The organism is Flavobacterium sp. NG2 (genome assembly GCF_034119845.1).
Classification (GTDB): Bacteria; Bacteroidota; Bacteroidia; order Flavobacteriales; family Flavobacteriaceae; genus Flavobacterium.
In genome coordinates this window covers 3,652,742-3,710,412 of record NZ_CP139420.1, presented here as the reverse complement: position 1 = coordinate 3,710,412, position 57,671 = coordinate 3,652,742, and the positions used below count along the sequence as shown (strand labels likewise).

Sequence of the window (57,671 nt, the reverse complement as noted above, 5' to 3'; positions counted from 1 at the left end):
TAAATCATTTTCTAACGAAAGTAAAACGGTAGCAGTACACGCCAAAATCAATTCTAGAGACACCAAAGATTTGATTTCGGGCATGTATGTGGCGGCAAATATTAATATTACCAATCATTCTGTTCCCGCCTTACCGAAAGAATCGATTGTTAGAAACGGTGATAAATATTTCATTTTCTTAATCGATTCAAACCCTAAAGAAGCACCACATAAAGAGGACGGAACGGCCTCTCATCACGAGGAAGGTGAAGTTCATTTCAAAGCCATCGAGGTTATTCCCGGCACAACCGATTTAGGTTACACCGAAGTAAAACTACTTGAAAACATCCCCACCGATGCCAAAATCGTAATCAAAGGAGCTTTCTATCTTTTGAGTACTGCCAAAGGGGGAGGAGAACACGAGCATTGATTTTTTTAGGAGCGTAATAGTAGGCTTTTTCAGGAAAGATAGTTCCTGCTGTCCGCTGTATCTTGTGGGGCATAAATGCCAGCCCCACAAGGATGCCGCTCCCATCAGGGCTGAGGATAATATTATTTCTTTTTATAGAAGTTTTTCTGAAAAAAAAACTCGATGGCGCTCACTTCAATGTCATATAGTGAAGGATTACTCTTGTCTGTTCGAGTGTTTTATTAAAAAATGCGTTAGCTTTTTTTAATAAAATGTATCGAGAACTTCTAGGACATAAGGCTTCTCGATACAATTTTGAATAGTAAAGCTGTTCGCATTACTATTCAAAATCACTCGAAGTGACGGTAAAATGCTTAATTATTGATGTTGCGCTCGATATAACAAAATGTTTTGTTATATAGAGCAGTTTATACAGAGCATAATCGATGTACAGTTGAGAAACTTTTGAACCATATTACATATGGTAGCACTTCTTATTCCCCTCTTGAGAGGAGGGGGTAGGGGTGTTTTTCTATTAATAAATAATTAGCTTATTGCCCTTCGTTAACAATCAGTTTCAATGAATTGATGTAATCGGTATCAAATTCGATGACTCTTATTTTGTTGTGTTTAAAACCCATTTCACCTTCAAATTCGCCTTCTGGTCCTAAGAAATCCATGACCAATTCGTCCTCATTGAAGTCAATAAGTTTCCCAAGATAAACGGCTTTATCGGATTTTTTAGCAATCTGAAAAATTTCATATTTACTTGCCAAAAAATGAATAATAGTCTCTAAATCCGTAAGCGGAATGATTTCTTCAGCACTTGTTTTAAGCCCTTTTAGTTTGATGACTTTCTCTGTGAACTCATGGTCTTTATCTTGTGTAATGGACTTTACATTTTTGTTTCTCAAAATGGTGTACCCATCAATGATGAAATCAACAGGATTGTTTTTTAGCAAAATCCAATCTTCAGTCCAATCAATTAGAAAACCAGTAAAAATGTCTTTTTTATCCTCAAATTCTATTGAAATCAATTGTCTTAAATATTTGTCCATCATGTTTGTGTAGGTTTCGTAAGCAGTTGTGCTCTTTGTCAATTTTGAAGTTTCAATTTAGGGATAATATTGTAGTTAAAAAAGTTTTTTTAGAAGCAAAGTTATTGTGAGGAATGGGCTAGTTTTATTGGTCACAACTATGATTAAATGCTGAAATTTTAAAACGTATCAAACGAAAGAAATAGATATTTAAGGATTGTCGATAGGGAAATATTGATTTTCATAATTTTCTATCAGTAGTGATAGCATTTCAGCTTCCTCTCCTTCTTTTGAATTTGGAGTTGCGTCAAAAATAACCTCTAATCTTTTTAATGCTTTTTGATAATCGTTTTCAGTTTTGATTTCCATATTTTTAGCTTTTAATTATTCTAACCCTCAAACTGTTTCTTCAAACTACTTACGTCCCCTACTTCCTTAAACTACTTCCCGCAATCTTGTCATCCTGACGTAGGAAGACTCGAGCGAAAGCGAACAGGCGAAGCAATCTCCGTAAGTAACTCCACAAAGATTTGTTTTACTGTTGTTGGGAAATTAATATAATAAATATAAGGTAATTTCATCCGCGTTGCAAACGCTACAATTTTTGCTTTAAATTAAATAAAGGCACTCAATTTTAGGAGTGCCAGATGTGAAATATTTCTTGTTAGATTTTGATAAGTTATTTTTATCTTTTTGGAACGTACGTTTTATTACCGTTGCTATTGATGTAATATTGCCCACCCTTTGATCCCGTTTGGATCGTTTGTCCTGAGCCATAATTATATGCTTGTGTTGAGTAATCTTTAGCCCTAGTTCCAGTTTCACCAGTGTAGCTATTGGTATTTCCTTGTGTTGAGTAATTATTTGTGTTTGTGTTGTCAGTAGTAGTTTTGTAGTGCCCTTGAACATATGTGCCATCGCTTTTTGTATAGCCATTTACATAAGTAGAAGATTGAGCAGAAGCTAAAGCTGAAATAGTTAAAAAGCTGATTGATAGAATTATTTTTTTCATTTGGAATTGATTTAATTTTGCTTACTCTATTCGGTTTTCAGCTTACCCGTTTGTTCCTTTTTATTCTTGTCAAAAATAATTCCTCTTAATCAGTTTTCCTTACGGTAAACCGTATTTACACAATATTTCACTTTTAATACTAACTACCTTTTAATCCTTATTTTCATAAACCACAGTACGACCGCTATTCCAATCCATACAAGAATTATGGATAGTATGTCTGGTCCGTTATGATGGATGACTTCATTTCCTGCTTCGGTAACATATTTTGATGCAGAACCAATTTTTGATGCAATCCAATTTATCATTAAAACATTAAGAGCAATTGATGTCCATTTTAATAGTTTTTTCTTTTTTAATTTTTTGTGTCTCGATTTTGAAATTTGTAGTTCCATTATTAATGTAATTAGTTCGCTAGTTTTCTTCTAAATAACTAGCAAAATTTCGGCAAAAATAATTTCTCGAAATATGTATTCCTTACGGTAAACCACAATTGGTCATTATTTTTGTAAATCCCCTAGCCCCAGTAGTAGTGGAAAGCCTTTGCGATTGAAAACCACTTTTTTCTTGCGGTGGCAGAGCGACCAGAGGAAGCTCCTGCCAGCGCGTAGAAAAAGGGTTTGAAATCGTGAAGCTTGAAACGGATGATGGGATTAAGCTCCTTAAAAAAATCACTGCTGATTGCTTTGCCTGTTTGCTACTGCTCGGGTCGCAGTTTTTTTTGAAATACAAGAGAAATAAATTAGTGCTAATTTGGATGTTAAACGGTTGAAAATAAAAAATTGTGAATTAGCGGCTAATTCATTCGTTCTAAATTGGGATAGTTTTCAAAATAAACTATATTTAAAAAATGGAAATACCATTTAACAAAGAATCGTAAAATGAAAAAAGGAAAAGAGCCTACAGCAGAGACTAAAAAGGTGGTGTATCATGTTTTTACACGACTTTTTGGGAATACAAATACAACAAATAAGCCTTGGGGAACCATTGAAGAAAATGGGGTGGGGAAGTTCAAAGACTTTACACCTAAGGCACTCAAAGAGATAAAAAAACTAGGGGTTACACATATTTGGTTCACAGGTGTGCCGCACCATGCGCTGGTAAATGATTATACGGCTATAGGGATTTCTAACGATCATCCTACGGTGGTTAAGGGACGCGCGGGTTCTCCCTATGCGGTTAAGGATTACTATAATGTGAATCCAGATTTAGCTGTTAAACCTGAGAACCGTTTACAGGAATTTGAGGATTTGATTGTCAGAACACACGCAGCAGGCATGAAGGTGATTATTGATATTGTTCCCAACCATATTGCCCGTAAATATGAAGGAAAAACGAATCCGAGGGGCGTAAAGGACTTTGGGGCAAATGACGACACCTCTGTGGAATATCGTAAGGACAATAATTTTTATTACATTCCGAATTCACAATTTGAAGTTCCTGATATTGTGCCACCTTTGGGTGGTGAATATGACGCTTCACAACATGAACCTTTTATAGAAATTCCAGCCAAATGGACAGGAAATGGCTCCCGAATGGCGAAACCAGATCGCAATGACTGGTACGAAACGGTAAAAATAAATTACGGGGTACGTCCTGATGGCGGTTATGATTTTCCGTTTTTGCCTTGGGGTTACGATACAGAATCCTACAAAGTGCATTTTGATTTTTGGAAAGACAAAGAAATCCCTGATTCGTGGAAAAAGTTCCGTGATATTGCACTGTACTGGACCAAAAAAGGGGTAGATGGCTTTAGATACGATATGGCGGAGATGGTTCCGTTTGAGTTTTGGAGTTATTTGAACTCATCGATTAAGATGAAAAATCCAGAGGCTTTCTTGATGGCAGAGGTTTATAATCCTGACCAATACTACAATTACATCAAGATGGGAAAAATGGATTATTTGTATGATAAAGTAGGTACGTATGACAAGTTGAAAGATGTGATTCAAGGGCGTTCCTGGCCGGATGAATTGTCACATATTCAGCAGAGTTTAGGCGGTATTGAACATCATATGTTGAAGTTTTTGGACAATCATGACGAACAACGTTTGGCAAGTCCTGAGTTTGCGGGTACTCCAGAAAGAGGAAAACCTTTGATGGTCGTTTCGGCAACGATTAGTACGGCACCTGTGATGATTTATTTTGGTCAAGAAGTGGGGGAAGCTGCTAATGAAGATGGCGGTTTTGGCACACGTTCTAGAACTTCGATTTTTGATTATGTGGGCGTGCCTGCACATCAAAGATGGATGAATAACGGCAAATTTGACGGTGGTCAGTTATCTGAAAGTGAAGCTTCGTTACGGGATTTTTATAAGCGATTGTTGAATTTTACGCTAGAAAGTACTGCTTTGATGGGAGAATTTCAAGAAATTCAATATGCAAATCGCTACCATGTGGAAGGATATGATACTGGGATTTACAGTTATGTGCGTTGGTCAGATAATCAAAAACTGATTATCGTTACTAATTTTTCATCAGACAACAGCAGTTCGTTTGATTTAAAAGTGCCAAATCTTGTGATTGAAAAATGGGATCTAGCCGATGGTACATACAAACTAGTAGATCAATTGTATAAGAAAACGAAATTGACGCTTACAGTTAGTAATAGAGAAGGAGTAGTTCCGATGACGATTTCTCCATCGGAATCATTTATTTTACAACTATAAAAATAAAGAAACCATTAAGAAATTAAGGTTTATTAAGCTTAACTTAATTTTCTTAATTTTTTAATGGTTAAAAATAATTCTATAAAAATGTAACGAATTGGTGTTTAGTAGTATTTACGACGGGTTGCATTTTCGTATCCTTCATTTATTTTTTTCCAATTGAGGACATTGAAGAAAGATTCGATATAGCTTCTTCGGCGGTATTGGTAACCTAAATAATACGCATGTTCCCACAGGTCTAATCCAATAATTGGTGTTCCTTTAATAACAGCATTTCGCATTAATGGGTTATCTTGGTTTTGAGTGCTAGTAACTTGAAGTTTTCCGGCTTTGTCTACAACAAGCCATACCCAAGCCGAACCAAATTGTTTGGTCGCTTCAACAGTAAAAGCTCTTTTGAAGTTTTCGTATGATCCGAAATCTCTATTAATTACTGATGCAATAGTATCTTGAGGTGCTCCTCCGCCATCCGGTGACATGGATTTCCAATAGATATTGTGATTGTAAAAACCACCAGCATTGTTTCGTAATTCGGTGTTGTTAACATCTAATTGCGAAATGACTTCTTCAATCGATAAATTTTCTAAGCCAGTTCCAACAACTGCTTTGTTAAAATTGTTGGTATAGGTCAAATAATGTTTTGAGTAATGCGTTTCTAATGTTAGTGGAGAAACCGTTGGAGCCAAGGCGTCATAAGGGTATGCTAGTTTGTCCATTAAGAAAGAGCCAGGGTCGGCTCTAACATCTTCGGGCATTCCGATAGTGATTTTTTCCTGTGCAGTAGGTAAAGGTACTTCGACTACCTCAGTATATTTTTTTTTGTTACATGAAATTAATAAAAGAACTGAAAGTGTACTTACTATAAAAAAATTATTCGTTTTCATTGGAATTCGTATTTTCTAAAAGTGAGTTGATGATTTCGATATATCTTTCTTTGGCTTCGACAGCAGAAATATGGCTAATTTGCATCCAAGCATTTGTTTTAAATGCATCCCTTAGATGAAAAGTAGCATTGATTTGTTTGGTTTCTAAAGTGCCAAAAGTCGCTTGTTTATAATAGGCGTAAAGACGTAATTGTACATCTTGTGGTAAAGACGCTTGAGTCATTTCGGAAGCTTTTTTTAAAGCTTCTTGAAATTGAGTTTCTAGATCTTTTTTACTCATTATTCTTTAGTGGCGATAATTGTTTTTCCGCCAATAGCTTTTTGGTTTAATACCACATTGATTGGAGTGCCTAAAGGTAAAAATAAATCTACTCTTGAGCCAAATTTAATAAAACCAGCATCTGTTCCTTGAACCACTTGCATCCCTTCTTGTGCGTAGTTTACAATTCGGCGTGCCAATGCTCCAGCAATTTGACGGTATAAGATAGCACCAAAAGTTTTATTTTCGATAACGACAGTTGTTCTCTCATTTTCTTCACTCGCTTTAGGATGCCAAGCTACTAAAAATTTACCTGGATGGTATTTGCTAAATTTGATTAACCCACTCATAGCGTAACGCGTAACGTGTACATTTACAGGAGACATAAAGATAGAAACTTGTAAACGCTTGTCTTTGAAATATTCTCCTTCAAATACTTCTTCGATAACAACTACTTTTCCGTCAACAGGAGCTAAAATATGATTTTCATTAAGAACAGCTATCCTTTTTGGATTTCTAAAAAATTGTAATATGATAATCAAAATCAAAAAAGCACTGATTTGGATAAGCTTTTTCACCCATTCAATATCTACAAATTGATCAGATACTAATAGAACTACAGCGGTAAAAATAATACCTAATAAAATGGTCTTGGTTCCTTCTTTATGAAACATAATTTAAAATTTGATAAAACAAAAATACAATTGGTGCTACAAATATAACACTATCTAGTCGATCTAGTACGCCACCATGTCCTGGCATTATTTTTCCACTGTCTTTTACAGCAGCAATTCTTTTGAATTTAGATTCTATTAAATCGCCAATAGTACCAAAAACACCTACGATTAAAGCGATAACAATCCAAATGTATAGATTGGATTCGGCTATTTGAATATAATATTTTGCAATGATATAGCTAGCAATTACAGAGAAAACAACTCCGCCAAGAAAACCTTCTACCGTTTTTTTAGGGGATATTCTTTCAAATAACTTTGTTTTGCCTATGGATTTACCCACGATATAAGCGAAGGAATCATTAGTCCAAATCAAAATGAATATGCTAATTAATATTTTAGGGTTGTATCCTGCTTTTCCAAAAGGAATTTTAGTGATAATAATAAACGGTAGAATGATGTATCCTAGTAAATAGACATACTTAGAGAACGAATCTATTTTTATGGTTTTATTATCAAAAAGAAAATGAATGCATTTGATTGAAACAACCAAAGTAGCAGCAAGCACTGCAAGATCAAAATTCTTGTTAAACTTCAATAATAGTAAAAAGCCCTCTGTAGCAAAAGTGATTAAGTAAAAAAAGATATAGCCTAAAGCAGCTATTATAAAAGGAACTATTTTGTTTATGCTGACTAAGGAACAAAATTCAACTGTTGCCACTAGTAAGAATGCACCAAAAAGAATGAAAAAACTTTCGGTTGAATATAAGATACAAGCTATTAATAAAATTACATAGACTGCTCCTGATAAAGATCTCTTAAGGGTTTCATTCATTTTAAAGATCTTCTAAAAGCAACAAATAAAGGTTCTTTGCGGAACTTCCGTATTGAGTAAAATCTTCTTCTTTTGCTTTTTCGAAATATTTTATTGCCGTGATATTAGTAGGGTAATCTCTTTCGTACTTTCTTTTTATAGCACTTAAACCATCTGTTTTGAAAGCAAGAATTTGACTTGTCTTCGCAAAAACAATGATATTAACGGGTAGTTCATTTGGTTTATGTTGCTTGATTTGCTTTGATGAAAATAAAACAGAACCTTCATCAGCAATTAAATTTTCACAACCAGCGAATAGAAATTTAGGTTGGGTTACTTTGGTGTAAGTAAGTTTGTTTTCGTCTAATAAGTCAAATAAAGTTGGTTCGTAGCAAATAACTTCGCTTTCATACCAATCGTTTTCTTCAAGGATATTTTCAAATTGTTCCTTGACTTCTTCAAGGTTTTCACAATACAGGAATTTACCTCCATTTCTTTTAAAATTAAAGATAAATTGTTCATCGATAGACATGTTTTCAGGTAAAGAGTTGTTGTTGTCTTTATCATTGTCTTCCTCTGAAGCGGCACTACTAGAACCAAAAAGTTTGCTGAAAATGCTCATATTATGAAAAGGGACTTTATTTGTTAGATGAAATAACGCTCAAAGATAAAAAAATCTTAATTCAAAAGCGTTTTTTTGAATTAAGATTTTAAATTTTTATTAAAATTACATTATTGCAATTTAGGATTATATAAAGAAATAAAAGGAATAAGCGATTGTATTTCTAGCTAAAAGATACTATTCGGAAATCGTATAGTTATCAATGGTTATATAATATTTTTAATTAATTGAATTAAGAAAAATGGTTAAGTTGATTATAAAAAAAAAAAACAGTAGTAAGCCAGAGACTACTACTGTTAGGTATTTATTCAATTATTTTTGATAATCGAAATGCATTTTATGGTGATTAGGATACTACTTCACCAAGATTTTTATCAAAAGTTCTTTTTCCAAAGATGTTTTCCAAATCATCTTTAAAAATAACTTCCTTCTCAATTAAGATTTCTGCTAATTGATTTAATTTGTCTTTATTTTCATTTAAAATTTTAATAGCTCTTTGGTATTGACTTTCAATTAGCTCTGAGATTTCATTGTCAATAATTTTAGCTGTTTCATCAGAATATGGCTTAGAGAAACTGTATTCACTTTGACCTGTTGAATCATAATAGGTAACGTTCCCAATTTTGTCGTTCAAACCATAGATTGTAACCATTGCACGTGCTTGTTTGGTTACTTTTTCTAAGTCACTCAATGCGCCAGTTGAAATTCGGTCAAAAATAACTTTTTCAGCTGCTCTACCTCCCATGGTAGCACACATTTCATCAAGCATTTGGTCAGGACGTACAATTTGACGTTCTTCTGGTAAGTACCAAGCTGCTCCTAAACTTTGTCCTCTAGGTACAATTGTTACCTTGATAAGCGGTGCTGCATGTTCTAGCATCCAACTTACCGTTGCGTGTCCAGCTTCGTGAATTGCTATTGCCTTTTTCTCCTCAGGAGTTACAATTTTGTTTTTCTTTTCTAAACCACCTACGATTCTATCTACGGCATCTAAAAAGTCTTGTTTGTCTACAGCAGTTTTGTTGTAACGTGCTGCAATTAATGCTGCTTCATTACATACGTTTGCGATGTCGGCTCCAGAAAAACCTGGTGTTTGTTTGGCTAGGAAGTCCAAATCAAGACCTTCTACTTTCTTTAGTGGTGCTAAGTGTACTTTGAAGATTTCAGCGCGTTCGCGAATATCTGGTAAGTCCACAAAAATTTGTCTGTCAAAACGTCCAGCACGCATCAAAGCTTTATCAAGTACGTCGGCTCTGTTAGTAGCTGCTAATACAATTACATTAGTATTGCTGCCAAAACCATCCATTTCAGTCAATAATTGATTTAGCGTGTTTTCGCGCTCGTCATTACCGCCTGACATATTGTTTTTTCCTCTAGCTCTACCTACAGCATCTATCTCATCAATAAAGATGATAGATGGTGATTTTTCTTTTGCTTGTTTAAAAAGGTCACGTACACGTGAGGCACCTACTCCTACAAACATTTCAACAAAATCAGAACCTGATAATGAGAAAAATGGAACTTGAGCTTCTCCTGCAACCGCTTTTGCTAGTAAGGTTTTACCAGTACCAGGAGGTCCTACCAGTAGGGCTCCTTTTGGGATTTTACCACCTAGATTGGTGTATTTGTCTGGGTTTTTAAGGAATTCTACAATTTCTTGGATTTCCTCTTTGGCACCTTCTAAGCCAGCAACATCTTTAAAAGTAGTTTTAACATCGTTTTTCTCGTCGAAAAGTTTTGCTTTTGATTTTCCAATGTTAAAGATTTGCCCACCACCTCCGGCACCGCCACCAGACATTTTACGCATGATAAACAACCATACGCCAATGATGATGATGATAGGAAGTAGACTAATTAAAATGTCAGACCAATTGCTTTTGGCTAAAAAGTTAAAATCTTTTAGTTTTCCTTCTTCAACTGCTTTTTCTAGTTTAGTTTGAAAAAGTTGATCATTTCCAATTTCAAAAGTATATTGAGGACCTTTGGTGTTTGGTCTGTCAAAAATATCTTTTGCTACTTTTTTATGCTCTGGTTGCTTTAAAGCATCAGCTTTTAAAAACACTTCTGCTTCAGACTTGTTGTAGACTATCACTTTTTCAATTTGTCCTTTTTCTAAAAAGACATTGAATTTAGAAGATGTCAGTTGTGCTGGTTCTTGCATGTTAGAACCACCTGTTACGAAGCTAATAAATAAAAAAATAAGTAAAATAGCAGTGTAAACTAACCAAGGACTTATTTTGAATTTATTTGGATTTGGGGTGTTATTTTTCGCCATTCTATTTATTATTCTTTAGTATTTGTTTTCTATAGTAGTGATTTTGGCATCCCCCCATAGACTTTCAATATTGTAATATTCTCTAATATGTTTTTGGAAAACGTGCACTACAATGTTAACATAATCCATCAATACCCATTCAGCATTATCTGTACCTTCAACATGCCAAGGCTTGTCTTTTAATTCTTTTGAAACTGTTTTTTGGATTGAATTAACTATGGCGTTAACCTGTGTATTTGAATTTCCATTGCAAATAATAAAATAATCACAAACTGAAGTGTCTATTTCTCTTAAATCAAGAATATCAATATCATTACCTTTTACTTCTTCGATTCCTTTAATGATGTTAGCTAAAAGATCATCATTATTTATTGTTTTTTTTGCCATGAATTATTTTGTATGTATAAGTTTGCAAAGTTATCATTTTTTGTCGTTAATTTTGAACCTTAACACAATATTAAATTCTGTTTGTCAAATTATAACGAATGAAACTAATCAAACTCAATGCCATAGATTCAACAAATGACTTTCTGAAAGCGTTGTCGTCTAAGCAAGAACTAGAGAATTTCACTGTAGTTTCTACTGAAATTCAAACGAAAGGAAAAGGACAAATGGGTGCTGTTTGGGTTTCTGAAGCGGGTAAGAATCTAATAATGAGTCTATTTGTGAAGGATTTATCGTTAGGTGTTGATGGGGTTTTTAATTTAAATGTTACTGTGGCTATTTCCGTAATTCAGGTTTTGGAAGCTTTTAAAATCCCTAATTTAAGTATCAAATGGCCAAACGACATTATGTCATATCAATATAAAATTGGGGGTGTTTTAATTGAAAATAATATAAAAAGTGATGGACGTGTTAATTCAATTGTAGGTTTAGGATTAAATGTTAACCAGATTAATTTCGAAAATTTACCTAAGGCTTCATCTTTGGCGGTGATTTGTAAATCTGAATTTGATAAAGAAAAAATTCTACTAGCTATTATTGAAAAGATAAGAGATAATATTTATTTGAAGAATCAGGATTTGGATGCTATTTGGAGTACTTATACGGATTTACTTTTTAAAAAAAATATTCCGATGGCTTTTAGAGATAATGGGACCAATAAAAATTTCATGGGTATAATTCAAGGAATTTCTTTACAAGGAAAACTTCAGGTTTTGTTGGAAGATGATACCATAATAGAATATGGCATTAAAGAAGTTCAAATGTTATATTAAATGAAAAATCCCTTTTAATACATGAGATTAAAAGGGGGTTTTTTATAGGGAATAGTTATACAGCTTCTTTTATAGTTTGCCCATATTACTAGCTAAAGTTTCAATGAATTTACTAATTGGTCCTTTGACCATCATTACCATCATAGCATTAAATTGTCCTTCAAAATCTAATTTCACAGTACTAGATGAATCTGAGACACTTTCAATATTGGCAATCAATGTAAAAGGAAGTTTGTCAGTAGCTGCGCCTAGTGTAATTTTGTTTGGCGCTATTTTTTCTTTCATTTTTAAATGAATTTCAGGCATTCCTTTTAATCCAAAAATGAAAGAATCATCACCGATAACTTCAAATTTTGCAATGTTTTCAGGCATTAGCTTTTCGAAGTTTTTTACATCAGACAACGAATCAAATAATTCTTGAGCTGATTTTTCGACAGTTACTTTCGGGCTTTCTAAATTCATTGTTATTTATTTTCGATGGTTGCTACATTCCAAGTTGATGGTGTAACACTCCATTCTCTTAAAGTTGATTCCTCTTTTTCAGTAACATAACTTTTGGCAACGGCAAGATTTAACAAGTTTTGGTAGTTGCTCAACGTAAATAAGTCGATGTTGGCATTTTTAAAGTTTTGCTCTGCCACATCAAATCCATAGGTAAAGATAGCTGCCATTCCTTTAATATTTGCTCCAGCTGCGCGTAAAGCTTCAACTGCCATCAAACTACTGTTTCCAGTACTTATCAAATCTTCTACAACAACAACGTTTTGTCCTTTTTGTAAAAAACCTTCTACTTGGTTCTGGCGACCGTGTTTTTTTGGCTCTGGGCGAACATATACAAAGGGAAGTCCCATACTTTCGGCAACAAGAATACCTATTCCTATCGCTCCAGTAGCAACTCCAGCAATGACATCTGGCTTACCAAATTGTTTTTCTATGTTTTTAGAAAATTCATCTCTGACATAATTTCTTATGGCTGGAAATGACAAAATTAATCTATTATCGCAATAAATAGGCGATTTCCATCCTGAAGCCCATGTAAAAGGATTTCCTGGATTCAATTTAATTGCATTTATTTGTAAAAGCAATTCGGCTGTTTTTTCGGCTGTATCTTTATTAAAAATCATAGTACAAATGTATAAAGTTTTTGTGAACGACAAACCACTTTTTTTGACAAATAAAATATCAAAAGAAACCGATTTTCAATTATTTCTTCTAGAAAGCATTGATATCAAGCAACTTATTGTGAAAATTTTTCAAAATAAAATTCAAAAAGCCTATCTCTATCACCCTGATGAACGAGAAATTTTAAAGACTTTAAAGACAAAAATCCCTGTAAATAAAGCGGGTGGAGGCTTGGTTTATAATAAAAATGGAGAAGTTCTTTTTATTTTTAGAAATGGTAAATGGGATTTGCCTAAAGGAGGTACCGAAAAAGGGGAAGATATTGAGCAAACCGCTATGCGTGAGGTAGAAGAGGAAACAGGAGTTAATCAATTGCGAGTGACTAATAAGCTTCAAAAGACCTATCATGTTTTTAAACGTAATGGCGTTTATAAGCTTAAGATTACACATTGGTTCGAAATGCAATCTGATTTTGAAGGCATTCCTCAAGGTCAATTAGAAGAAGGAATCGAAAAAGTGGCCTGGTTTGGTCCAGAAGAGATTCCTGAGGTGTTAAAGAATTCTTACGAGAATATTAAATTATTGTTTGAAGAAGAAAAAGATTTAAAAACGAATTAACTTTTTCTTGTTTGAGTTTAAGTAGAGACTAATTGCTTTTAGAGGAATTAGTCTCTATTTTTTTGTAGTATATATATTGCTTTAAAAAATATTTTAATAAAATTATAGAAAACGATATGATTAAGAATAGTTTTTATCTATCGTTGTGGTTATTTTGATAATAAAAATTTTGTAAATTAGCTATCATCATTTTTTAATTTAAATAACTGCTAAAATGGAAAATAATAATCAAGGCAATTCGGCTAGTACAAATAATGGAAGTAAATGTCCTTTCTCTGGAGGTGAATTAAAAAAAACGGCTGGTTCAGGTACAACAAACAATGACTGGTGGCCTAATCAATTAAAATTAAACATTCTTCGCCAGCATTCTTCGTTATCTAATCCAATGGGTAAATCTTTTAATTATGCGGAGGAATTTAAAAGCCTCGATTATCAGGCTTTAAAAAAAGATATATTTGATTTAATGACAGATTCACAAGATTGGTGGCCAGCAGATTATGGGCATTATGGACCATTTTTTATAAGAATGGCTTGGCATAGTGCGGGTACATATCGTATAGCCGATGGTCGCGGAGGAGCAGGTTCAGGTAGTCAGCGTTTTGCACCACTGAATAGTTGGCCTGATAATGTGAATCTAGATAAAGCCCGATTATTGCTTTGGCCAATAAAAAAGAAATATGGAAAGAAAATTTCTTGGGCTGATTTGATGATTCTTACAGGTAATTGCGCTCTTGAATCTATGGGATTGAAAACTTTTGGTTTTGGAGGAGGTCGTGAGGATATTTGGGAACCAGAAGAAGATGTCTATTGGGGAGCAGAGTCAAAATGGTTAGATGATAAGCGATATACAGGAGATCGTGAGTTGGAGAATCCCCTTGCTGCCGTACAGATGGGACTTATTTATGTTAATCCTGAAGGGCCTAACGGGAATCCGGACCCATTAGCTGCGGCTCGTGATATCCGAGAAACTTTTGGGCGAATGGCCATGGATGACGAAGAGACTGTAGCTTTAATTGCTGGAGGTCATACTTTCGGAAAAACCCATGGAGCCGCTAATCCAGAGCAATATGTAGGAAGGGAGCCTGCGGCTGCAGGAATTGAAGAGCAAGGATTAGGATGGAAAAATAGTTTTGGTACTGGTAGTGGCGAACATACTATTAGTAGTGGTCTAGAAGGAGCTTGGACAACCACGCCTGCTAAATGGAGTAATAATTATTTTGAAAACCTTTTTGGTTATGAATGGGAATTAACCAAAAGTCCAGCTGGCGCACACCAATGGAAACCAAAAGGTGAAGCAGGGGCAGGTACAGTACCTGATGCTCATAATCCGTCCATAAAACATGCTCCTTTTATGCTTACAACTGACTTAGCATTGAGGGAAGATCCTCTTTATGAGCCTATTTCAAGACGTTTTTACGAAAATCCAGATGCTTTTGCGGATGCTTTTGCACGTGCATGGTTTAAGCTTACTCATCGTGACATGGGACCAATAGAACGTTATCTAGGACCTGAGGTTCCAAAAGAAGAACTTATCTGGCAAGACCCTGTGCCAAAAGTTAATTATAAAACTATTGATGCTAATGATATAGTTGCACTTAAAGTAAAAATATCAGAATCAGGTTTGTCAGTGTCCGAATTAGTAACAACAGCATGGGCTTCTGCATCTACTTTTCGTGGTTCGGATAAACGTGGAGGAGCTAATGGTGCCAGAATTCGTTTGATGCCACAAAAAGGTTGGGAAGTCAATAATCCCTCAAAGTTGTCTAAAGTTTTAGAAGTATTAGATGGAATTAAATCTACCTTTAACAATGACCAAAAAAGTGGTAAACAAGTTTCATTAGCTGATATGATAGTGCTTGGTGGATGTGTAGGTATAGAGAAAGCTGCCAAAAATGCGGGTCATAAGGTGACTGTTCCTTTTTCTGCAGGAAGAGCTGATGCAACCCAAGAACAAACAGATGTAGCTTCATTTGCTATTTTAGAACCAATTGCTGATGGTTTTAGAAATTATATGAAGTCAAAATATACTATTTCTGCTGAAGAGTTATTGGTCGATAAAGCACAATTAATGACTTTGACTGCGCCTGAATTGACTGTGTTAATTGGGGGAATGCGTGTGTTAAATACAAATTTTGATGAGTCTAAACATGGTGTTTTTACTAGAAATCCAGAAACATTAACCAATGATTTCTTTGTGAATTTACTTGATATGAATACCACTTGGAAAGCAAGTCCAGATTCTAAAGATGTTTTTGAGGGACGTGATCGTAAATCAGGTGAATTAAAATGGACAGGAACGAGAGTAGATCTTATTTTTGGTTCTAATTCGGAACTAAGAGCCCTTGCTGAAGTGTATGCATGTGAAGGTTCTAAAGGGCAGTTTATTAATGATTTTGTAGCAACTTGGAATAAAGTGATGAATCTTGATCGTATTGATTTAGTTTAATTGAAGTTTTTTGTAAAATGAATGAGGTAATTTGGCAACAAATTACCTCTTCTTTTTTTAATTTGGTTTTAGTTTTAAAACCTGTTTGGAGGGGTGTTTTTATGTGTTTCTAAATAGTAATCAAGTATTTTGTTTATTCCATGATTAAATCGATCATGGCAATTACCAATATTACCATCGTATTTTAATTTTTTGGGAACAGCTAGAAAGTAGATCCCTTTACCTTTGGCCATTCTGTCTAGTTTTGTTAAGGCCTTTGGTGATAATTGCTTGTATAAGCTGTCCAGTACGAGGCATTGTTCATTTTGCCCGTATTCAATGTCCCAGTTTTTAGCTTTTTCACCAATGAGAATTTCTTGAGAAAAATATACTTTGCGTAATAAAGGGAAAGAGAATTCAAAAACTGTTGTTGAGCCCTCATGTGCAAACTTTATAACTTCTGGATTCCTAACGATTAAACATCGAACTAGCCCAATTTCCAATTTTGAAAGTTGACTAGAAGCTATTGCAGCAATTCCTGCCCAATGGATTTCGTGTCCTTGTTTTAGTCTTTCGGAGTCAAACCAATAGTAGAAATCTCTGATTTGCCTGATGGTTCTGTACTTTTGATTCCCGTTTTCAATACTTAGGTTAAAAAGATTAGCTTGTTGCCAAAGGTTATTTTGTTTTTTACGGTCTTTTTTTAACCAACAACCTTCTTGAAGTGAGGTTAGTCCTGTTTCTTTTTGGTACGATTTAATATTTCGCCATTCTTGAGAATAATTTATACTTGAAAAACAGACAAGAATTATCACGGCTATATTTCGAATATTGAATTCCATTTTCTCAATCAAATTAGTTGTTAATTGAATGGTACTTTTGTTTGAAAGTTAACAATAATTGAGTAAATATATAGCTGTAGTAAAAAATAAAAAGGATTGTCTTCTTCAGAGTAGTTTTTAAAGAATTAGTTACAAGCTTTTTTTGTAAATATTATAAATAGTATTGATGGTCTTTTCGTTTAAGACACTGTCAACTTCAGTTTGGTTATAATGAAGTTTAAAAGCAGTAATTGTAGCCTTTAAGTTTTTAATATCATACCCTATGACACGTAAAGCTAGCGCAGGGTCAAAATTAGTTGGAGCAGGTTCCAGTGTGTCATCTGGCCATAATCCAAAGCCATTTTCGGCTAATGTTTTCCAAGGAAATAAAGCGCTAGGGTCTTTTTTTCGAGTTGGAGCGATATCAGCATGTCCAATGATGTTTTCTGTAGGAATGTCGTATTCTTTTTTAAGTCTACTTAATAATGCCATTAAGCTAGTAATCTGAGCTTCAGAAAAAGGTTCTCTTCCGTTATTGTCTAATTCGATTCCAATTGAACAGGAATTCATGTCTTTTACTTTTCCCCATGAACCAGCTCCTGCATGCCAAGAACGCAAATAATCATTTAGCATTTGAACCACTCTACCGTCGTCACCTATAACGTAATGAGCACTAACCTGAGTTCTTGTAAGTGTAAAGGTCTTTATCGTTTGTTCAATAGAATCTTGCGCTGTATGGTGTAATATGATGAAATTAGGTTTTCTTAAATTGAAATTTACAGTACCTATCCATTCCGTTTTTTTACCGTTATATAATGGTTTGCTTCCTATTTTAGTGATTGAGTCACTAAAACGGTATAAAACCTTAGAATAGGAAGTGTCAATTGTTATGATTGTTTTGGTAACAGCAGGTAAAGGTTCTGGTTCCTGAACAGAAATTTGTTCTTTTAGTGTTTTTAATTTTTTGGTATAGATTTTTTCAGTTACTACATGTTTATGTGGTTTACTAGCACAAGAGATAATAAGTAACAGCGTAAATAACGAAAATAAATAATGTTTCATTTTTTTTAATTCTTAGAAAGCTGAAGATTGGGGTTATTTATTTCGTTTAGATTTTTTTGAACCCTTTGGGTTTTGTGCTTCTTCCATCATTTTTTTGTACAAATCCCTTTGGTCAGGATTTAGATACTCATTTATTTTTCTTGTGGTAGTTTCAGACAAGGCATTGATTTCTTTTAACTTTTGTTCTTGACCTACCTTTTCATCTTTGATAATCATTCCTTGCTCTCTAATGCTTTCTTTCATGACATTACCAATTGCAATTTCTTGTAAAGCATCTAGTTTGAGTTCAGGTTTCAATTTCTTCATGATTTCTCCAACAGTCACTTCAACAGGAATTTCTTTTGGTTTCTCTGGTTCACTATTTCTCAAGTCAGAGTCTAATCGTTGTCTTCCATAGCTGCTTCCATAGCCATTTCCGTAGCCGTTACCATATCCGTATTGAGCAGAAACAGTTGTAAATGTTAGTAATAAAATGAGAGTGGTTACTATAGATTTAAGATTTTTCATAAACGTTTTTTTATGTGAATTGAAAAATAATGTTTTTATAATTATGCAGGTTCTCCGTATAAATCAAATTCAGTCGCTTCGGTAATCTTAATCATGGCAAAATCACCTGTTTTTAAGTAATGTAATGAAGCGTCAATCAAAACTTCGTTGTCAACATCTGGGCTATCAAATTCTGTACGACCTACAAAGTGTTGTCCTTCTTTACGGTCAATAATGCATTTGAAAACTTGACCTACTTTTTCTTGGTTCAAATCCCAAGAAATTTGCGACTGTAATTCCATGATTTCATTAGCACGAGCTTGTTTTACATCGTCTGGTACATCGTCTTCTAGCAAATATGCGTGAGTGTTTTCTTCATGAGAATAAGCGAAACAACCCATACGGTCAAATTTCATTTCTTGAACAAAATCTTTCAAGGTTTCAAAATCTTCCTGGGTTTCTCCAGGATAACCCACGATTAAAGTGGTACGAATCGCCATTCCTGGAACAGCAGCTCTAAAATCTTTTAGTAACTGAGTTGTTTTGGCTTGAGTTGTTCCACGACGCATTGATTTCAAAATAGAATCTGAAATATGTTGTAATGGAATATCAATGTAATTACAAATCTTAGGCTCACGTTTCATTAGTTCCAAAACATCCATCGGGAAACCAGTAGGGAAAGCATAATGCAAACGAATCCATTCAATTCCTTCAACAGCTGCCAAAGCTTCTAAAAGTTCTGCTAGATTTCGTTTTTTATAAATATCAAGTCCGTAATAAGTTAAGTCTTGTGCAATCAAAATCAATTCTTTTACACCATCACGAGCCAAACCTTCAGCTTCTTTAACCAGTTTTTCAATAGGTTGCGAAACGTGTTTTCCTCTCATAATTGGAATAGCACAAAAACTACAAGGTCTATCACAACCTTCGGCAATTTTTAAATAGGCGTAATTTTTAGGTGTTGTAGTTAAACGTTCTCCTAATAATTCATGCTTATAATCAGCTCCTAAAGCTTTTAATAATTGAGGCAATTCGGTAGTCCCAAAAAACTGATCCACATTAGGAATCTCTTTTTCTAAATCAGGACGGTAACGTTCAGATAAACATCCTGTTACGAAGACCTTGTCAACCAATCCTTTTTCTTTCTTATCGGCATATTCTAAAATCATGTTTACTGATTCCGCTTTAGCGTTGTCAATAAACCCGCAAGTGTTGATTACAATGATATTTCCTTCCGTTTCGGCAGGCGCTTCATGTTCCACTTCTTTGCCATTCGCTCGAAGCTGTCCCATCAGGACTTCACTATCATATATATTTTTCGAACACCCTAGAGTGATTACGTTGATTTTATTCTTTTTTAAAGACTTGGTTCTCATAGATTTGTAAATTGGAGTGCAAAATTACGTTTTTTTATCCAATCCCCATTATTTTAAGTAGGTTTTAGAATGTTTTTTGGAGCTATTTCCAGCTGTTCGCTCTATCTTGTGGCGGCATAAATGCCCGCCGCCACAAGGATGCCGCTTCCATCTGGGCTAAAAAAATCCGTCCCAAATTCATGAAACGGATTCTAATGGAATAATTATTTTGTTATAATTCGAATAATAAAGATAGTGAAACCGAATTGGTTGTAGTGTTTATCCTAGCGCCATCAGTAAATCCTTGAGTAAAAAATCCTTGTTGAGAATTTCTTTTTGAGTTAGCATAAGATAAATCTAATTTAGTAGAACCAAAATTATATCCAATACCAGCCGAATAACCATTCAAATCACCTATAATTCTATTGTTTTTGTATGGACTTTGTTCGTAGCGGTATCCTGCCCTTAAACTCAATGCTTGGATTTTGTATTCACCACCAATTCTTAATTCAGAACTGTTTTGTAGTGTAGTAGTAATCTCAGCATTCACATATGGGTCTCTGCTGTCTCGTTCTCTTGAGAATTCGGCGGTACTATAGTCTTTGATGCTGTAATCTAAACTTAGTAATCCTTTTTTGCCAAATACGTAGGCCAAACTTCCTGTGAATTTTCCAGGTGTTTTTAATTGGTAGGTGTCATATACTATGAAGTAGTTCGAATCTGGGTTAATGATTTCTGTATTAGGAGTTGATTTGTCATTGATTGTGGAAATCAAATTTTGTCTAACTTCATCGTTTAAATTGTACCAAGTAGGAGATTCATAAGCTATACCTAGTCGTAATTCTTTTGTAGCTTTGATAATTGTTCCTAGTTGAAAAGAAAAACCTGAACCATAGGTGTAGATTTCATTTTCAAATGAGGTGTCAATTAGATCGATATCATTGCTGTTTGCTCCATTGTTATTGGTTTCGAGAAAAAGAGTGTTTTGTCTAAAGTCTGTAAAGTGAGTATTTAAATTTAGTCCAAGATATATTCTGTCTTCGTAGGCTGCAGATGCATTAAAGGATAGTTTACCGTTATAGCCTGTTGAGGTTATGGTGTTTTTGTGGTAATAATTGCCTCCTGCTGGTACATTTGAGGTGTAAACAGAGTTGTTGTCGTCGTTTTCATCAACAGCGTTAATAAGAAATCCTTTGTATCCCAACCAGGCTTGTTGGTCAATGTAATTTAATTGGTGATAGTTATTGTCTAAAATTACTCCCAGGGGAATGCCTACTTGGTTTTTACTCGGATTTGCATTGGCAAAACTTAAAAAATAATCTCCCACTGAGTTGGTAGGATTGGTTCCAAATGCAATAACCGAATTGTCGAAATTATTTGTGTTTTCGTAATTGATTCCTAAGGCAAATTTATTCCAACCAGTGGTCCTTCTTATGTCTTTAAATACAAAAACAGCTCCTGCCTGATTTAAATCAAAATCATTAATTTTTTCGGATGCTTTGCTTCTGAAATAATCAGAATCATTTTTAGTACTAAAATTGCTTAAAGTAAATCCCATTTGGTTGTTTGAAAAAACTGAAGAACCAGCAGGGTTTACATTCAACGAGGATAAATCTCCTCCTAATGCACCAAAAGCACCACTCATAGCTTTAAAACGGGCGGTTCCGTTAAGGTTGTCTTGCGAGTATCGGACAGCATCTCTTACATCTTGTGCTTGTAAGGCATTGAATGTAAGTCCTGCTACTAATATGATTAAGTATCTTTTCATAATTTCTTTGGGTAAAGTTTTATTTATGTCAACAATATTATTTTATCGCCCTCTTCTACCGCTACTAGAGCCTCCAGAATTTCCTCCTCCATAACTTCCTCCATTTGAATAGCTAGAGCTAGGTCTAGAGTAGGAGTCGTTATTGCTAGGGCTGTAAGAGCGGCTTGGTGTGCTGCTTTCTCTGCTGTAAGTGTTGGGTGTGTAAGAACGTGTAGGTGTGGTTCTTTCGGTTCTTGTATTGTTTGAAGAATCATACGAGCGTGATGTATTGCTACTACTTCTTGAAAATACAGGGGCAGTATTAGAATTACTGAAGTCAGAACTACGTCTGCTTCTACTGTCATATTGTGAGTTTCTGGAATAAGTACTGTTGCTATAGTTTCTGGAGCCAGTAGAGTAGTTGTCTCTGCTATTGTAGCTGCTAGAACGTACTCTGTTGTAAGAGCTGTAATATGGATAGTTATATCCATAACCGCCCCATCCGTAATATGGAGAATTCCAACCAAATCCGTAGTATGGAGAATTCCATCCGAAATAGCCGTAAGAATAAGGGTAACCCCATCCAAAATTTGAATATCCCCATCCGAAATTAGAAAAACCCCATCCATAATAAGGATAGCCAAATCCAAGACCTAATCCCCATCCCCAATTGTTGTTTGAGTAAATGTTGATGTTTGATTTTGTATAATTGTTTCCCCAATCAGCATAATGATTATCGGGGTTTTGGTTTTCATCATAATTATTGTAGCTGTCTACATCTGTAAAGATTTCATTAGATGAGTCATTTTGCAATGATCTAAAATAATCTGTATATGCATTGTTTTGGCTGGGTCTTTGGGCTACTTCAGTTCGTTGTATGTTTGAATCGCCATATATACCGTCGTTATCGTAATAGGAGCTGTTTTGATAAGAACCACAAGATGATAACAAGATACTACTTATGCTAAATAGCATATATAGTGACGTTTTTTTTAGTGAAAAATTATAAGTTTTCATATCTGTATGGTTTTTTATTGTTGCACAATACAAAAATAGTTAGTTTTGCCAAACTATTTAGTTAAAATAATAAAACAAAATTTGTGCCAAACTATTCAATATGAGTAAGAACCTTACCACACGATCAGAAGATTATTCAAAATGGTATAACGAGCTGGTTGTAAAAGCCGATTTAGCAGAAAATTCAGGCGTTAGAGGCTGTATGGTTATCAAGCCTTATGGTTATGCGATTTGGGAAAAAATGCAAGCTGAGTTAGATCGTATGTTCAAAGAAACAGGACATCAAAATGCTTATTTTCCTCTATTTGTTCCTAAAAGTATGTTTGAGGCTGAGGAAAAAAACGCAGAAGGATTTGCAAAAGAATGTGCTGTAGTTACGCACTATAGGCTAAAAAATGATCCAGATAGACCAGGAAAGTTAATGGTTGATCCTAATGCAAAATTAGAAGAAGAGCTAATTGTTCGTCCTACTAGTGAAGCTATTATTTGGTCAACATATAAAGGATGGGTACAATCGTATAGAGATTTACCATTGTTAATTAATCAATGGGCTAATGTAGTTCGTTGGGAAATGCGTACACGTTTGTTTTTAAGAACAGCAGAGTTTTTATGGCAAGAAGGACATACAGCTCATGCTACTCGTCAGGAGGCTATAGAAGAGTCTGAAAAGATGATGAATGTATATGCTGATTTTGTTCAAAATTTTATGGCTATTCCAGTAGTGAAAGGTTTGAAAACCGAATCAGAACGATTTGCAGGTGCTGAGGAAACCTATTGTATTGAAGCCTTGATGCAAGATGGAAAAGCTTTACAAGCAGGTACGTCTCACTTCTTGGGGCAAAACTTTGCAGAAGCATTTGATGTGAAATTTGCTAATGCCGAAGGAAAGCAAGAATATGTTTGGGGAACTTCTTGGGGAGTGTCAACACGTTTGATGGGGGCTTTGGTAATGACGCACTCAGATGATCAAGGATTGGTGTTGCCTCCAAATTTGGCTCCAATACAAGTTGTAATTGTTCCTATATATAAGACAGATGAACAATTGGCGGCAATTACTGCGGCTGCGACTGATGTGATGGCTAAGTTGAGAAAACTTGGTGTTACTGTTAAGTTTGATGATAGGACTACTCAAAAACCAGGCTTTAAGTTTGCTGAATGGGAATTAAAAGGTGTTCCTGTGCGAATTGCTATTGGGCCAAAAGATTTAGAAAACGGGACTTTTGAGGTGGCGAGGCGTGATACGCTTACAAAAGAAGTAAAATCTAGTGAGGGAATAGAAAATTATATAAATGATCTTTTAGAGCAGATTCAAATGGATCTATTTAATAAAGCATTGGATTATCGAAATACGCATATTACTGAAGTGAATGATTTTGAAGAATTTAAGTCTGTTTTGGATGGTAAAGGAGGCTTTGTTTCGGCTCATTGGGACGGTACTTCTGAGACCGAAGAGAAGATAAAAGATTTGACAAAAGCGACTATTAGATGTATTCCTTTGGATAGTAAAGAAGAGGCGGGAAGCTGCGTGTTTACTGGAAAACCGTCAAGTAGAAGAGCGCTTTTTGCAAAAGCATATTAATTTTTTTAATTTTTTTTACTTGTGCTATTGTACGTTTAAAAAATAGGTGTATCTTTGCAACCGCAATAGAGAAGCAAGGCCCGTTCGTCTATCGGTTAGGACGCATGGTTTTCATCCATGTAAGAGCGGTTCGATTCCGCTACGGGCTACTATTTTTTAATTGCGTTTAAAGTTTTCCTTAACTAAAAAGGATAATATGGCCCGTTCGTCTATCGGTTAGGACGCATGGTTTTCATCCATGTAAGAGCGGTTCGATTCCGCTACGGGCTACAAATAAAATCTAATTTTTTAGATTATTAACTAACTTAGAAGAAAATGGTCCGTTCGTCTAGGGGTTAGGACGCCAAGATTTCGTCTTGGTAACAGGGGTTCGATTCCCTTACGGACTACAATAAAAATAGTAAAAAAGATAAAATCACAATAAAATGGCAAATCATAAGTCAGCATTAAAAAGAATTAGAAGTAACGAAAAGAAAAGAGTGTTAAACAGATACCAACACAAAACTACTCGTAATGCTATTAAAGCGTTAAGAATAGCTACTGATAAATCTGATGCTAGTTCTAAATTGTCAAGCGTTATTTCTATGATTGATAAATTGGCTAAGAAAAACATCATTCATGATAACAAAGCCTCAAACTTAAAATCTAAGTTAACTAAATTTGTTGCAAAATTGTAATAATTTTATTTAGTGAATATATTAAAGCTCCTTTTTAAGGAGCTTTTTTTTTGTTTTAAACTTTTTGGAATAAGTTCAAAACGGATCAAGGATATTAAGGATCAAGTCAAAAAGTTGTGGGGAAATATTAAATTTCGATATTTGTGTTTTAAATTAAATGCAAATGAAAGATTCCTTAGTTGAACTTCTCAAGTTATTGTTGCCAGAAATTATCGTTGATTATTTTGAACTTACTTCTTATGAAAAAGGTGAAGAAATTCTTCATTTATACTTAAAAGAGATTAATTCGATTCCAAAAGAATACCGTCAAAACAAATTAAGTTCAAAAGGTTTTTTTGATGAGATAACTGTTCAAGATTTTCCAATACGTGGACATCAAGTGTACCTACACATTACTCGTAGAAGATGGCTTAACGAAGATACTGGACAAGTTGTATTTAGAGATTGGAATTTAGTAGCAGACGGAACTCGGGTAACACAGGAGTTTGCGTCTTTTTTAAAAGAAATCAATAGATTCAAAGCCTAATGATTGTAATGCTATCGCCTCTTTCTATGGTGTCAAAGGCAAAAACCTACTATATCAATACAAGGATTTCTTAAGTGATTTTAAAATCTGGAATCAAAAAGCACATGCGAAACAATGGCTTATTTTTCCTGAAAACATTGGAAAACGGTTATCTATTGATGAAACCTCTCTTTCTAATGGCGAGCTTTACACCGTTTTAACAAACAAAGCTGCTAACGGTAGAAAAGGCACTATAGTAGCGATGGTTGCTGGAACAAAAGCAGAAACAGTAATTGCAATTATTGAAAAAATCCCTCTTAAACAACGAAACCTAGTTAATGAAATAACATTGGACATGGCTGGTAATATGGGATTAATTGCTAAAAAATGTTTTCCTAAAGCAATACAAGTGACCGACCGCTTTCATGTTCAAAAACTTGCCACTGAAGCTTTGCAAGAGATCAGAATTAAACACCGATGGAAAGCTATAGACCAAGAAAACGAAGCAATGGAACAAGCTAAAAGCAGCAAAACGAAGTATGAACCAAAAATATTAACCAACGGCGATACCCTCAAACAACTACTAGCTAGGAGTCGTTATTTTTTATACAAAAACAAATCAAAATGGTCTCAGAACCAAAAAGAACGTGCGGACTTATTATTCAATTTATATCCCGATATTCATAAAGCATACAATCTAACACAAGACTTACGCAATATCTTTGAAAACACAACTGATAAAATAATTGCTTTTACTAGACTGGCCAAATGGCATGAAAAAGTAAATCAATCAGGATTTAAGTCTTTCAACACAATATCTCGAACCATAACCAATCATTATCAAAACATATTAAACTATTTTGACAACAGAAGTACTAATGCTTCGGCAGAATCCTTCAATGCCAAAATAAAAGCTTTTAGGTCGCAGTTTAGAGGAGTTAGAAACATTGAGTTTTTCCTTTTTAGGCTAACTAATATTTATGCTTAATTTTTGTCGCTCCACAGGTTTTAGGATTGATCCAGTGTATGACAAAGATTTGAGGAAACATGTGTTTGAGTTTATTGTTCATACTGCAGTTGATAATGATAGATGTGAAAATTTTGATAGGCAAAGAGTAGAAATTAAAACCTATGGGCCATCACCTGAAAATTTAAAAGGCAAACTAGGAGAAATCGTTACATATAGTTGGAAGTTTAAAATCCCTAAAGGTTTCCAGCCTTCTACCTCCTTCACACATTTACATCAAATTAAAGCAGTTGGAGGATCAGACGGTATGCCTATTTTTACTCTTTCAGCAAAAAAGGGTAAAGTTGATAAGTTAAATTTAGTTCATGATAATGTCACAATCCTTCAAAGCACACCGTTAAGTGATTTCATAGATACCTGGGTTGAAGTCAAAGAAATAATTGAAGTAGGGAGTAATGGAAGTTATTCTATGAAAATTTCAAGGATAAGTGATGGGGAAGAATTATTGTCATATAGTACAGATAAGTTGATGACCATTAGAGCGGATAATGAATTTATAAGACCCAAATGGGGTATTTATAGAAGTTTGAAAAACAGCTCGGATTTAAGAGACGAGTCTGTTCGATTTGCAGATTTTATTATAGAAGAAACAACAAGAAAGAATTAAATAATGAGTTTTTAATAATTATAAAAGAAAAAAGAACACTATGAAAAAAACACTTTTATTATTCGTATTTGCTATGATGGTTTCATTTTCAGCATTAGCTCAATCTAAAAATCCTGAAAAATCGGCGAAATGGGCTACGGATAAAATGACAGAACTTCTAGGATTAAAAGAAGGAGATTCAAAAAAAGTATATGATATTCAATTAGAAAAAACAATAAAATTAAATGAAGCTTTAAAAAAATATGAGAATGACGAGGATGGTTTGAAAATGGCTAAAAAGCCTATTTATGCAGATGCAAATAGTAAACTTCAAGAGATAATTGGAAAAGAAGGTTTGAATAAATGGAAGACTTACCTTCAGGGGCAGAAAGAGTAATAATAGTTGAGATAGTTTTGGTTAATTAGTTTTTTAAAAAGTCACAATTTTTCAGATTGTGGCTTTTTTTTGTTTTTGCTAGAATATGTTATACATGGTGTGAATTTTACAATTTATAAGGATGAAAATGTAACGCTTTTAAACTGAGATTGTAGCAACTTTACATAATGAAATTAAGTAACTAAAATAAAATAATTATGAAAAAGGTATCTCTTTATTTAATGATGATGGTGTTGTCATTAAGTTTCGTTCCGTCAACAATATTTGCTTCTGAAAAAAATCCATCAGCTATAACAGCAGAAGGTAAAGAAGTTCCTGCTGAGGTTAAAGTAATGTTGACACGTTTAGAAGAAATAAAAGCAATCGATAAGTCTACTTTAAGTCGTTCAGAAAAAAGAGAATTACGTAAAGAGGTTCGTTCGATAAATACGGAGTTAAGAACAACAAATAACGGAGTGTATTTATCTGTGGGAGCTATTATTATCATTATCTTATTGTTGATATTGATTTTATAAAATCAACTATTCATACATATTGGTACGGTTATAGTATGTAGCAAAATATTACATAAAGTGAGTACATAAAATAATCTAAAAAAGAAGAAAATGAAAACTGTTAAATTATTTATCGTTGGTATATTGATGCTGTTTGCATCAAATACGATTCAATCCCAAGTTTCTGTAAATGTTAATATTGGAAATCCACCACCATGGGGACCTGTGGGATATGCGTCTGTAAATTATTATTATTTGCCAGATATTCAAGTATATTATGATGTTCCAGCCTCACAGTTTATTTATTTAAATGGAGGTGTTTGGGTGAGATCTAGACATTTACCTGCACATTGTAGAAATTACAATCTATATAATGGTTACAAAGTTGTTTTGACTGACTATCGTGGTGCTAGACCCTATGCTTATTTTAATAAACATAAAGTAAAATATTACAAAGGGTATAAAGGTAGTCCTCAAAAAACAATTGGTCATTATAAAGCTAATAATGGAAAGTCAAAAGGATATGTTATTAAAGGCAATCAAGGCAATCAAGGCAATCAAGGCAATCAAGGCAAAAAAGGAGGAAAAAAATAAAGAATGAGTCTGATTAGCATTGTTTAAAAAAAAACGAGTTCTTATGAGCTCGTTTTTTTTTAGGTGATTATAGATAAATAGATTAGGTTATTGTTAATATTATAAAGGATTTTTTATTTTTCAGAAGAGATGTATTTTATTTGTTTTATAAGTTGTTGATAATCAACGACGGTTTTGGTTGATTGAATAAAGAATGTATTTTTTTATTATTGTATAATAAAAACTAATTGTTATGGTTCTTTAATCTATTAATTATAACTTATTTTTGTACCGTTTTTAAAAATAAATCACAATTATTATGTCTGATACAATCGAAAAAATAAAATGTCTTATTATTGGTTCTGGACCAGCAGGTTATACTGCGGCTATTTACGCAGCTAGAGCTAATATGAATCCAGTTTTGTACCAAGGAATGCAACCAGGTGGGCAATTGACAACTACAAATGAAGTTGAAAATTTTCCAGGCTATGTTGATGGAGTAACGGGTCCGGAAATGATGATTCAATTGCAAAAGCAAGCTGAACGTTTTGGAGCTGATATTCGTGACGGATGGGCTACTAAAGTTGATTTTTCAGGAGATATTCATAAAGTATGGATTAATGATACAATCGAGTTACATTGTGAAACGGTAATCATTTCGACAGGTGCATCTGCTAAATATTTAGGATTGCCTTCTGAGCAACATTACTTAAAAATGGGTGGTGGAGTTTCTGCTTGTGCTGTGTGTGATGGGTTCTTCTATAGAAATCAAGAAGTAGTAATTGTTGGAGCAGGAGATTCAGCTTGTGAAGAAGCACATTACTTATCTAAATTATGTAAAAAAGTAACGATGTTAGTTCGTAGTGATAAATTTAGAGCTTCTAAAATCATGGAAGAACGTGTGCATAAAACTGAAAATATAACCATCTTAATGAATCATGATACGGTTGAAGTATTAGGTGATGAGCAAGTGGTAACAGGTGTGAGAGCCAGAAATAAAACTACAGGAGAGGTTTTTGATATTGAAGCTACTGGTTTCTTTGTGGCAATTGGACACAAACCTAATACGGATATTTTCAAAGACTATATTACCCTTGATGAAACAGGGTATATTATAAATACTCCAGGTTCTTCTAAGACTAATGTTCCAGGTGTATTTGTATCTGGTGATGCTGCAGACCATGTATACCGTCAAGCGATTACAGCTGCGGGAACAGGTTGTATGGCTGCTTTAGATGCAGAACGTTATTTGGCTGCAAAATAAGATTAATGATAATAAAATAAAAGAGTCCCAATTTCATTGAAGTTGGGACTCTTTTTGTGTTTTACTTGTATGTTTTATTTCAATTTTTTCAAAAGCTTAGCTTCGTCTGAAAAATTTTGTATTTCAATTTTTGCAGCACCCACGAGTTGGATTTCTGATTTCCCATTGGCACTAATTGTTATTTCTTTTTCCACATTTACAACACCATTCGAATAACTTTCAGCGGTTAAATCAAGTTTTTTTATAGTAAATTTATTTCCAGTAAACTGAGCGTTATTGTCCAGTCTAATGGTTGAATTTGTAGTGTTTCCTTCAATTCTTGCTTCTGATTTCTGATACATATCACAACTAAAATCCTCAACTTTAATCAATGCTTTTAAAGATGCATTTTGACTTAAAACAATTTTTCCTTTTTCCGATTTAAGATTAAGTTCTGTTTTTGATTTGTCATTGGATTCAAAATTGAATTCTTGACTGTTCACGTTCAAAAATAATTTAGAATCATTGTAGGATTTGATATTAATAGTATTCAATTGAAGTTCTTGAATGGCATTTACAGTCGATTCGTTTTTGGCTAGTATCGAGGTCAAACTTGTGGTATAAGTTACATGAATGATCAATTTTTTAAAACGATAAGCTTCTTTAGACGTGTTCAAATATAAAGTACTGTCTTTAACAGTATTTATAATTATATCATGCAAATTATCATCGGCTTCAATTTTCATTCTTGGAGTTTCTCCTCTTTCAAGGTAAAGCTCGATATTGTCACCTACCTCGATTGATTTGAAGTTGCTGATTTCCATAAATTTAGTGGTTACTGTTTTTGAACCTTTTATTTTTTCTTTTTTCTGTGCTAATGTTACTGATGAGCATAAAATTAGTAGAAGTATTGCGGTGTATTTTTTCATTTGAGAATCATTTGAGTGTTTATACAAATATAAAAAAATCATCCACTTTCGATGGATGATTTTAATAATAATAGTAAATCTGTGGGGTTTTAAGCCAGATGGGTACTGCTTTTGATTACTGAGTTCTAATAATAATTCCTTTTTTGTCAATCTTTAAAAGTCTTCTTTCTTTTTTTGAAAGGACCGAGCTGTCTTTTTCTATTAAAACACCATCTTTATCAATGGTTATTGTAGTATTTTCGATGTCATCATATTCATTTTCTTCTTCAGGACAATTCAAACATTTTATTTTTGAGGGAGTGACTTTGTATAAATAATCTTCGGAGCTATAATGAAGATTAAAATAATCGTTATCAGAGTGATCGTAATTTCGAGCGCTAGACTCAACTTTGAAGACAGTACCTTCGGGTAAATAAATTGTGATTTCTACCTCTTGATTTCGGAATTTGTTTTCTAAATCGGTTACCAAATAATTATCAAAAATTAATTGATTCCCCTGAGTTTTAAAATGGTATTGAATTTCCTTAGCTTTCATTCTAGCCTCTGCAATGGTTTTTCCTTTCGCCCCTTTTTTTATTTGAATATATCCTTTATTATTTTCAGTGCTTTTGATTTTAAAATTGACGTTGTTTGAGTATAAGATGTCAGCATTTGTACTGTCTTGCATTATTTTAAAACTTGAATAATCAGTGATGTTGTTAGAATAGAAGGGATTATGTTTAAATTTTATAGAAAGTGTATCGGTAGGATGAAATAGTAAAGAATGTTTTTGAATGCTACTACCATCATTGGCGAAAGCCGAAACTTGTTTTACTCCTATAGTGATTAAGAATGCCAAAGCTAGAATCCAAGTCGCAATTAAAGTATATTTGAAAATGTTTCCTATTGATTTACTTTGTGGTGCTAATAGTTTAAAACCTAATAATGTTAAGAAAAAGAACGGAATCCCTATTGCTAAAAACATTAAGATTCCAAAAGTCCAAATAGGATAATCAGTAAAATTTCCGGCTTCAATTAAGCTCTGCCATGGAAACTCAATAAAAGTATTTGTTCCTAAGGTGAATACACCAATGAATAGTGCTAGTAAAGTTGCTAGTCCGATAATAATGAATAGTATGCCTAGAAACTGTGCAAATATTTTGAATAAGGATATGATGAGTTGATTCAAACTATTAGTTAATTTACCAGTACTATCTTTAATTTTGTTACCATATTTATCGTAATCTGCATTTTTGATTTTGTTTGAAACATTATCAAATTCCTCTCGAACCTTCTTTTCAATGTTTGAAATATTTACAGGTTCACCAGTCATTTCTAGTTTTTCAGTAGTTGTAACAGCCTTAGGTGCAATTACCCAAAGTATAATGTAGGCAATAATCCCAACACCAAAACCACCAAAAACCAATAAGATTAAAACAATTCTAATCCATAAAGCTTCAATACCAAAGTAATGTCCTAGTCCAGCAGCCACACCGCCAAGCATGCCGTTGTCTTTGTCTCGGTATAATTTTTTATTATGAATTTGATTTGTGTGTGAATGTGTAGTGTTGGCCGTACTTTCATCCTCAATAATATAGTCCTCGGGTTGTCCCATTATGGCAATAATAGCATCAATATCAGTTAGGCCTACAATCTGTTTATGTGCAGTTTGACGTTCTTGAAATAATTCGGCAATTCGCATTTCAATATCTTTGATGATTTCATCCTGCCCTTCGCTATTATTCAATGAACGTTTTATAGCATCAAAATAGCGTGTTAATTTCAAATAGGCATCTTCATCCATATAGAAAATCATTCCGCCTAAATTTATGTTTACAGTTTTGTTCATGACTATAGTTTTTTATTGGTAATAAGGGTTACTGCATCCGATAGTTCGGTCCAAGTGCCGTTCAATTCGTTCAAAAAATGTTGACCTTCTTCGGTCAATCCATAGTATTTTCGAGGAGGTCCAGAAGTAGATTCCTCCCAACGATAGTGGAGTAATCCGTCATTTTTTAGCCTTGTCAATAGAGGGTAAATGGTACCCTCTACGACCAGTAGTTTTGCGTTTTTCAAAGTGTCTAATATTTCGGATGTATAAGCATCTTTTTCTTTCAGTACTGATAGGATGCAAAATTCGAGAACACCTTTACGCATTTGAGCTTTTGTGTTTTCAATATTCATGTTTTTTTTATTTAATTTTCGTCAAAGGTTGAAACAACTAGTTTTATTGGTGTAATACTATTAAACTTTACTAGATATTGTTCCCCTTCGTCCATAGTAAATGAAATTTTATTCTCTCCTTCTTTCAAATGTTTTTTAGAGAGAACTGTTTTGTTTCGATTGTCCAATACAAGGACATTATATTCATCTTTTGGTTCTACTTTAAATTTAAGATTGATGTCCATTCTTTCTTTGGCCACAATATTAAATTGAGTATTCTCATTAGGTTTGATTTCAATAACCTCCTGTGCCATTATTTTAGTTGTTACCACAACTAAAAGTACTGTGATTAAAAGTAATTTTTTCATTTTAATTGATTTTATATTTATTTAATAAAAGAAATCGTCAAAGGGTAGTGATACCGTTCTCCTTCCGAAGCCTTAATCGTGGCATATATTATCAGAAAGAATTCAGTAATCTTTAATGTGACAAGGATGATGAGAGCGGTTATTCCTGTCGTTATCAAGAAAATGTTATTATCGATAGACAAGTTTTGGAGAATAATCTCATGATTGTTGACTATTGCATTCCATGTCACTTGATTTAAAACTATAAATATGAAAATAGGAATTGCAATCATGATTAAAATCAAACTATATAAAAGCCAACTTAATTGAAAGTTTAATACTTGTTTACCATGAAAATCAATAGTTTCTGATTCTTCTTTTTTAGCGTTCCAAAGAAGTATAGGGAAAATATAATTCCCAAAAGGAATACAATATTGGCTAAGTGTACTTAAATGGATAAGGGCTGCGATATTATTTTCAGAAGTGTTTTTCATTACAGTATTATTTTAGTTAGAAGCTAATGACTTGGTAATGTCTTATACAAATATACGTCTAATAAATAGTATCTTGTATTGCATAGTACTAAAAATTAACTTTTGTTTAACAAATAAAAGATAGTATGTATGCATAGTATTTTTTTGTATTTTAGCCTAAAATCAAAGGATTATGAAACTAACGGCCTCTAAACTTAACTCATTTTTATTTTTCAAATTGCCTTCGGCTTTCCTTTGTGGAGTTCGGGTAAAAGCGATTGATGGCAACCGTTGCGTCGTTTCGGTAAAACACCGTTGGATAAACCAAAATCCTTTTCAATCCATGTATTTTGCCGTTCAGGCTATGGCTGCGGAATTAAGTACTGGAGCGTTAGTTATGAATAAAATTCAAGAAAGTGGTCGAAAAATATCGATGTTGGTAGCGCACAACAAATCTAGTTTTACAAAGAAAGCGACTGGAAGAATTACCTTTAGTTGTGATGATGGTCATAAAATCGAAGAAGCAATAAAGCAGACCTTAACAGATGGAGAAGGGCAGACCTTTTGTATGAAATCGATAGGGACTGATGAAAAGGGTGATCAGGTTTCCGAAATGGATTTTGAATGGAGTGTTCGGCTAAAGAAATAGAAGCAAAAAAAAACGTCTCTGAGGAGACGTTTAAAAATTATGATTATGCTTTTTTAGCACAACATTTTTTTTCATCCTTTTTAGCATGTGTACCTGCATCACAAGTTTTTCCTTCAGCTTTGCACTTTGCTTTACATTTAGCCACTTCTTCAGCTGACATTGTTTTAGAACAAGATTCTTTTTTTGAACAACATTTTTTAGTTTCCTGAGCACTTATATTTATAGTGAATAAACATATAGTTGCTAAGACAAATATTTTTTTCATTTCTCTAGATTAAATTTAACTTCAAATTTAAACGATTCGAATAAGAACTGATTCTAAAATAAAGTTAATATTTAGATTATGTATTAGATTATTTTACAATAATTGTAGTATTAAAATAGCCTTTGTCTGTTTTTGTTTTGACAAAATAAACTCCAGAACTTAGTTTTTTCAGTGGTAATTGAATATTTTCTTGATTCGTCTGATCAATTCCCCAACTTTTTAATATTTGTCCTAATGTATTGAATAGATATACCTTTTTAATTCGAGTATCAACCAATTGATTTTTGATAGTGATCGTGTATTGGTCTTGAGTGAAATAAATTTTAATATCGTCTTTTAATTCGTTGGATTCTATGCCCATGATTTCTTTAGAAAAACGTAATGAGAACCTATTGGTGTATTTTCCAGCAGGAAGTGAAATAGAGAAATTTTGTTCTCTTAAATTATGATATTCGCTTGTTTCATTATCATGGATGTATATGTTAAAATCATTAGGGATATTCTCTAACTCATCAATTTTAATAGTAGATTCTCCTGGTTTTTTTATTATCATACCTAAAGGTATTATTTGGTCAGAATCAAAATTAGGAATAGCTTGAATTGTAAAAGGGCTATTGTTAATACTCCAATAAAGGTCATCATCGTATAAATCAAACATTGGCGCATCATATCCTATATCGAAAAGGTCTGTTGTATTTTTATCGGCACCAATCAATAATTGACGGTGTTTACCAGCTGTTGAATTGTAGCCAAGTCTTATTTTAGGTCTAGTATCTGTTTCGTTTAATAATTTTGTTTTACTTGTTGTACTAGGTTTCATGAAAATCGAATTAGTACTGTCCTCTCTATAAAATATACGTTGGCTATTTTTAAATACTAATGAACCTCCTTGCACAGTTGTTGTACTACCAGCAATTGAAGTTTCTAAAGCAGCATCTACAAAAAATCCTTGAGCTATAGGAATATAAGGACCTGGTTTTTTTGTCCCTTTATTTCCACTTTGTGAATTTAAATCTCCATCAACAGTAGCAACGGTACCTCCCATTAACGTATAAGTGGCATAACCACCTTCGTATAAGGCTAGTTCGTGATTACCAGTAATTCCTAAATGATCCCAATAATAAAGCGCTCCATTAAATACATTACCACTAGCTCTACAGCCAACACAATCTTTGAGGTTATCTTTTATAAATTCGTCGGCATCTAAAGCGGATGGATAAGGATTTCCAACTAAATATGTTTGTTCAAGAGGTAAACCTAGAGTGATAGTTCCAGAGTTCGGTTTACCCATAAAGGCATAATTTTGGGTATTAGATAGAGCAGTTGTTCCACCTGTTCCTTTCATAGTGAAACCTTCACCGGTATTAAGCATTCCGTAATTATAAATATGATTCCATAAGTAATAATTATCTAACTCTGAATTTGACGCTAGTGTTTTAGAATTATAGGACCATACCCAACGAGTACTAATTTTGATAGGACTAGTTATGGGGCCATCGGCAAAAAATGCATTTCCATTAAATTGTATCACTTTTGGAGACGATGAAGTCGTACCATCTCTTAACACACCATCTAGATTATAAGGGGAATTATTTGCATTCCCTCTAATACTTACCGGAGAGGTCCAGTAGTTATAATTAAAACTGTTTTGCTTGCCTTGTTGATCTCGTTTGATATATCCTGTACTCGCTTCTTCAAAAATACTTTCACTAAATTGATTAGGGAAGCTGTAGTATCTTTTTTGTAACAATTGTGATTCACCAATTAAATTGATAAACCCATTAAGTTTTAGATAATGCGTAATCCAGAGCATATGACCTGTATTAGTTTCGTTTAAAATTCCTGGTGCATGAACGTCGAGTTGCGTTCCTGTATTCATAATGAAGCCTAATAAAGTAATGTCTTTGTCATCATTATTTAAATTGTTTGAGGACACAACGATATTCCAGTCAATTGGAGCACCGTTTACCCCTGTACTATTTGGATAGTCCCAAACACTACTTCCATATAACCATGGAGTTGTAGTAGCTCCTCTATCTTTCCAATTACCATTTCTAATAGTGGTATAGGGGATAGGAGCCGTTTGATCTTCGGCAGTGGTAATATTTCGTAATTTTCCTTTAGCAGTTCCTTTATTTGGATTTAAATGACCACAGCTAATATTGTTCATTTGGTAGTATCCTAATAAGTTGGTTGTCCAAGATAAACCATTTACATCAATAGGGATAATTGCCCCTTGTACATTACCAGCAACTGTTGGACTGGAAATTATTTCTTGATTCATCATTTGATGAAGTTGATCTAGATTTAGGTTAATATCCCAAATACGAAGTTCGTCTATCCAACCATTAAAATAGTTGACTGGATTATTTGGTGGACTTCCAGTTTGGCTCATCGCTCCTAAAATACAATCAAATGTATTTGTTGAAGGTTGAACTCCTGAGATACCCGCGGGATTACTTACTTCGATTCCATCTATAAATAAGCGATACAATCCTCCATCAAAAGTTACGGCGATATGGTACCATCTGTTTGTTGTAATGGAATAATTTGAAACAATTGTACCAGAACTATTCCAATTAAATGAAACAATATCTCCATTTAATTTTAAATCATAACCAGTTGAGAGGTTATTGGCATCTCGTTTAGAAAAAATAGTTTGGGTACCAGTTACAGAATTAGGTTTTACCCATGCTTCAACAGTAAACTTCGGCGTTAAATTATAATTGTTCTTAAATGTGACATTGTCATTAATACCATCAAAATTAATTACATTACAATCTGTTAATGTAATTTGAACATCATCAGTGCAACCGCCAGTGGTCCAAGTTAAAACATAAACACCTGCTTCTCCCGTAAATGTTGCATTTGGAGAGGTATCGTCTGAGAAAGTTCCAGTTCCACAACTACTACTAGTAGATTTAATAGTCCATTTACCTGTTGCTCCCGTACCAAGTTGATCACCAGGTTGATAATTATTATCGAATGCGCCATTGGATATGTTTTCATTAGCCGTTTTTCTATTGTCATAAGCATTAAGAGAAACCGTATTATTACCGCAATTTCCAGCTAAAATTACTTGGTCTTTCCCAGCATAGGAATAGTTCACATTGACAGTTATATAAACTGTGTTTTGCGGGGTAATGTCATATACACAACCATTAACAAATGATGTTACTGCAAAGTTGTGAATACCTGGCGTAGTAGGCGTTTCTGAATAAGTAGTTGCAGTACTTATGATGTTTTGATTTTCGTCTGTCCATACGATATCTGGTCCAACTGGAGGAGTTGGTAATTTTATATTGTCTAATGCCCAGGCACTATTTACTGTTGTTCCTTTGAAGGTGAATCTCACTCTTAAATCTTGCTGCCCTACATAATCCGATAAATCAAAAGAAAATTTTTGAAGTGGATTAAATATAGTAGAAGCTGTTTTACCCACTTTACTAAAAAGCACAATGTTATAACTAACACCTCCGTTAAGTGACAATTCTATTTTTGCATAATCATTTAATTCTAAATTCCATGCCATATCAACCTCAAGTACTGAAGTTGTAAGCCCATAGGTATTAAATCTAGGGGTTTCTAGTGTAGTATTGTCTCTAGTACCACCATAGTATGTTGATAGATTACCATTGGCAATGGCAAACTTTTTATCTAATGAATCATAAAATATAGGATAAGTTCCAAACGGATGTCCGTTTGTACCTGCCCAATTATTTGTTTTTGTATTATCGGCAGAAGCAGTCCATGCATTTCCAACAGCTACACCATCCAAACGCCATTTGTCTGGGTTAAACTTATCAGGAAATTGCCCTGTGTTAAATTCACCTCCTTGAATGTTTTGACCAGTGGCAAAACCACTCGTTGCGGTAAATACTGTGGTGTCCCCCAAACACATGGTTGTTTTTGATACAGTTACAGGAGTAGGTTTTATATTTTGCGGTACTACACTCACTGTTACAATATTCGAGTAGGCGATTCCACAGACTCCACTTTGTATAACAGCTCTGTATATTCTTGTTTGCGGGATGCTAGAATAGGCATAACTATTTGTTGTATTATTAATCGTTGTCCAGTTGGTACCTCCATCAGTTGAATATTCCCAACGAATGATATTTCCAGTTTGACCGTTTAAGACAATTAAACCATCAGTAGACTCGCAGGCAATCAAGTTTTTACTGTAGACTATAGGATTGTTATAAGGATTTCCAGATTGATCAGTAGCATATCCAGTTAAATTTCCACCATTAGAAGTTGGATCAATTGTAATGGTGAATGTTTTGGAAGTACCAATACAATTCACACTTCCGTTATTAAAAGTTGGTGTAACAACAATTGTTGCTGTAACGGGAGATGTTCCAGTATTAGTAGCTGTAAAAGCAGCAATATTTCCAGTTCCAGAGGCAGCTAAACCGATTGAGGTGTTATTATTCGTCCATGAGTAGGTTGTTGTACCACCTGAATTAGTGGTGCCAAAATTCACTGAAGTAGAAGTGCCATTACATACTACCTGATTTGATGGCTGATTCACCTGAGCTGTTGGATTTACAGTTATGGTGAAAGTTTTTGTAGGCCCAGTGCAATTAATACTTCCATTATTGAATGTTGGTGTAACAACTATAGTAGCTACGATAGGGGAAGTACCTAGATTCGTTGCTGAAAAAGCAGCGATGTTCCCTGTGCCAGAAGTAGCTAGTCCAATTGCTGTATTGCTATTTGTCCAAGAATAGGTTGTTGTACCACCTGTATTAGTGGTTCCAAAAGAAACTAAGGTTGTTGAGTTTCCGTTGCAAATCACTTGACTAGCAGGTTGGTTTACTTGAGCAGCTGGATTTACTGTTATGGTTAATGTTTTTGTAGGTCCAGTACAATTAATACTTCCATTATTGAATGTTGGTGTAACAACTATAGTAGCTACGATAGGGGAAGTACCTAGATTTGTTGCTGAAAAAGCAGCGATGTTCCCTGTACCAGAAGCCGCTAGACCAATTGCTGTATTGCTATTTGTCCAAGAATAAGTTGTTGTACCACCTGTATTAGTGGTTCCAAAAGATACTAAAGTCGTTGAACTTCCATTACACACCACCTGATTTGATGGCTGATTCACCTGAGCTGTTGGGTTTACAGTTATAGTAAAAGTTTTTGTAGGTCCAGTACAGTCAATACTTCCGTTATTGAAGGATGGTGTAACTGTGATTGTTGCAACTATTGGGGATGTACCTGTATTAGTTGCTGAAAAAGCAGCAATGTTGGATGTTCCAGAAGCAGCTAGTCCAATAGCAGTATTACTATTTGTCCAAGAATAAGTTGTTGTACCTCCTGTATTATTGGTGCCAAAAGATACTAAGGATGTTGAGCCACCATTACAAACCACCTGATTTGCCGGTTGATTCACCTGTGCTGTAGGATTTACGGTTATGGTAAAAGTTTTGGTAGGTCCAGTGCAATTCACAGTTCCGTTATTGTAAGTAGGAGTAACAACAATAGTTGCTGTTATGGGTGCTGTACCTGAATTTATAGCTGTAAAAGATGAAATATCAGAACTTCCCGAAGCTGCTAGGCCAATTGAAGTAGTAGTATTTGTCCAAGAATAAGTCGTTGTTCCAACAGTATTATTTGTTCCAAAAGAAACTAAGGTTGTTGGGTTTCCGTTGCAAACCACCTGATTTACTGGTTGATTTACTTGTGCCGTTGGATTCACGGTTATTGTAAAAGTTTTTGTAGTTCCAGTACAATTAACACTTCCATTATTGAATGTTGGCGTAACTACAATAGTTGCTGTAACAGGAAAAGTTCCTGAATTAGTTGCGGTAAATGCTGCAATGTTTCCTGAACCAGAGCTTGCAAGTCCAATTGAACTGTTGTCGTTGGTCCAAGAATATGTTGTTGTGCCACCAGTATTATTCGTGCCAAAAGAAATTAAAGTAGTTGAGCTGCTATTACACACTATCTGATTTGCAGGTTGGTTAACCTGAGCTGTTGGATTTACTGTTATGGTAAAAGTTTTAGCAGTACCTACACAACTTACACTACCATTATTGAATGTTGGTGTAACAACAATGGTTGCTGTAGTAGGAGCTGTGCCTAAATTTGTAGCTGTAAATGCTGAAATATCAGAACTTCCGGAAGCAGCTAAACCAATAGATGTATTAGTATTGGTCCAAGAATATGTTGTTGTACCACCTGTATTAGTGGTTCCAAAAGATACTAAAGTCGTTGGACTTCCATTACACACCACTTGATTAGCAGGTTGATTAACCTGAGCTGTTGGATTTACAGTAATAGTAAAAGATTTTGTTGGTCCTGTACAATCAACACTACCGTTATTAAAAGTAGGAGTGACGGTAATTGTAGCTGTAATAGGAGATGTACCTAAATTAGTAGCTGTAATTGCCGCAATGTCCGAACTTCCCGTTGCTGCAAGTCCAATAGCCGTGTTACTATTTGTCCAAGAATAGGATGTTGTACCTCCGGTATTATTGGTGCCAAATGTAACTATGGTTGTAGAGCTTCCGTTACAAACCACTTGATTAGCAGGTTGATTAACCTGAGCTGTCGGATTTACAGTAATAGTAAAAGATTTCGTTGGTCCTAAACAATCAACACTACCGTTATTAAATGTTGGCGTAACAGTAATCGTTGCTGTAATTGGAGTTGTACCTGAATTAGTTGCTGTAAATGATGAAATATCAGTGTTACCTGAAGTTGCTAAACCAATATTCGTATTACTATTTGTCCAAGAATATGTTGTAATACCTCCGGTATTAGTAGTTCCAAAAGATACTACAGTTGTTGCCCCTCCGTTACAAATTACTTGGTTCGCTGGCTGATTGACTTGCGCTGTTGGATTTACGGTTATTGTAAATGTTTTTGTAGGTCCATTGCAATTTGCACTTCCATTGGTATATATAGGTGTAACAATAATTGTTGCAGTAACAGGTGATGTACCTGAATTAGTTGCCGTAAATGAGTTAATATTCCCAGTTCCTGAAGCAGCTAGTCCTATTGCAGGGGTATCATTGGTCCATGAATAAGTAGTTGTTCCACTTGAATTTGATGTAGTGAAAATAATGTTTGAAGTAGTATTGTTATTACAAAGGACTTGACTTACAGGCTGGTTAACCTGAGCTGTTTCGGTAACTGTCACAGTTGCGGTTGTCATACAGCCATTATTGTTTGTATAGGTTATCGTACTGGTACCAATTGATAGAGCAGATACCAGACCTGTATTGCTAACCGTTGCTACTGATGGATTGGAGGAGATCCAAGGATTAGATGCTGCTGGTGAAGCTGTTCCAGATAGTTGGGATGTGAAACCTCCACAAATGCTGAGGGTACCACTAATTGTAGGCAAGGGATTGACAGTCAAAGTTGCACTTGTAGATGTCACTGACGGACAGGTATATCCAACTGGTCCAGAAATTACAACATCATAATTTCCAGCATCTCCTGATGTAATATTATTTAAAGTTAAGGTAGCAGTTGAGGTAGAAGTTATTACGCCTCCTATGTTACTACCGTTTTTTCTCCACTGAAAATTTAAAGAATCTCCATTTGCATCTGCAAACACCGAAAATGTTACGCTATTAGTCCCTGTACACAAAGCTTGGGATACAGGTTGTGTAGTGATATTGATGGATTGGTCAATGTTTAATGTTACTTCAGTAGATCTTTCTAAAGAGCACGGACTTGCTCCACTAACTTCCACATAATACACACCAGCATCTGTCAAAAAAGCTTGACTGAAATTTAGAATGTTTGATTGAGCACCACTGATAAAAGCAGTATTAGTTACTGCTGTACCCGGATAAGTTCCTTTGAACCATTGATAAGTAAGACCATCACCAGTTGCAACAACGCCAAATTGTGCTGGACTACTCGCACATATTCCCACATTAGTTGGTTGTGTACCAATTACTACTTTTCTGTTTACGGTTAAAACAGTACTTGAAGAAGTAACTGAAGAACAAGGACTAGTACCGCTAATAATCACATTATAACTTCCTGCATCTGAACTGGCAACATTGGATAAATTTAATGTAGCTGTAGTTGCCCCAGTAATATTTCCAGTATTGCTAAGATTGGTAGTACCTTTTCTCCATTGATAGGTTAATCCTGTTCCTGTTGCAGTTACATTAAAACTGACATTTGAAGTTGTACATACAGTTTGTGAAGCTGTTGGTTGTACAGTGATAGCAACAGCATCATTGACTGTAATTGTTACACTTCCTGCTGCAGTCACATTAGCTGTACAAGGAGCTCCTGTGGTACTTTCGGCACGTAGATAATAGGTCGTTGTTGTTGTAGGACTCACGGACAAGCTTGCATTAGCGACAGCGCTAGTTCCTACCAAAGTAGTAAAACTGGCATCAGAATACCAGTTCCAACTCGCACCAGTTCCTAGGCTACCTCCAGTCTGAGTTAGAGTGGTACTATTTCCATTGCAAATTGTAGATGGAGTCCCAATTAAAGAACTAGGAGCAACCGAATTTTGATTCACAGTTACAGTTACACTTCCTGCTGCAGCCACATTAGCCGTACAAGGAGCTCCAGTGGTACTTTCGGCACGTAGATAATAGGTCGTTGTAGTCGTAGGACTCACGGACAAGCTTGCATTAGCGACAGCGCTAGTTCCTATCAATGTAGTGAAACTGGCATCAGAATACCATTTCCAACTAGCACCAGTACCAAGACTACCTCCAGTTTGAGTTAATGTGGTGCTTGATCCATTACAGATAGGAGAGGTTGCAGCACTTAAACTGGTAGGAGCAACAGAAGATTGATTCACAGTTATGGTTACACTTCCTGCTGCAGCTACATTAGCTGTACAAGGAGCTCCAGAGGTACTTTCGGCACGTAGATAATAGGTCGTTGTTATTGTAGGACTCACGGACAAGCTTGCATTAGCGGCAGCGCTAGTTCCAACCAATGTAGTAAAACTGGCATCAGAATACCAGTTCCAACTTGCACCAGTTCCTAGGCTACCACCAGTTTGAGTTAGTGTAGTATTATTTCCATTGCAAATTGTAGATGGAGTTCCGATTAAAGAACTAGGAGCAACAGAATTTTGATTTACTGTTACAGTTACGCTACCAGCTGCAGATACATTAGCAGTACAAGGTGCTCCAGTGGTACTTTCAGCTCTTAAATAATAGGTCGTTGTTGTTGTAGGGCTCACGGACAAGCTTGCATTAGCGACAGCGCTAGTTCCAACCAATGTAGTGAAACTGGCATCAGAATACCATTTCCAGTTAGCTCCTGTTCCTAAGCTACCACCAGTTTGAGTTAGTGTAGTATTATTTCCATTGCAAATTGTAGATGGAGTTCCGATTAAAGAACTAGGAGCAATAGAATTTTGATTCACGGTTACAGTTACACTTCCTGCTGCTGGCACATTAGCAGTACAAGGAGCTCCAGTGGTGCTTTCAGCACGTAGATAATAGGTCGTTGTTGTTGTAGGACTTACAGATAAACTGGCATTGGCAACAGCACTAGTTCCTACCAATGTAGTGAAACTGGCATCAGAATACCAGTTCCAACTCGCACCAGTTCCTAAGCTACCACCAGTTTGAGTTAGTGTAGTATTATTTCCATTGCAAATTGTTGCTGAAGTCCCAATTAAAGAACTTGGAGCAACAGAATTTTGATTCACAGTTACAGTTACACTTCCTGCTGCAGCTACATTAGCCGTACAAGGTGCTCCAGTGGTACTTTCAGCTCTTAAATAATAGGTCGTTGTAGTTGTAGGACTCACGGACAAACTTGCATTAGCGACAGCGCTAGTTCCAACCATTGTAGTGAAACTGGCATCAGAATACCATTTCCAGTTCGCACCTGTTCCAAGACTACCTCCAGTTTGAGTTAGTGTGGTGCTTGAACCATTACAAATAGGGGAGGTTGCAGCACTTAAACTGGTAGGAGCAACCGAATTTTGATTCACTGTTATGGTTACACTTCCTGCTGCTGGCACATTAGCAGTACAAGGAGCTCCAGAGGTACTTTCAGCACGTAGATAATAGGTCGTTGTTGTTGTAGGACTTACAGATAAACTGGCATTGGTAACGGCACTAGTTCCAATTAGAGTAGTATATCCTGCATCAGAATACCATTTCCAACTTGCACCAGTTCCTAAGCTACCACCAGTTTGAGTTAGTGTAGTACTATTTCCATTGCAAATTGTTGCTGGTGTCCCAATTAAAGAACTAGGAGCAACAGAATTTTGATTTACAGTTACAGTTACACTTCCTGCTGCAGCCACATTAGCCGTACAAGGTGCTCCAGTGGTACTTTCAGCTCTTAAATAATAGGTCGTTGTAGTTGTAGGACTCACGGACAAACTTGCATTAGCGACAGCGCTAGTTCCAACCATTGTAGTGAAACTGGCATCAGAATACCATTTCCAGTTCGAACCTGTTCCAAGACTACCTCCAGTTTGAGTTAGTGTGGTGCTTGAACCATTACAAATAGGGGAGGTTGCAGCACTTAAACTGGTAGGAGCAACCGAATTTTGATTCACTGTTATGGTTACACTTCCTGCTGCTGGCACATTAGCAGTACAAGGAGCTCCAGTGGTACTTTCAGCACGTAGATAATAGGTCGTTGTTGTTGAAGGACTTACAGATAAACTGGCATTGGCAACAGCACTAGTTCCTACTAATGTAGTGAAACTGGCATCAGAATACCATTTCCAACTCGCCCCAGTTCCTAGGCTTCCACCAGTTTGAGTTAGTGTAGTGCTATTTCCATTGCAAATTGTAGATGGTGTCCCAATTAAAGAGGTAGGAGCAATAGAATTTTGATTCACTGTTACAGTGACGCTACCAGCTGCAGATACATTAGCCGTACAAGGAGCTCCAGTGGTACTTTCAGCTCTTAAATAATAGGTCGTTGTAGTTGTCGGACTCACGGACAAACTTGCATTCGCGGCAGCGCTAGTTCCAACCAAAGTGGAAAAACTTGGATCTGAATACCATTTCCAACTTGCACCTGTTCCCAGACTACCTCCAGTTTGAGTTAATGTGGTGCTTGATCCATTACAAATAGGTGACGTAGCAGCGCTTATACTTGTTGGAGCAACGGAAGGTTCATTGACTGTTACATCTACAGTGGCAGTGCCTGGAACATTTGGACAACCTCCACCTGATGGAGCATTGGTGGTAATTGTTAATGTAACGTTACCACTACTTATTGAAGGAGTATATGTAGCACTAACTGTTATAGGATTTGTACCAGACGTAACAATATTTGAAAACGCTCCAGATGGTGCGGACCAAGTTCCTGACGCAGCATTTCCAGTTAATGTTCCAATAATAGCTATTGAACCATTATTACAAACATCTTGAGTACTTTGATTAACGGTAACTCCATTGAATGTGTTTACATTTATTTTATCTGTTTTACTATTGTTGTTCCCACAAGGATTAAATGCTTGTACGGTTACATTTTGATTGTTTCCAATTGTTGCTCCAGAGCTTACTGAAACCATAATATTATTAGTTCCTGTACCTGAAATTATAGAAAATCCGGCTGGTAAAGTCCAAGTGTAATATTGGGTGTTAGTGACAGCTGTGGTAGTTATATTTATTGTTGCAGGAGGACATACGGAAGATGGCATTGTTATAGGGTTTCCTCCAGTCCAGTTAGTCGGTGAACCATTCCAAACAACAATAGTTCCAGATACAGAGGTGTTTACACAAGTACTTGTAGTGTTTATGGTATAGTTATAAGTTCCTGCTGCTGCTGGAGTACCACTAATAGTTACAATGCCTGCAGAAAGTACTGCATTTACACCTGAAGGTAAGCCTATTGAATTAATTGAGGTTGCTCCAGTAACATTATAAGTTATGTTTGTTATAGCGGAAGGTCTACAAATATTTTGTGAAGTTGTCGAAGGAGCCGATGTTAGTGTCATTGTAGCATCTGGATTCACAGTTATAGTTCCAGTTGCTGTTGCTTGTGTACAGGTCCCCGTTGTTGTTACGGTATAATTGAAAGTTCCAGAGGCTGAAGGTGCTCCGCTGACAGTATAAGTTCCTGCATTATAGTTAGTTGTTAGTCCCGGTGGTAGTCCACTTACTGTAGCACCAGTTCCACCACCACTAATTCCAAATGTGATGTTGTTGATTGCTGTATTGATACATCGCGTTTGATTATTGGATCCAACTCCCGATGTTAAACTAATGGTAGCATTTGGATTTACAATCATAGTTGTATTCCCACTTATTGCTGGATTCCCCGTAGCGCATGTTGCATTGGATGTTAATGTCACTGTGACAATATCTCCATTAGCTAATGTTGAATTTGAATAAGTACTGCTATTTGTTCCAACATTACTTCCATTAAGTTTCCATTGATATATTGGATTCGTTCCTCCATTTGTAGGTGTCGCTGTAAATGTAACATTTGTACCAGCACAAATTGTAGTGGCAGATGCTCCAACACTTACACTTACTGGCAAGTTAGGGTTTACAGTCATTGTTGTGTTTCCACTTGTCGCTGGATTCCCCGTAGCACATGTTGCATTGGACGTTACTGTTACTGTAACTATATCTCCATTAGCTAATGTTGAATTTGAATAAGTACTGCTATTTGTTCCAACATTACTTCCATTAAGTTTCCATTGATATATTGGATTCGTTCCTCCATTTGTAGGTGTCGCTGTAAATGTAACATTTGTACCAGCACAAATTGTAGTGGCAGATGCTCCAACACTTACACTTACTGGCAAGTTAGGGTTTACAGTCATTGTTGTGTTTCCACTTGTCGCTGGATTCCCCGTAGCGCAAGTTGCATTGGATATTAATGTCACTGTAACGATATCTCCATTAGCTAATGTTGAATTTGAATAAGTACTGCTATTTGTTCCAACATTACTTCCATTAAGTTTCCATTGATATATTGGATTCGTTCCTCCATTTGTAGGTGTCGCTGTAAATGTAACATTTGTACCTGCACAAATTGTAGTGGCAGATGCTCCAACACTTACACTTACTGGCAAGTTAGGGTTTACAGTCATTGTTGTGTTTCCACTTGTCGCTGGATTCCCCGTAGCACATGTTGCATTGGACGTTACTGTCACTGTAACTATATCTCCATTAGCTAAAGTTGAATTTGAATAAGTACTGCTATTTGTTCCAACATTACTTCCATTAAGTTTCCATTGATATATTGGATTCGTTCCTCCATTTGTAGGTGTCGCTGTAAATGTAACATTTGTACCTGCACAAATTGTAGTGGCAGATGCTCCAATACTTACACTTACTGGCAAGTTAGGGTTTACAGTCATTGTTGTGTTTCCACTTGTGGCTGGATTACCCGTAGCGCAAGTTGCATTGGACGTTACTGTTACTGTAACTATATCTCCATTAGCTAAAGTTGAATTTGAATAAGTACTGCTATTTGTTCCAACATTACTTCCATTAAGTTTCCATTGATAAATGGGAGTGGTTCCTCCATTTGTAGGTGTCGCTGTAAACGTAACATTTGTACCAGCACAAATTGTAGTGGCAGATGCTCCAACACTTACACTTACTGGCAAGTTAGGGTTTACAGTCATTGTTGTGCTTCCACTTGTGGCTGGATTCCCCGTAGCGCATGTTGCATTAGATGTTAATGTCACTGTAACGATATCTCCATTAGCTAATGTTGAATTTGAATAAGTACTGCTATTTGTTCCAACATTACTTCCATTAAGTTTCCATTGATATATTGGATTCGTTCCTCCATTTGTAGGTGTCGCTGTAAACGTAACATTTGTACCTGCACAAATTGTAGTGGCAGATGCTCCGACACTTACGCTTACCGGCAAGTTAGGGTTTACAGTCATTGTTGTGTTTGCACTTGTCGCTGGATTCCCCGTTGCGCAAGTTGCATTGGACGTTAATGTCACTGTAACAATATCACCATTAGCTAATGTTGAATTTGAGTATGTATTACTATTTGTTCCAACATTACTTCCATTAAGTTTCCATTGATAAATGGGAGTGGTTCCTCCATTTGTAGGTGTGGCTGTAAACGTAACATTTGTACCTGAGCAAATTGTAGTGGCAGATGCTCCAATACTTACACTTACTGGCAAGTTAGGGTTTACAGTCATTGTTGTGTTTCCACTTGTCGCTGGATTACCCGTTGTACAACTTTCATTCGAAGTTAAAACTACAGAAACTATATCACCATTAGTTAATGCTGAATTGGAATAGGTACTACTATTTGTACCAACATTGGTACCATTAAGTTTCCATTGATATATTGGATTCGTTCCTCCATTTGTAGGTGTCGCTGTAAATGTAACATTTGTACCAGCACAAATTGTAGTAGCCGATGCTCCAACACTTACACTAACGGGCAAGTTTGGATTTACAGTTACCTGTATAGGATTACTTGTAATTGTTTTTGGAGAAGCACAATTCTCGGATGAAGTTATATCTAAGGTTACGATATCATCGTGAGCAAGTAAACTTGTTGTATAACTGTTTGTGTTTGTCCCAACATTAGTTCCATTTACTTTCCATTGATAGGTTGGACTAAGCCCTCCATTGACTATGGAATTTATACTGAATGTTACCGATGTTCCTGCACAAAATGTAGTTTGAGATGATTGAATGTCAACTGTGGGGGTTAGATTTGGATTCACAGTCATCGTAATACTATTACTTGAAACTGTAGCTGGTGAGGGACAATTTGCACTCGAAGTCATTTCTACTTTTACCTGATTCCCATTAGCAAGTGAAGTGGTAGTGAAAGTTGAGCTATTTGTTCCTACTGGAGTTGTTCCTATGTACCATTGGTAGGTAGGTGAAGTTCCTCCATTGGTTGGAGTAGCAGTAAAAGTGACACTTTTACCAGCACAAATAGTGTTTCCACTATCAGAAGTTATAAATACCGAAGGAGTGACAGTGGGGATTATTGTTAAAGAATCTGAACTATTCCAAGTTGAAGTTCCATCGGATATGGATATAGTTCCACTAGTTGCACCAACTGGTAAAACGGCTGTTATTTGGGTGGCATTATCTATTGAAAAAGAGGAAGCTGTAGTTCCATTAAATGCTACCGAAGTAATACCTAAAAGGTTGTTACCAGTTATTATTATAGAAGTACCTGAATTTTGACATGCAGATGAAGGAGAGAATGAGTCAAGAGATTGAGCGAATAATGTATTGCCAATAACAGTGCTAATCAAAAAGAAAAAAAACAAAAAAATAATTTTTCTTCTTTTTAAATTTAAATGTAAAAACGAAAAGTAATTAAAGTATTTTTCCTTCATGACACCTACATTTTGAATTAAACATTTTTTGAAATTCAAATTTTAGAATCACTAAAATTTAAAATTATCAATGCTAATTTTGTGGTATTTTATAATGAAAAAAACAACCGTCGGATTGATGTTGTTATTTCTTACTGAAGGGTATGTGGTTTAAATTCAATAGGTTGTTTTTTTCAATTCCATTAAATTTAATGAATTTTTCTCTTTTTGTGAGTGAATCTTTTCTTTTTTCGATTAAAGTATTTGATATCCCGATAAACAGCTTCTTTTACTTTTATGAAGTATCTTAGTTGAGCGAATAATTATTCAGGAACTTAAGTTTTATAAAAAAAAGTATACTGAAATTAAATTCAATATACTTTTTTAAGTTAGGGATGTTACAATAAATATTTTTTTAATGGTTTGTTTTATAACAGTTTAATTTATTATTATTTGTTGACTTAATTTTCCTTTTGAAGTGTTTACAAGAACAATATAAACACCAGTACTGACATCTTTTATTGCCAATTCAATATTACTTTGAGTATTATCTTCAATTTTCCAAGAGCTTAGGAGTTTACCATTAATATCAAATAAATTGACTTTATTAATTGTAATCTCATTGGCTTCATTTTCGATAATTAATTTACTAGTTTGTTGGATATGTTTAATAGTAATTAAACGATTCGTATTTTGAAAGTCATCAATACCTAACTGAGCTGTACTTGCAAATTGTATTGAAAAACGATTGTTAATTGCGCCTTTTGGTAAACTTACTTTATAACTGTTTGCTTTAATATCATGGTAGGTATTACTTTCATTATCGTGTAAATAAATGTTCAGATTAGTAGGGATATTTTCTAAAGCATCAATGTTTATTGTCGCCTCTCCTAATTTCTCCATTGTTATACCAACAGGAATTATTTGATCTTCATCAAATGAAGGGACTCCTTGAATAACATAAGGATTATTGTTTATTTTCCAATAAATATCACTACTATTCAAGTCAAACATTGGAGCATCATATCCGATATCAGCTGAATTTGTTGTATTCTTATCGGCTCCTAATAATATTTGTCTGTGTTTTCCATTAGGTGGATTAAAGCCAAGTCTAATTTTTGAACGAGTATCACTATCACTTTCTGTAGTTGTTTTACCAGTCGTACTTGGTTTCATGAATAATGAATTACTATCTCCTTCTCGATAGAATTTTCTTTGACTATTTTTAAAAATTAATGTGCCACCTTGTACAGTCGAAGTGGTTCCTACTATAGAAGCCTCTGTGGCAGCATCAACAAAAAATGCTTGACCAACTGGGATGTATCGTCCAGGAGCTCTCGTTCCTGAAAGGCCGCTTTGTGTATTTAAATCTCCATTCACAACTGCAACAACTCCTCCCATTAAGGTATAGGTAGAATAACCACCCTCATACTCAGCTAAATTATGATTATTTGAATTAGCTAAATGATCCCAATAGTATAGCGCACCATTAAATACATTTGCAGTCCCACGACATCCCACGCAATCTTTAAGATTGTCTTTTATGAATTCGTCAGCATCTAGAGCTGATGGGTAAGGGTTTCCTATTAGATAGGTTTGTTCTAAAGGCAAACCTCTTGAAATAGTTCCTGAATTTGGTTTTCCGGTAAAAACATAATTTTGCTTAGCTGTAATTGGCGCACTTCCACCAGTACCTTTCATAGTAAAACCTTCAGCCGTATTTAAGGCTCCAGTATTTTTTATGTTATTCCATAAAAAGTAATTTTGTAATTCAGAATTAGTAGCCAATGTTTTGGAATTATAAGACCATATCCATCGGGTAGTCAGTTTTATTGGACTTGTTACCGGTCCATCAGCAAAAAATGCTCCACTACCAAAGTTGATTAATTTTGGATTAGATGAATCGGTACCATCTCTTAGCACTCCATTTAAAGTATAAGGTGAATTGTTTGCTGCTCCTCTTATAGTTACAGGTGATGACCAATAATTATAGTTGAAACTGTTTTTTTGACCTTGTTGATCTCGTTCAATATAGCCACTACTAGCTTCATCAAAAACACTTTCACTAACTTGAATAGTGTTATAACGTTTTTGGACTAATTGTGATTTTCCAACTAAATCTATAAAACCATCAAGTTTTAAATAATGGGTTATTGATAATCCTTGCCCATTGTTATTTTCATTTAAAGTTTGAGATGGATTAGCAATCGTCAATTGCCCTGATTCAGATCTTAAACCTAATAATGTAATATCTTTGGCAGTAGAATTAATATTATGCAAACTTCTTACAATGTTCCAGTCAATAGGTTGCCCATTAATACCTGTACTATTAGGATAATCCCAAACTGTATTCCCGTAAGCCCATGGTGTAGCTGCAGAGGTATTGGTCCAATCTCCATTTCTCACAGAATAATAGGGTAGAGGAGCTGTTTGAGGTTCAGAAGTAGTTATATTTTTTAATTTACCATCAGCGCCTACCCCAAAATTAGGTTTTAAATACCCACATCCAAATTGGTCCATACGATAGTATCCTTTTAAATTTGACCAAGTCAAGCCATAAATAGGTAAAGGGATAATTTCTCCATAAACAACATTGTTACCTGTTGTTTGCTCTTTTATTTCTTGGTTCATCATTTGATGAATTTGTTCTTCATTTAAAGCAACATTCCAAATACGTAGTTCATCAATAGCACCTCTAAAATAATTTACAGGATTATTGCTATCCTGATCCATTGCTCCAAGTAGTGTTCTATAGTTGTTAACCAAAGGCAAACTACTTCCTGTTTTAGTATTCATTAATAACCCATCTATATATAATCTATATTCACTATTAGTATAAGTTACTGCAATATGATACCATCTATTTGAAGTAATTTTGAAAGGAGATGTAATACTTCCAGAACCATTCCAAATAAAGGTTACAAAATCATTTTGCACCCTTAAATCATAACCACTTCCATTAATATTAGCGTTTCTTTTTGAAAAGATAGTTTGGATGTTATTTGACGACGCAGCCGTTTTTATCCAAACTTCAATACTAAAGTTATTATTTAAATCATAGTTTTGTTTCTTAAAATCAACATAATCATTCGTGCCATCAAAGTCAATAGTTGAACAATTAGAAATAGTCACATTTACAGTGCTAGTACAAGGTCCTACTGTCCATGCTAATACATAATTACCTACTTCGCCAGTAAAAGTAGCATCAGGATCATTGATATTTGAAAACGTCCCTGTACCACAGGTACTTGTACCACTGATAGACCATGTTCCAACACTTTGTGTACCAGGGTCATTACAGGTTTTACAACCAGTAGGGATTGTATAAGAACCTTTAGCAGCATTTTGATTAGCGGTTTTAAAGTTATCATAGGCGTTTAGTTGTACGGTATTTGAACCACAAACATCTGGTCCTAATACGATATTACTTCCTGCATAAGAATAACTTACGTTTACATCTGCCAATGCAGTTCCCGATGGATCATAGGATCTACAACCTTCAACAAGAACGGTCGCTCCATATTGATGTTTTCCGGGTGCTTCTGGTGTCAGATTAAAAGAGGTTTCTAATTGTCCATTAGTAATAGGAGGAGTGCTAGGATTTCCAATTCCATCAGTCCATTCTATTTGATCTAAAACGGGAGTTGTAGGAATTGAAATATTATCCATTGCCCATACACTTTTATCATTGGTCCCTCTAAATGCCCATTTGATACGCAAATTGGTTTGTCCTAAATAAGCAGTTAAAGGAATGGAGGTATTATCATTTTTAAAATTGTATTGTGTTGCAGTTGCACCCACTTTTTGCGCAGCGGTTACGTTAGGATCAGTGAACCAAAGTAATTGTGGCGAACCTACTGCATGCATTGTTTTTAGGATATTATATGTTACCCCTCCATCTGTTGAAATATAGATGTAAGCCAAATCTCCAGTAGCAAAATAATAAGCTTGGTCAAAATCTAACGAAGCAGCACTCATTTTGGCCAAACTAAAAATAGGTGTTTCTAATATTGCAGGGTTTGCACCTGTATATTTATTAGGACCTGAACTAATATTGTGATTTCCTGATGTAATAGCAAATTTGAAGTTTTGACTATCATAAGTGATGTCTCCAAATTGATGATCATTGGTTGCAGACCAATTTCTTGGCTTGGTGTTGTTTCCTCCAGCAGTAAATCCTCCGGGGTTACCATCTACTAGCCATCCCTTTGGGTCTTGCGTATTAAGTTGACCTTGATCAAAATCGCCTCCTTTTCCAGCGATGGCATCTTCTTGTATAGTGTAGCCTCTTCTAGCAACTAAAGTAATACTTTGGTTCAAGCAGATGTTATATACCGTTTGGTCTAAAACAGGAGGTTTATCTGTAGGTAATGCCCTTACGTAAAAACTGCTAGAATATTGTATACAAGTACCAACTTTTACTACGGCTCTAAAGTAAGTAGATTCAGTGGTAGCAGGGTAGAATATTGTGGTATAATTATTAGTAGTATTTGAAATAGCTACCCATATAGGATTACCAACAGTATATTTTTCCCAACGAATGATGGTTCCTACTTGTCCAGTTAGATTCATTTTAATTTCATTTCCTCCGCTAGAGCATGATGTGATATCTACCTGAGTTTTTGCTGAGGCTGCTCCTTCTACGGTTAAATATCCTTTTAGAGTTCCTCCATTAATGGTTTCGGAAGTCAAAGTGATATTTTGTGTCTGAGTAGATACATTTCCTGTCGCATCAGTATAAGTCCATGTTACGGTTGTAGTTCCAACAACTCCAAACGGGAATTGTATATTAGGTACACCTGTAATGGTGCCATTACAAGTATCGTATGCTGTAGGGTAAGTTAATTGAGAACTAGTTAGCTCACAGCCTGTAAAGTTTAAATTAGGAAGATTTGTAACATTAGGAACAGGAGCGTTATTGTCAGTAACTGTAACAGTTTGAGATATGTTTTTTCTATTTCCAGACGAATCTGTAAAATTCCAATCAATAACATAAAAACCAGGTGTTGAATAAGTATGAGGTAAACTGATATCGTTTGTAATTGCCGTTACAGTACCACAATTATCTGGTGAAGTTGGAGCAGAAGATATAGTTACAGAACAGTTTCCTGATAAAGCTGGTAAAGAGGTTATAGAAGGTAATTCATTATCAATTACAGTAATTGTTTTAGCTCCAGTTGTTATATTTCCTACGGCATCTGTTACGGTATAATTAATCGTAGTTACGCCTTTGTTAAAAGTATAAGTGCCTACCTGACCACCAGTTACTGATTTAGTAGTGGCTCCTGTTAAGGTGTAGGTCATAGTTGCTCCAGGGCAGTTATCGTTAAAAATAGCATTCGTAACAACTACCGATGCTGTACATACTCCAGTATCTGTATTTACAGATTGATTCGCACCAGCTGTTAAAGAGGGAGCAATAGTGTCGCTAATAACGATGTCTTTAGAACCAGAAGTTATGTTTCCAACTGCATCGGTTACGGTATAGTTGATAGTAGTTGTTCCTTTGTTAAAAGTAAAAGTCCCAACTTGTCCAGAAGTGGAAGCAGCCGTAGTTGCCCCTGTTAAAGTATAAGCAATTGTAGCCCCTGAACAGTTGTCATTAAAAACGGCATCGGTTACTGTTACAGAAGTTGAACAACCTGAACTAATATTCGCTGATTGATTAGCGCCAGCGGTTAAAGTTGGTAAGATAGTATCACTAATAACGATGTCTTTAGAACCAGTAGTCATATTTCCAGACGCATCAGTTACGGTATAGTTGATGGTTGTTGTTCCTTTGTTAAATGTATAGGTTCCTACTTGTCCATTAGTTATTGTTTTAGTAGTTGCACCTGTTAAAGTATAAGCAATAGAAGCCCCTGAACAGTTGTCGTTAAAAACAGCATCGGTTACTGCTACAGAAGCTGAACAACCTGAACTAATGTTCGCTGATTGATTCGCACCAGCGGTTAATGTTGGTAAAATAGTATCACTAATAACGATGTCTTTAGAACCAGTAGTTGTATTTCCAACCGCATCAGTTACGGTATAGTTGATAGTAGTTGTTCCTTTGTTAAAAGTAAAAGTTCCTACTTGTCCATTAGTTATTGTTTTAGTAGTTGCACCTGTTAAAGTATAAGCAATAGAAGCCCCTGAACAGTTGTCATTAAAAACAGCATCAGTTACCGCTACCGCAATCGAACAACCAGAACTAATGTTTGCTGATTGATTCGCACCAGCGGTTAATGTTGGTAAAATAGTATCACTAATAACGATGTCTTTAGAACCAGTAGTTGTATTTCCAGCCGCATCGGTTACGGTATAGTTGATAGTAGTTGTTCCTTTGTTAAAAGTAAAAGTTCCTACTTGTCCATTAGTTATTGTTTTAGTAGTTGCACCTGTTAAATTATAAGCAATAGAAGCCCCTGAACAGTTGTCATTAAAAACAGCATCAGTTACTGCTACAGAAGCTGAACAACCAGAAATAATGTTCGCTGATTGATTCGCACCAGCGGTTAATGTTGGTAAAATAGTATCACTAATAACGATGTCTTTAGAACCAGTAGTCATATTTCCAGACGCATCAGTTACGGTATAGTTGATGGTTGTTGTTCCTTTGTTAAATATATAGGTTCCTACTTGTCCATTAGTTATTGTTTTAGTAGTTGCACCTGTTAAAGTATAAGCAATAGAAGCCCCTGAACAGTTGTCGTTAAAAACAGCATCGGTTACTGCTACCGCAATTGAACAACCAGAACTAATGTTTGCTGATTGATTCGCACCAGCGGTTAAGGTTGGTAAAATAGTATCACTAATAACGATGTCTTTAGAACCAGTAGTTGTATTTCCAACCGCATCAGTTACGGTATAGTTGATAGTAGTTGTTCCTTTGTTAAAAGTAAAAGTTCCTACTTGCCCAGAAGTGGAAGCAGCCGTAGTCGCTCCAGTTAAAGTATAAGCAATAGTAGCCCCTGAACAGTTGTCATTAAAAACAGCATCGGTTACTGCTACAGAAGCTGAACAACCCGAACTAATGTTCGCAGATTGATTCGCACCAGCGGTTAAAGTTGGTGCAATAGTATCGCTAATAACGATGTCTTTAGAACCAGTAGTCATATTTCCAGCCGCATCGGTTACGGTGTAGTTGATGGTTGTTGTTCCTTTGTTAAAAGTAAAAGTTCCTACTTGTCCAGAAGTAGAACCTAAAGTAGTTGCTCCTGTTAAAGTATAAGCAATAGTAGCCCCTGAACAGTTGTCGTTGAAAACAGCATCAGTTACTGCTACAGAAGCTGAACAACCTGAACTAATGTTCGCAGATTGATTTGTTCCAGCGGTTAAAGTTGGTGCAATAGTATCGTTAATAACGATGTCTTTAGAACCAGTTGTTGTATTTCCAGCCGCATCGGTTACGGTATAGTTGATAGTAGTTGTTCCTTTGTTAAAAGTAAAAGTCCCAACTTGTCCAGAAGTGGAAGCAGCCGTAGTTGCACCTGTTAAAGTATAAGCAATTGTAGCCCCTGAACAGTTGTCATTAAAAACAGCATCAGTTACTGCTACAGAAGCTGAACAACCCAAACTAATGTTCGCTGATTGATTAGAACCAGCGGTTAAAGTCGGTACAATAGTATCATTAATAACGATGTCTTTAGAGCCAGTAGTCGTATTTCCAGTCGCATCGGTTACGGTGTAGTTGATGGTTGTTGTTCCTTTGTTAAAAGTAAAAGTTCCTACTTGTCCAGAAGTAGAACCTAAAGTAGTCGCTCCAGTTAAAGTATAAGCAATAGTAGCCCCTGAACAGTTGTCATTAAAAACAGCATCGGTTACTGCTACAGAAGCTGAACAACCAGAAATAATGTTCGCTGATTGATTCGCACCAGCGGTTAATGTTGGTAAAATAGTATCACTAATAACGATGTCTTTAGAACCAGTAGTCGTGTTTCCAGCCGCATCGGTTACGGTATAGTTGATAGTAGTTGTTCCTTTGTTAAAAGTAAAAGTCCCAACTTGTCCAGAAGTGGAAGCAGCCGTAGTTGCCCCTGTTAAAGTATAAGCAAT

The 57,671-nt window shown here is 35.2% G+C and carries 42 protein-coding genes and 3 tRNA genes (2 of these 45 running past the window's edge); 18 read left to right on the top strand and 27 right to left on the bottom strand.

Annotation, left to right across the window (positions count from 1 at the left end):
• Positions 1–409, top strand: partial view of an efflux RND transporter periplasmic adaptor subunit gene (locus SLW70_RS14905; RefSeq protein ID WP_320889423.1) — the final stretch only. It extends 821 nt beyond the left edge of the window; the window shows 409 of its 1,230 coding nt (coding positions 822–1,230); its start codon lies off the left edge, out of view; it ends in the stop codon at positions 407–409.
• Between the two features lie 530 nt (positions 410–939).
• Here SLW70_RS14905 and SLW70_RS14900 read toward each other — a convergent pair.
• From SLW70_RS14900 to SLW70_RS14885, 4 genes are all read right to left on the bottom strand, one after another.
• A complete protein-coding gene (locus tag SLW70_RS14900) occupies positions 940–1,488 on the bottom strand; it encodes a hypothetical protein (protein WP_320889422.1) in 549 nt (182 codons plus the stop codon).
• 147 nt (positions 1,489–1,635) lie between these two features.
• Entirely contained in the window at positions 1,636–1,794 is a 159-nt protein-coding gene (locus SLW70_RS14895; RefSeq protein WP_320889421.1) for a hypothetical protein, read from the bottom strand.
• Between the two features lie 316 nt (positions 1,795–2,110).
• The gene (locus tag SLW70_RS14890; protein WP_320889420.1) at positions 2,111–2,437 is read right to left on the bottom strand and encodes a hypothetical protein; all 327 of its coding nucleotides are present in this window, start codon (positions 2,435–2,437) and stop codon (positions 2,111–2,113) included.
• A gap of 143 nt (positions 2,438–2,580) precedes the next feature.
• The gene (locus SLW70_RS14885; protein WP_320889419.1) at positions 2,581–2,832 is read right to left on the bottom strand and encodes a hypothetical protein; all 252 of its coding nucleotides are present in this window, start codon (positions 2,830–2,832) and stop codon (positions 2,581–2,583) included.
• Positions 2,833–3,318: 486 nt separating this feature from the next.
• Here SLW70_RS14885 and SLW70_RS14880 point away from each other — a divergent pair, with 486 nt between their 5' ends.
• Positions 3,319–5,106: an alpha-amylase family protein gene (locus SLW70_RS14880; RefSeq protein ID WP_320889418.1), complete on the top strand. Its 1,788-nt coding sequence runs from the start codon at positions 3,319–3,321 to the stop codon at positions 5,104–5,106.
• A 104-nt stretch (positions 5,107–5,210) separates the two neighbouring features.
• On the opposite strand, the gene SLW70_RS14875 is transcribed toward SLW70_RS14880, so the two are convergent.
• The 7 genes from SLW70_RS14875 to rsfS all read right to left on the bottom strand — a co-directional run bounded on the left by SLW70_RS14875 (position 5,211) and on the right by rsfS (position 11,021).
• On the bottom strand, positions 5,211–5,990 hold the full coding sequence (locus tag SLW70_RS14875) for a superoxide dismutase (RefSeq protein ID WP_320889417.1): 780 nt from the start codon (positions 5,988–5,990) through the stop codon (positions 5,211–5,213).
• Positions 5,977–6,270, bottom strand: a complete 294-nt coding sequence (locus SLW70_RS14870; RefSeq protein ID WP_320889416.1) for an acyl-CoA-binding protein — start codon at positions 6,268–6,270, stop codon at positions 5,977–5,979. Before SLW70_RS14870 ends, SLW70_RS14875 begins: the two co-directional genes overlap by 14 nt.
• Entirely contained in the window at positions 6,270–6,923 is a 654-nt protein-coding gene (locus SLW70_RS14865) for a phosphatidylserine decarboxylase family protein (protein WP_320889415.1), read from the bottom strand. The genes SLW70_RS14870 and SLW70_RS14865 overlap by 1 nt, the downstream gene beginning before the upstream one ends.
• Entirely contained in the window at positions 6,913–7,758 is an 846-nt protein-coding gene (locus SLW70_RS14860; protein ID WP_320889414.1) for a phosphatidate cytidylyltransferase, read from the bottom strand. The genes SLW70_RS14865 and SLW70_RS14860 overlap by 11 nt, the downstream gene beginning before the upstream one ends.
• 1 nt (position 7,759) lies before the next feature.
• Positions 7,760–8,359 (bottom strand): lactate utilization protein B/C, encoded by a 600-nt coding sequence (locus SLW70_RS14855; RefSeq protein ID WP_320889413.1) that lies wholly within the window; start codon positions 8,357–8,359, stop codon positions 7,760–7,762.
• A 346-nt stretch (positions 8,360–8,705) separates the two neighbouring features.
• Complete coding sequence (gene ftsH, locus SLW70_RS14850; protein ID WP_320889411.1) at positions 8,706–10,634, bottom strand: ATP-dependent zinc metalloprotease FtsH; 1,929 nt, start codon at positions 10,632–10,634, stop codon at positions 8,706–8,708.
• Positions 10,635–10,649: 15 nt separating this feature from the next.
• Positions 10,650–11,021 carry a ribosome silencing factor gene (gene rsfS, locus SLW70_RS14845; RefSeq protein WP_320889410.1) on the bottom strand — a complete coding sequence of 124 codons (372 nt, stop codon included), beginning with the start codon at positions 11,019–11,021 and terminating at the stop codon, positions 10,650–10,652.
• 98 nt (positions 11,022–11,119) lie between these two features.
• Between rsfS and SLW70_RS14840 the strand changes: the two genes are divergently transcribed.
• A complete protein-coding gene (locus SLW70_RS14840) occupies positions 11,120–11,851 on the top strand; it encodes a biotin--[acetyl-CoA-carboxylase] ligase (protein ID WP_320889408.1) in 732 nt (243 codons plus the stop codon).
• Positions 11,852–11,920: 69 nt separating this feature from the next.
• On the opposite strand, the gene SLW70_RS14835 is transcribed toward SLW70_RS14840, so the two are convergent.
• Complete coding sequence (locus SLW70_RS14835; RefSeq protein WP_320889407.1) at positions 11,921–12,313, bottom strand: SRPBCC family protein; 393 nt, start codon at positions 12,311–12,313, stop codon at positions 11,921–11,923.
• A gap of 2 nt (positions 12,314–12,315) precedes the next feature.
• On the bottom strand, positions 12,316–12,975 hold the full coding sequence (gene pyrE, locus SLW70_RS14830; protein ID WP_320889406.1) for an orotate phosphoribosyltransferase: 660 nt from the start codon (positions 12,973–12,975) through the stop codon (positions 12,316–12,318).
• A gap of 7 nt (positions 12,976–12,982) precedes the next feature.
• Here pyrE and SLW70_RS14825 point away from each other — a divergent pair, with 7 nt between their 5' ends.
• Both SLW70_RS14825 and katG read left to right on the top strand, forming a co-directional pair.
• Positions 12,983–13,591, top strand: coding sequence for an NUDIX hydrolase (locus SLW70_RS14825; protein ID WP_320889405.1), 609 nt, complete (start codon positions 12,983–12,985; stop codon positions 13,589–13,591).
• A gap of 214 nt (positions 13,592–13,805) precedes the next feature.
• On the top strand, positions 13,806–16,037 hold the full coding sequence (gene katG, locus SLW70_RS14820; RefSeq protein WP_320889403.1) for a catalase/peroxidase HPI: 2,232 nt from the start codon (positions 13,806–13,808) through the stop codon (positions 16,035–16,037).
• 74 nt (positions 16,038–16,111) lie between these two features.
• Here katG and SLW70_RS14815 read toward each other — a convergent pair whose 3' ends face one another.
• The 6 genes from SLW70_RS14815 to SLW70_RS14790 form a co-directional block, all read right to left on the bottom strand.
• Positions 16,112–16,858: a hypothetical protein gene (locus SLW70_RS14815; protein ID WP_320889402.1), complete on the bottom strand. Its 747-nt coding sequence runs from the start codon at positions 16,856–16,858 to the stop codon at positions 16,112–16,114.
• A gap of 129 nt (positions 16,859–16,987) precedes the next feature.
• The gene (locus SLW70_RS14810; protein ID WP_320889401.1) at positions 16,988–17,899 is read right to left on the bottom strand and encodes an N-acetylmuramoyl-L-alanine amidase; all 912 of its coding nucleotides are present in this window, start codon (positions 17,897–17,899) and stop codon (positions 16,988–16,990) included.
• A 33-nt stretch (positions 17,900–17,932) separates the two neighbouring features.
• Complete coding sequence (locus SLW70_RS14805; RefSeq protein WP_320889399.1) at positions 17,933–18,406, bottom strand: hypothetical protein; 474 nt, start codon at positions 18,404–18,406, stop codon at positions 17,933–17,935.
• Between the two features lie 41 nt (positions 18,407–18,447).
• Complete coding sequence (gene rimO / locus SLW70_RS14800) at positions 18,448–19,761, bottom strand: 30S ribosomal protein S12 methylthiotransferase RimO (protein ID WP_320889398.1); 1,314 nt, start codon at positions 19,759–19,761, stop codon at positions 18,448–18,450.
• A 211-nt stretch (positions 19,762–19,972) separates the two neighbouring features.
• The gene (locus tag SLW70_RS14795; RefSeq protein ID WP_320889396.1) at positions 19,973–21,508 is read right to left on the bottom strand and encodes an OmpP1/FadL family transporter; all 1,536 of its coding nucleotides are present in this window, start codon (positions 21,506–21,508) and stop codon (positions 19,973–19,975) included.
• Positions 21,509–21,550: 42 nt separating this feature from the next.
• The gene (locus SLW70_RS14790) at positions 21,551–22,462 is read right to left on the bottom strand and encodes a hypothetical protein (protein ID WP_320889395.1); all 912 of its coding nucleotides are present in this window, start codon (positions 22,460–22,462) and stop codon (positions 21,551–21,553) included.
• Between the two features lie 142 nt (positions 22,463–22,604).
• Here SLW70_RS14790 and proS point away from each other — a divergent pair, with 142 nt between their 5' ends.
• The 12 genes from proS (at position 22,605) to trxB (ending at position 29,606) form a co-directional block, all read left to right on the top strand.
• Positions 22,605–24,083: a proline--tRNA ligase gene (proS, locus tag SLW70_RS14785; protein ID WP_320889394.1), complete on the top strand. Its 1,479-nt coding sequence runs from the start codon at positions 22,605–22,607 to the stop codon at positions 24,081–24,083.
• A 77-nt stretch (positions 24,084–24,160) separates the two neighbouring features.
• Positions 24,161–24,232: transfer RNA gene (locus tag SLW70_RS14780), tRNA-Glu, on the top strand.
• A gap of 49 nt (positions 24,233–24,281) precedes the next feature.
• Positions 24,282–24,353 (top strand) — tRNA-Glu (locus SLW70_RS14775).
• Between the two features lie 47 nt (positions 24,354–24,400).
• A tRNA-Glu gene (locus SLW70_RS14770) sits at positions 24,401–24,472 on the top strand.
• Between the two features lie 36 nt (positions 24,473–24,508).
• Complete coding sequence (gene rpsT, locus SLW70_RS14765) at positions 24,509–24,760, top strand: 30S ribosomal protein S20 (RefSeq protein WP_320889392.1); 252 nt, start codon at positions 24,509–24,511, stop codon at positions 24,758–24,760.
• A 163-nt stretch (positions 24,761–24,923) separates the two neighbouring features.
• Positions 24,924–25,286 (top strand): transposase, encoded by a 363-nt coding sequence (locus tag SLW70_RS14760; RefSeq protein WP_320888229.1) that lies wholly within the window; start codon positions 24,924–24,926, stop codon positions 25,284–25,286.
• Positions 25,287–25,299: 13 nt separating this feature from the next.
• Entirely contained in the window at positions 25,300–26,253 is a 954-nt protein-coding gene (locus SLW70_RS14755) for a transposase (protein WP_320891742.1), read from the top strand.
• A gap of 49 nt (positions 26,254–26,302) precedes the next feature.
• Positions 26,303–26,899, top strand: a complete 597-nt coding sequence (locus tag SLW70_RS14750; RefSeq protein WP_320889391.1) for a heparin lyase I family protein — start codon at positions 26,303–26,305, stop codon at positions 26,897–26,899.
• A gap of 40 nt (positions 26,900–26,939) precedes the next feature.
• Positions 26,940–27,275, top strand: coding sequence for a hypothetical protein (locus SLW70_RS14745; protein WP_320889390.1), 336 nt, complete (start codon positions 26,940–26,942; stop codon positions 27,273–27,275).
• Positions 27,276–27,472: 197 nt separating this feature from the next.
• On the top strand, positions 27,473–27,790 hold the full coding sequence (locus SLW70_RS14740) for a hypothetical protein (protein ID WP_320889388.1): 318 nt from the start codon (positions 27,473–27,475) through the stop codon (positions 27,788–27,790).
• A 90-nt stretch (positions 27,791–27,880) separates the two neighbouring features.
• Positions 27,881–28,363: a hypothetical protein gene (locus tag SLW70_RS14735; protein ID WP_320889387.1), complete on the top strand. Its 483-nt coding sequence runs from the start codon at positions 27,881–27,883 to the stop codon at positions 28,361–28,363.
• A 298-nt stretch (positions 28,364–28,661) separates the two neighbouring features.
• Positions 28,662–29,606: a thioredoxin-disulfide reductase gene (gene trxB, locus SLW70_RS14730; RefSeq protein WP_320889385.1), complete on the top strand. Its 945-nt coding sequence runs from the start codon at positions 28,662–28,664 to the stop codon at positions 29,604–29,606.
• Positions 29,607–29,680: 74 nt separating this feature from the next.
• Here the strand turns inward: trxB and SLW70_RS14725 are convergent, their stop codons facing one another.
• The 5 genes from SLW70_RS14725 to SLW70_RS14705 form a co-directional block, all read right to left on the bottom strand.
• The gene (locus SLW70_RS14725; protein ID WP_320889384.1) at positions 29,681–30,514 is read right to left on the bottom strand and encodes a GIN domain-containing protein; all 834 of its coding nucleotides are present in this window, start codon (positions 30,512–30,514) and stop codon (positions 29,681–29,683) included.
• Between the two features lie 115 nt (positions 30,515–30,629).
• Entirely contained in the window at positions 30,630–32,342 is a 1,713-nt protein-coding gene (locus SLW70_RS14720; protein ID WP_320889383.1) for a PspC domain-containing protein, read from the bottom strand.
• A 2-nt stretch (positions 32,343–32,344) separates the two neighbouring features.
• Positions 32,345–32,677, bottom strand: coding sequence for a PadR family transcriptional regulator (locus SLW70_RS14715; protein ID WP_320889382.1), 333 nt, complete (start codon positions 32,675–32,677; stop codon positions 32,345–32,347).
• 11 nt (positions 32,678–32,688) lie between these two features.
• Positions 32,689–33,024: a hypothetical protein gene (locus SLW70_RS14710; protein ID WP_320889381.1), complete on the bottom strand. Its 336-nt coding sequence runs from the start codon at positions 33,022–33,024 to the stop codon at positions 32,689–32,691.
• A 17-nt stretch (positions 33,025–33,041) separates the two neighbouring features.
• On the bottom strand, positions 33,042–33,497 hold the full coding sequence (locus SLW70_RS14705; protein WP_320889379.1) for a DUF4870 domain-containing protein: 456 nt from the start codon (positions 33,495–33,497) through the stop codon (positions 33,042–33,044).
• A gap of 172 nt (positions 33,498–33,669) precedes the next feature.
• Between SLW70_RS14705 and SLW70_RS14700 the strand changes: the two genes are divergently transcribed.
• A complete protein-coding gene (locus SLW70_RS14700) occupies positions 33,670–34,125 on the top strand; it encodes a DUF4442 domain-containing protein (protein ID WP_320889378.1) in 456 nt (151 codons plus the stop codon).
• A gap of 43 nt (positions 34,126–34,168) precedes the next feature.
• On the opposite strand, the gene SLW70_RS14695 is transcribed toward SLW70_RS14700, so the two are convergent.
• The 3 genes from SLW70_RS14695 to SLW70_RS14685 all read right to left on the bottom strand — a co-directional run.
• On the bottom strand, positions 34,169–34,390 hold the full coding sequence (locus tag SLW70_RS14695) for a hypothetical protein (RefSeq protein WP_320889377.1): 222 nt from the start codon (positions 34,388–34,390) through the stop codon (positions 34,169–34,171).
• Between the two features lie 88 nt (positions 34,391–34,478).
• A complete protein-coding gene (locus tag SLW70_RS14690) occupies positions 34,479–49,655 on the bottom strand; it encodes an Ig-like domain-containing protein (protein ID WP_320889376.1) in 15,177 nt (5,058 codons plus the stop codon).
• 417 nt (positions 49,656–50,072) lie between these two features.
• Positions 50,073–57,671, bottom strand: partial view of a T9SS type A sorting domain-containing protein gene (locus SLW70_RS14685; protein WP_320889375.1) — the 3' portion only. The gene runs 3,966 nt beyond the window's last position; 7,599 of the gene's 11,565 nt are visible here — the last part of the coding sequence; its start codon lies off the right edge, out of view; the stop codon is at positions 50,073–50,075.

What these genes read in the sequence shown, in the direction of transcription:
- SLW70_RS14725 (WP_320889384.1), bottom strand. Translation starts at nt 30,514, where the DNA reads ATGAAAAAATACACCGCAATACTTCTACTAATTTTATGCTCATCAGTA.
- SLW70_RS14895 (WP_320889421.1), bottom strand. Translation starts at nt 1,794, where the DNA reads ATGGAAATCAAAACTGAAAACGATTATCAAAAAGCATTAAAAAGATTA.
- SLW70_RS14710 (WP_320889381.1), bottom strand. Translation starts at nt 33,024, where the DNA reads ATGAAAAAATTACTTTTAATCACAGTACTTTTAGTTGTGGTAACAACT.
- SLW70_RS14790 (WP_320889395.1), bottom strand. Translation starts at nt 22,462, where the DNA reads ATGCTATTTAGCATAAGTAGTATCTTGTTATCATCTTGTGGTTCTTAT.
- SLW70_RS14810 (WP_320889401.1), bottom strand. Translation starts at nt 17,899, where the DNA reads ATGAAACATTATTTATTTTCGTTATTTACGCTGTTACTTATTATCTCT.
- SLW70_RS14865 (WP_320889415.1), bottom strand. Translation starts at nt 6,923, where the DNA reads ATGTTTCATAAAGAAGGAACCAAGACCATTTTATTAGGTATTATTTTT.
- SLW70_RS14815 (WP_320889402.1), bottom strand. Translation starts at nt 16,858, where the DNA reads ATGGAATTCAATATTCGAAATATAGCCGTGATAATTCTTGTCTGTTTT.
- SLW70_RS14705 (WP_320889379.1), bottom strand. Translation starts at nt 33,497, where the DNA reads ATGAAAAACACTTCTGAAAATAATATCGCAGCCCTTATCCATTTAAGT.
- SLW70_RS14835 (WP_320889407.1), bottom strand. Translation starts at nt 12,313, where the DNA reads ATGAATTTAGAAAGCCCGAAAGTAACTGTCGAAAAATCAGCTCAAGAA.
- SLW70_RS14860 (WP_320889414.1), bottom strand. Translation starts at nt 7,758, where the DNA reads ATGAATGAAACCCTTAAGAGATCTTTATCAGGAGCAGTCTATGTAATT.
- SLW70_RS14695 (WP_320889377.1), bottom strand. Translation starts at nt 34,390, where the DNA reads ATGAAAAAAATATTTGTCTTAGCAACTATATGTTTATTCACTATAAAT.
- SLW70_RS14875 (WP_320889417.1), bottom strand. Translation starts at nt 5,990, where the DNA reads ATGAAAACGAATAATTTTTTTATAGTAAGTACACTTTCAGTTCTTTTA.
- SLW70_RS14690 (WP_320889376.1), bottom strand. Translation starts at nt 49,655, where the DNA reads ATGAAGGAAAAATACTTTAATTACTTTTCGTTTTTACATTTAAATTTA.
- rsfS (WP_320889410.1), bottom strand. Translation starts at nt 11,021, where the DNA reads ATGGCAAAAAAAACAATAAATAATGATGATCTTTTAGCTAACATCATT.
- SLW70_RS14745 (WP_320889390.1), top strand. Translation starts at nt 26,940, where the DNA reads ATGAAAAAAACACTTTTATTATTCGTATTTGCTATGATGGTTTCATTT.
- SLW70_RS14720 (WP_320889383.1), bottom strand. Translation starts at nt 32,342, where the DNA reads ATGAACAAAACTGTAAACATAAATTTAGGCGGAATGATTTTCTATATG.
- pyrE (WP_320889406.1), bottom strand. Translation starts at nt 12,975, where the DNA reads ATGATTTTTAATAAAGATACAGCCGAAAAAACAGCCGAATTGCTTTTA.
- trxB (WP_320889385.1), top strand. Translation starts at nt 28,662, where the DNA reads ATGTCTGATACAATCGAAAAAATAAAATGTCTTATTATTGGTTCTGGA.
- SLW70_RS14880 (WP_320889418.1), top strand. Translation starts at nt 3,319, where the DNA reads ATGAAAAAAGGAAAAGAGCCTACAGCAGAGACTAAAAAGGTGGTGTAT.
- SLW70_RS14740 (WP_320889388.1), top strand. Translation starts at nt 27,473, where the DNA reads ATGAAAAAGGTATCTCTTTATTTAATGATGATGGTGTTGTCATTAAGT.
- SLW70_RS14840 (WP_320889408.1), top strand. Translation starts at nt 11,120, where the DNA reads ATGAAACTAATCAAACTCAATGCCATAGATTCAACAAATGACTTTCTG.
- SLW70_RS14795 (WP_320889396.1), bottom strand. Translation starts at nt 21,508, where the DNA reads ATGAAAAGATACTTAATCATATTAGTAGCAGGACTTACATTCAATGCC.
- SLW70_RS14855 (WP_320889413.1), bottom strand. Translation starts at nt 8,359, where the DNA reads ATGAGCATTTTCAGCAAACTTTTTGGTTCTAGTAGTGCCGCTTCAGAG.
- SLW70_RS14735 (WP_320889387.1), top strand. Translation starts at nt 27,881, where the DNA reads ATGAAAACTGTTAAATTATTTATCGTTGGTATATTGATGCTGTTTGCA.
- SLW70_RS14870 (WP_320889416.1), bottom strand. Translation starts at nt 6,270, where the DNA reads ATGAGTAAAAAAGATCTAGAAACTCAATTTCAAGAAGCTTTAAAAAAA.
- SLW70_RS14825 (WP_320889405.1), top strand. Translation starts at nt 12,983, where the DNA reads ATGTATAAAGTTTTTGTGAACGACAAACCACTTTTTTTGACAAATAAA.
- SLW70_RS14700 (WP_320889378.1), top strand. Translation starts at nt 33,670, where the DNA reads ATGAAACTAACGGCCTCTAAACTTAACTCATTTTTATTTTTCAAATTG.
- SLW70_RS14760 (WP_320888229.1), top strand. Translation starts at nt 24,924, where the DNA reads ATGAAAGATTCCTTAGTTGAACTTCTCAAGTTATTGTTGCCAGAAATT.
- katG (WP_320889403.1), top strand. Translation starts at nt 13,806, where the DNA reads ATGGAAAATAATAATCAAGGCAATTCGGCTAGTACAAATAATGGAAGT.
- proS (WP_320889394.1), top strand. Translation starts at nt 22,605, where the DNA reads ATGAGTAAGAACCTTACCACACGATCAGAAGATTATTCAAAATGGTAT.
- ftsH (WP_320889411.1), bottom strand. Translation starts at nt 10,634, where the DNA reads ATGGCGAAAAATAACACCCCAAATCCAAATAAATTCAAAATAAGTCCT.
- SLW70_RS14885 (WP_320889419.1), bottom strand. Translation starts at nt 2,832, where the DNA reads ATGGAACTACAAATTTCAAAATCGAGACACAAAAAATTAAAAAAGAAA.
- rpsT (WP_320889392.1), top strand. Translation starts at nt 24,509, where the DNA reads ATGGCAAATCATAAGTCAGCATTAAAAAGAATTAGAAGTAACGAAAAG.
- SLW70_RS14715 (WP_320889382.1), bottom strand. Translation starts at nt 32,677, where the DNA reads ATGAATATTGAAAACACAAAAGCTCAAATGCGTAAAGGTGTTCTCGAA.
- SLW70_RS14890 (WP_320889420.1), bottom strand. Translation starts at nt 2,437, where the DNA reads ATGAAAAAAATAATTCTATCAATCAGCTTTTTAACTATTTCAGCTTTA.
- rimO (WP_320889398.1), bottom strand. Translation starts at nt 19,761, where the DNA reads ATGAGAACCAAGTCTTTAAAAAAGAATAAAATCAACGTAATCACTCTA.
- SLW70_RS14805 (WP_320889399.1), bottom strand. Translation starts at nt 18,406, where the DNA reads ATGAAAAATCTTAAATCTATAGTAACCACTCTCATTTTATTACTAACA.